Here is a 55,447-nt window from a genome sequence, read left to right as displayed (position 1 = left end):
CAGGCGCCGAAGGCGGTCTCGCCGTTGGCGCTGACGGCGGCGGCCAGATCGCGGACGTCCATGCCCTTGACCTCCGCCAGGCAGCGGAGCGTCAGCGGGATGAGGTAGGGGGCGTTCGGCTTGCCGCGGTGGGGCACGGGCGGCAGGTAGGGCGCGTCGGTCTCGACCAGCATGAGCTCCTGGGGAGCGACGTCGGCGGCCTCCCTCAGGTATCCGGCGTTCTTGTAGGTCACCGGCCCGGAGAAGGACATGAAATAGCCGGCGTCCGAGCAACGCTTGGCCAGCTCGGCGTCCCCAGAAAAGCTATGAAAAATCACGACATCGGGAGCGCCTTCGTCGGCGAGGACCCTGAGGACGTCGTCATGGGCGTCGCGATCATGGATGACCAGCGCCTTGCCGGTCCGCTTGGCGATCTCGATGTGCGCGCGGAAGCTCGCCTGCTGGTCGTCATGAGAGGCCCAGTCGCGGAAGTAGTCGAGCCCGGTCTCCCCCACCGCCCGGACATGCGGCAGACGCGCCAGTTCCTCGATCTCGCCGAGGACCTCCGGCGTGGACGCGTGCGCCTCGTTGGGATGGATCGCCACGCCTGCGTAGACATCGTCGTGTTCGGCGGCCGCGTTGGCGTTCCAGCGGGAGGACGGCAGGTCGTAACCGATGGTCACGAGCCTGGTCACGCCCACGGACCTGGCCTGCTCGAGGATCGCCCTGACGGAGGCGCCGGCCGCCTGGGCGGCCTGGGCCACCGGATCTCCCGAGGACGCCTGCCGCTCACCGACCATGATGTCGAGATGGCAGTGGCTGTCGAACACCTCACCCGGCAGCCCCTCAGGCACCGGCGGAATCCCACTCACGCCCCCAAACCCTACCCGCCCCCCCTTGTGCTGATCATGCCCCACCCTTTTTTGTGGTGATCATGCACAGGTTCGGAGACGTGCTGCCTGACCTGCCCCACCACAATCCGTGATCATGCACACCCTCGGAGAGATGCCTGTTTACCTGGGCCGATCCTGTTCGTGATCATGCACACCTTCGGCAAACCGTGCCCTAGCAGCGAAGACGTCCTTCGTGACCATGCACTCGACCATTGCCAGATCACGAACCGCGTTTCTGCTGGTCACAGTACGGATCGATGAAAGTGCGCATGATCACGAACAGGAACCGCGCAGGTCAGACACACCTCGTCCGAACCGGTGCATGATCACGAACAGGAATCGCGCAGGTCAGACACACTTCTTCCGAACCCGTGCATGATCACGAACGGTGTTGGGCCTGGTCAGGCAGCACTTCACCGAACCTGTGCATGATCACGCCGGAGGTCAGGGTTCGAGGCGGGCGAGTTCCTCGTCGACGATCTTGTTGTCGAGCTTGGCGAACAGCGGTGTGGGCGGAGCCAGCGGGACGCCGGCCTTGATCGGACGGTGCTCCCACTTGGCCGCTCCGTCGTAGTCGCCCGTGATGATCGGGTAGGACGGGCCGCCGTCCTCGTCGACCTCACGAATCTCCGGCATGCCAGACCACACGCCCTCGCCGCCCAGCATCTCGAAGATCTTGTTCGAAGAGCTCGGCACGAACGGGGTGAGCAGGGTCTTGACGTCGTCCACGATCTGGAGGGCCACGTGCAGGATCGATCCCTGCCGCTCGGGGTCGTCCTTGATCTTCCAGGGCTCCTGCTCGGCGAGGTACTTGTTCGCGTCACGCACCACGTCGAACGCCTCGGTGACCGCGTTCTTGAACCGGGACCGCTGGAGCTCGCCGCCGACGGCCGTGAAGGCCGCACGCGATCTTTCCAGCAGCGCGCGGTCGGCGTCAGTGAGGTGGACGGCCTCCGGGATGGCGCCGAAGTTCCTCGCGGCCATGGAGATCGACCGGTTGACCAGGTTGCCCCAGGCCGCGACCAGTTCGCCGTTGTTTCGGTTCACGAACTCCGACCAGGTGAAGTCGGTGTCCTGGTTCTCCGGACCGGCGACGGCGATGTAGTAGCGCAGGGCGTCCGCCGAATAACGCTCGAGGAAGTCTCGGACGTAGATCACGACTTGGCGCGACGACGAGAACTTCTTGCCCTCCATGGTCAGGAACTCGCTCGACACCACCTCGGACGGCAGGGCCAGCTTCCCGAGCGATCCGGGAACGCCACCCCTTGCGCCCTCGCCGTTGTAGCCCATGAGCATCGCGGGCCAGATCTCGGCGTGGAAGACGATGTTGTCCTTGCCCATGAAGTAGTAGCCCCGGGCGTCCGGGTTCTGCCACCACTGCCGCCACGCGTCCGGATCGCCGCTGCGCCTGGCCCATTCGACGGACGCCGACAGGTAGCCGACGACCGCGTCGAACCAGACATAGAGCCGCTTGTCCGAGCGGTCGCTCCAGCCCTCCAGCGGGATCGGGACACCCCAGTCGAGGTCACGGGTGATCGCCCGCGGCTGGAGGTCGCCGAGCAGGTTGAGCGAGAACTTCAGCACGTTGGGCCGCCACTCGCCCTGCTTGGACTGCAGGTAGGTGCCCAGCGCCTCGGCGAAGGCCGGCAGGTCGAGCATGAAGTGCTCGGTCTCGACGAAGGCGGGCGTCTCGCCGTTGATCCGCGACCGCGGGTTGATCAGGTCGATCGGGTCGAGCTGGTTGCCGCAGTTGTCGCACTGGTCCCCGCGGGCGCCGTCGTAGCCGCAGATGGGGCAGGTGCCCTCGATGTACCGGTCCGGAAGGGTACGGCCGGTCGACGGGGAGACCGCCCCCATCGTGGTCTTGGGGAAGACGTAGCCGTTCTTGTAGAGACCCAGGAAGATCTCCTGCGCCACGGAGTAGTGGTTCTTCGTGGTGGTCCGCGTGAACAGGTCGTAGGACAGGCCCAGACCGGTGAGGTCCTCCGCGATGACACGGTTGTACCGGTCGGCGAGCTGGCGCGCGGTCACGCCCTCCTTGTCGGCCTGCACCTGGATGGGCGTGCCGTGCTCGTCGGTGCCGGAGACCATCAGCACCTTGTTGCCCGCCATCCGCTGGTAGCGGCTGAAGACGTCAGAGGGCACTCCGAAGCCGGAGACGTGCCCGATGTGACGAGGACCGTTGGCGTACGGCCAGGCGACGGCGGTCAAGATGTGCTGGGACATGCCCACAAGCCTAGAGCCCTCCCGGTGCCGCCTCACACCGGTTTGCCGTCGTCGAGTTCAAGCCCACGGCCCGTAGAGCTCAAGCCCATGGACCGCCGACTCCAAGCCCCGACTCGCCGCACTCAAGCCCACGGCCCGTAGAGCTCAACCCCACGGACCGCCGGCTCCAAGCCTCCGGCCCGTAGAGCTCAACCCCCGCTTCGTCGGGCTCAGGCCTCGGCAGGCGTGCGCGTGACGGCCTCCGCGGCCTCCTCGGCGGCGGACGCGGCGATGTCGGTCGGCGTCTCGCGAGACCGGCGGATGCCGAGAATGCTGATGAACAGCGACGCGAAGATCGTCTGGAAGCTCATGATGAACGCGGTCGCGGACGGCACCACCAGGCGGAGCGACTCCGCCGGGATCAGCTCACCGAAGCCCCGGCCTCCCCAGTGCACCAGGGACGCCACCAGACCGCCGAGACCGGCGATCCCCAGGAGGCCGCCGGCGATCAGGCCCTTCTCCAGCGTGACGATGTCGACGAGCTTCCTGATCCGCTTGTCCTCCGGGAGGAAGCCCTCCTCCGCGGCGTACACCTTCGTGAACAACGCGAACAGGACGGCCTGGAAGCCGATCACGACGATCGCCGACGCGCCGACGAGGGTGTCGACGTCGAAGGCCAGGTTGCCGATGTAGACCGGGCCGAAGGTCAGCGCGGCGCCCGCGAGCAGGCCGAGGGTCATCAGCGCGAGGCCGGGGATGAAGAACAGCCAGCGGGGGCTGTACAGCAGCAGGAAGCGCAGGTGGCGCCAGCCGTCCCGCCACGAACGCAGGTGCGGCGGGCGCGAGCGGCCGTCGGGCGACAGCGTGGTCGGGACCTCGCGGACGTCGAGCCCCTGGAGCGTGGACTTGACGACCACCTCGGAGGCGAACTCCATGCCGCCGGTCTGCAGCCCCAGCCGCAGGATCGAGTCGCGGCGGAAACCCCGCAGGCCGCAGTGGAAGTCGCCGATGGCGCTCGGGAAGAACAGGCGCCCCACGAACGACAACACCGGGTTGCCCAGGTAGCGGTGGAGCGGAGGCATGGCTCCCGGGGCGATGCCGCCCTTGAACCGATTGCCCATCACGAGCTCTGCGCCGTCGCGCAACTGCTCGACGAACGGCATCAGATTGGTGAAGTCATAGGAGTCGTCGGCGTCTCCCATGATCACGTACTTGCCGCGAGCGGCCCGGATGCCGCCCAGAAGGGCGTTGCCGTAGCCCTTCTCGGCGATGTGCACCACGCGAGCGCCCGCATCCCGTGCGAGCTGCTGCGATCCGTCGGTGCTGCCGTTGTCGGCGATCACCACCTCGCCGTCTATTCCATGCTCATGCATGCAGGCAAGAGCCTTGCGAACGCATGTCTCGACGGTCTCGGCCTCGTTGAGGCACGGCATGACGACAGTCAGCTCCACGTCGCAACTCCTTGCATATGACGGCAGGACACCATGATGCCCGCTTCCCCCAGGTGCCCGAGTCAAGTCCACAAAAGGGCTGGCATTCTGTAACCATGGTCGCGGTCGCGGAGCCACCGGTAGTCGACGCCTCCCCAGTCAGTGGATGGGGGCGTCTTTTCGCGTTTCTGCGCCGCCACAAGGTCTTCGCCGTCGCGGTCGGCCTGGCGGCCCTGCTCCGGATCATCACGATGCTGGGATTCGGCCCGGCCATGTGGTTCAACGACTCCTACGACTACATCTCGGTGGCCCTGCGCCCCCGGCCGCACCCGATCCGCCCGGACGGATACGGGTTCTGGCTGCTGATGCTCCGCCCGTTCCACAGCCTCGCCCTGGTCGTCTTCACCCAGCACCTGATGGGAATCGCGGCAGGCGTACTGATCTATGCCCTTCTGACCAAGAAATTTGGCATCCCAGGCTGGGGGGCGACGCTCGCCGCGGCGCCGATCCTGTTCGACGCCTACCAGATCGAGCTCGAGCAGCTGGTCATGTCGGACGCGATGTTCATCCTGCTCGTCGTGGGCGTGATCACGCTGGTCCTGTGGCACCGGACGATGTCGTGGCGGGTGGGCGCGGTCGTCGGCGTCCTGCTGGCGCTGACCGCCCTGACCCGGAGCATCGGGCTGCCGATCCTCGCCCTGGTCGTCGTCTACCTGCTCATCAAGCGGGCCGGGTGGAAGCCCATCATCGCGATGATCGTCGCCTGTGCCATCCCCGTCGGGGCCTACATGGGCTGGTTCAAGGCCGTCAACGGTCAGTTCGCGATGACCAACAGCGACGGGGTGATCCTCTACATGAGGACCTCCCTGTTCGCGGACTGCCACGAGATGAACCTCGACAAGCGCAAGGAACTCGAGCTCGTCCTCCTGTGCATCAACACGCCGCGCGACAAGCGGGAGCCTTCCGCCCAGGCCTACCTGTGGTGGGACAACGAGAACCAGTTGCACGTCTTCGGCTCGGGCATGAAGTTCACCCCCGAGATCAACGCGAACGCGAGCGCCTTCGCGAAGAAGGCGATCCTCTCGCAGCCGGGCGACTATCTCGCGGCCGTGTCCAAGGACTTCTTCCGCGCGTTCCGCTGGGACCGGCCGCAGTTCCCCGACTACAAGACCTACATGCTGTACGAGTTCAGCAACTCGTTCACACGGGAGCTCCCGAAGTGGAGTTCGTACCACAGCACGACCGACAAGGACGCCGAGGCCTACGAGAACGGCCCCGCGGCGACGCACGTCGTCGCGCCCTGGTCCGACATCATGATCGGCTACCAGAAGGTGGTGCGGCTGCCCGGCATCGCGCTCGGGCTGCTGCTGCTCGTCGGCCTGTACGGCGTGGCGGTGCGATGGCGTGAGCTCGGCGGAGCCGTCCTGCTGCCCTGGCTGGGCGCGGTCGGCCTGGTCCTGGCCCCGGCCGCCACGGCGGAGTTCGACTACCGCTATCTGCTGCCCGCGGCGCCGCTGGCCTGCATGGCGGCCGCCATCACCATCGCGGCGCTACGCGGACGCGGCCGGCCGGACACGGCCGAAGCCGTCGATCCGCAACCCGCCGAGAACGCCTGACCCCGGAGAGCGCCTCAGGTGCCGTGAACGGCGTTGTAGAGCTCGCGCTTGGGGATGCCCGCCGACTTCGCGACGTCGACGATCGCCTGCTTGCGCGGCACCCCTGTCTCCTCGAGCCGGGCCACCTCGCCGACCAGGTCGTCCATCACCGGAGGGGCGTCCGAGACGGTCCGTCCCGCGATCACGAGGGTGATCTCGCCCCTGACCTCGCCCGCCGCCCACTCGGCCAGTTCGGCGAGCGTGCCCCGCCGTACCTCCTCGTAGGTCTTGGTGAGCTCGCGGCAGACGGCGGCGGGCCGGTCGGGTCCGAACGCCTCGGCCATGGCCTCCAGAGCGGCGCCCACGCGATGGGGAGCCTCGAAGAAGACCATCGTGCGCTCCTCGCCGGCCAGGGCGGCCAGCCTCCGCGCCCGCTCGCCCGGCTTGCGCGGCGGGAACCCTTCGAAGCAGAACCGGTCGCTGGGCAGACCCGACACGGCCAGAGCGGTGGTGACGGCCGAGGGGCCCGGGAGTGCGGTCACCTGCACCCCGGCCTCGACCGCGAGGTGCGTGAGGCGGTAGCCGGGATCGGACACACCGGGCATGCCCGCGTCCGTGATCACGACGACGGTCTGTCCCGCGAGCAGGGCCTCCAGCAGTTCCTTCGCCCGGCCGACCTCGTTGGCGTCGTAGTACGACACGACACGGCCGGTGACGGTCACCGCCAGGTCGGAGGCGAGCCTCCGGAACCTGCGGGTGTCCTCGGCGGCGATCACGTCGGCCTTCGCGAGCGCCTCGCGGAGCCTGGGCGAGGCGTCCCCCAACTGTCCGATTGGAGCTCCCGCGAGAATAAGCACCCGCTCAGCCTATGACTTCCTGAAACGTTCACACGCGAACGGCCAGATGTTCCCAATCAGCGCGTACGCCATGTTCCGCGCCCACCCTCACCAGTACTCTGTCGCAGGTGGCCGTAACCGACTTCCCATATCAGGCGTTCGAGGAGCCGGACCAGGGGCCGAGTACGGCTTCGCAGGTCTCCCTCCGCGATCGGCTGGTGCCGCCCATGCCCGGCAGTGCCTGGTGGGGCTGGATCGGTCCGATCGCGGTCGCCGTGTTCGGCGCGGTCCTCCGGTTCACCCGGCTCGGGACCCCGCACTCCGTCGTGTTCGACGAGACCTACTACGCGAAGGACGCCTGGGCGATCGCCAAGTACGGCGTCGAGCGGCAGTTCGTCGACGGCGCGGACAAGCTGATGTTGTCCGGCAACGCGAACATCTTCAAGACGTGCCAGCAGGTGGACCAGTGCGCCAACTACGTGGTGCACCCGCCGCTCGGAAAGTGGCTCATCGGCCTCGGCGAGCTGATCTTCGGCCTCGACCCGTTCGGGTGGCGATTCGCCACCGCCGTCATCGGATCACTCTCGATCCTGATCCTCGCCAGGGTGGCGCGGCGCATGACGCGCTCCACCCTGCTGGGCTGCCTCGCCGGCTTCCTGCTGTCCCTTGAGGGCCTGCACTTCGTGTTGTCCCGTACGGCACTGCTGGACATCTTCGTGATGTTCTGGGTGCTGGCCGGGTTCGCCTGCCTGGTGGTCGACCGCGACCGCATGCGGGAACGCCTGGCGGACTGGCACGAGTCGCGGAGCGAGGGCGACGAGTTCGGGCCGTACCTGGGCCTTCGCCCCTGGCGACTGGCCGCCGGGCTCTGCCTGGGCGCGGCGATGGCCAGCAAGTGGACCGCGGTCTTCTTCATCATCGGCTTCCTTCTGCTGACGATCTTCTGGGACTTCGGCGCGCGGCGGGCCGTCGGCCTTCGCCGGCCCTACGCCGGAGCGTTCGCCAGGGACGTGCCGCTGGCCGCGGGCTGGGTGGCCGCGTTGCCCGGGGTGGTCTACGTCGTCTCCTTCACCGGGTGGTTCCTCTCCGCCAAGGGCTACGGCCGCAACTGGGCGGAGGCGACCTCTGGCGGCCCGCTGCACTTCGTCGTCAATTCGCTGCACTCGTGGTTCACCTACCAATGGCAGGTGCTCAGCTTCCACGAGGGCCTGGACGCCACCCACCCGTACCAGTCCCAGCCCTGGCAGTGGCCCCTTCTGCTGCGGCCGGTCGCGTTCTTCTACGAGTCGCCCACGAACTGCGGAGCCTCGTCGTGTTCCTGGGCCGTGCTCGGGACCGGGACGCCGGTGATCTGGTTCGGCGGCGCGGCGGCCCTCATCGCGATGATCGCCTGGTACGTGTCGACCCGGGACTGGCGAGCGGGCGCGGTGCTGCTGGCCTACGGGGCCGGCTGGCTGCCGTGGTTCTACTTCGCCATCGTCAACCACCGGACGATGTTCCTGTTCTACGCGCTGCCGATGGTGCCGTTCATGATCCTGGCCATCGTGCTCGCCTGCGGTCTCATGATCGGCCGGGGGGACGCCAAGCCGTCCAGGCGCGTGGTCGGAACGGTCTTCGCGGGCGGCTTCGTCCTGCTCGCCTTGGTCAACTTCTGGTGGCTCTATCCCATCCTTTCCGCCCAGATCGTGCCCTACGACGTATGGCACGCACGAATGCTCTTCACATCGTGGATCTGACCTTCCGTATCGTTGGTCACAGGGGTGGTCACCAGTGAGGCATGGTCGTCGTCAACGATGGGTCGCATACGGCAGACTTCGAGTCATGCCCGCACCTGACGTGGCCGCTCTCCTCGCCGAGCTGGAGCGCGCCGAGCCGGACACCGCCGACGCGGCACGTGTGGCCGTCGAATGGCTGACCGGCGGCGAAGCGCTGGAGACCATCAGCCAGCTCGATGTGTGCGAGTTCCTCTGGTACACGTTGCCGATCAAGGTCTCCGGCGACCGGCCGACCATCGCCCGGGCGCTCGGAGAGCTCCTCCGCCTCGGCGGAATGGGACGGTACGCCGCGTTGTGCGACTCTCCCCTCACGGCCGACATCCTCCGTGTCTACGCCCGGGACGGCGAGGAGGCGGGCGCCACCGCCTACCACCAGGCGCTGGAGGAGACGGGGGTGCTGCCGCCCAATGTCGCGGAGCTCTCCTGGAGCTCGATCATGGGGCCGGAGGAGCTGGGCGCGCACCTCGCCTGCGCCGCCGCTCTGGAGCTCGCCATCGTGTCGGGCGATCCGGTCGACCGCGGGACGCTGACCACCCGCTGGCTGACCTCTCCCCGGCCCGAGCTCGGCGGCGACTGCTGGCTGCACCGGGTCCACGGGGAGCGGCTCAACCGCTGGGTCCTCGGACGCGGCAGCGCCCGCCGTGAGCTGGCCCAGCCCTTCGAGGTACGGCTGCACGCCCCTGTGCCTGCGCCGGCCGGCATGCACCTCGAGCCGCTCCGCTGGCTGCTTGCCCTCGCGGTGAAAGGCGCGCCGCTGACGGAGAGGTTCAACCTCACCCGGGCGCTCGTCCTGGACGCCGTCGACCGTTTCGGCTGGGACGCCATGAGCACCCGGTCGGTGCGGAGCGAGGCCGACGTCCCCGCGCTGACCACCCTGAAGGAGATCGCCGTCCACGAACTCGGGGCGCTGAGCCGTACGGGCCGGAGGCTCGAGCTGACGCCCGCGGGGCGCACGCTGCTCGACGACCCGGAGGCGCTGTGGAGTGAGGCGGCCGCCACGCTGCTGCTCCCGGCCCGGGGCGAGCACGACTTCGAGATCTCCATCCGTGAGTCGGCGCTGATGTTGCTGGTGGACAACGGGCCGTTGCCGTACCGCGAGCTGAGCGAACGCGTCGCCGACGTCGTCAACGGCGAGGGATGGCGGACGGCCGAGGGCGGCCAGGTGGCCCCGCCCGACCTGGCGGCGCCGCTCGGCGAGCTCCAGCGCCGTCTCGACGCCCTGGCCCTGCGCGCCGACTGCTCGTGGGACGCACCCTGGCGGCTGACCGAGGCGGGCCGCTCCGCGGCGCTCGCCGCGCTGCGCGCCCGGGCGCTGCGGCCCCGACAGTACGCCGGCATGGGCTGATAAGGCAGGGGTGATAAGGCCGGGGCTGAGCGGCCCTGACGCCGGACTCCTCCCCGTTCCGATGCGGACAGCACACCAAAACAGTCGTACAACGTACAAACCGATCATTTCGCCAGCAGGACGGCGGTCGCCATGGAAGCATCGTGGCGGCACCGCGCGAGCGGATGTGAGTCGTCATCGCCCTACGGCGGAGAGATGGGCCGATCATCTGATGAATGAAGAATTCGACGTGGTCCTCCGGGGTTATGACCGGAAGCAGGTGGACGCGTTCTTCGAGCGACTCGCCGCGGGTGCCGTCACCGCCGAAGAGTTGGAGAAGCCGTCATTCCGCGTGGCGATGATCGGCTATGACCGGCACCAGGTGTGGGACGTCGTCGAGGACCGTTTCGCGGGCCCGGGCGGTGAGGCCGCGGCTCACGCTGTCGTCACTCCCGCGCAACCCCTGGCCGGCGGGCCGGCGAGCGGCAAGGAGTTCGACCTGGTGCTCCGGGGTTATGACCGCCATCAGGTCAATGTGATCCTGGCGCGGGTCGACGCCGGCACCATCACCGCCGAAGAGCTACTCGAGACTTCGTTCACGGTCGTGATGCGCGGTTACGACCGGCATCAGGTGTGGGACGCCATCAAGGGCTTCGCCAAGGCGCTCGAAGACGGCACAGAGGAATAGCGCCGCCGTACGGCTTCCGCGCCGTGTGGAGGAAGACGACCCGGCTGAGTACGCACCGCACGGAGATTTGAGCGTTCGCACTCAGTCGCTCACGCGCCGCCGCACCGAGGATCGCGGCATGCGCGAGTTCCTGAAAGCGATCTGCTGGCTGGCGGCGGTGACCTTCGGTCTCCCCGGCCTGTGCCTGCTGCTCTGGACGTTCCTGTCGGCTGACGGCCCCACCGGCGAGTTCGCCCTGTTCTACGGCATCTTCCTGGTGGTGGAGTTCATCGCCGCGGCATTGCTCGTGGTGGTTCTCTCCGCGATCCGGACGTGGTCCACTCCGCTGGACACCGGTTTCTTCTGCACGCCCCAGGAGGCGGAACGCCTCCGCTATCGCCACTCCCCTCTCTGAACGCCCTCCCAGTGAGAGATCCGGACCGGTCCGGCAAGACGAGATCCCCCTGATGAGGAGTTCCCATGAGCCCCGCCGCGCGAGCCGTACGCGCCATCGACTTCGACGACTGCGGCTACGGGCCGTACGTCCGGCCGCTGGCCGCGGAGCATGAGCGGCTGATCGACGTCTTCATCGCGTTGCGGGCGCGTTCAACTGATGATCTGGACCGTGGAGACTGATACGGCGGGTGGCGATTGCTCACTCACGAGCTCCGATCACCGATATGGCCCTCAGCCTTACTGCCATCCCCGCTGGAAACAGGGTCGCGGCCAGGCCCAGGACGACTGCCGTAGCCACGATGGTGAGGTAGACCTGCGGTGGGGCGGCGAATACGGGGGTCCGGGTCAGCGCCAGGCTTGAGCTCACCAGGGTGGTCGCGGCGATGAGTGTGCCGAGGAAGACACCGACCGCCACGGTGATCAGGGCCTCCCCTCCGACCATCGTCAGCACCTGGCGCCGCGTTGATCCTGCCAGTCGCAGGGCCGCGAACTCCCGGGCGCGCGCCGCGGTCGCCGCGGCCAGCATGTTCATCACGGATATCGCCGTGTAGAGGCCGATCAGCATGATGAAGAGGTAGACGGCGGTCGTCTGAGCGTCACTGCTCTGTTTCATCTGAGCCAGGTAAGCGCTTCGCGAGAGCGTGATCAGGGTCGGGTGGGTCTTCGTGAGCGCATTCAGGCCTTCTGCCGTCTCGCCCTTGACGTAGATCGCCGTGGCAAGCGCCTGGGGTGCGTGACGCGCGGCCAGGTCGGCCGGCACCAGAACGTCGCTCAGGCCCAGGCTCCGGTCGTACGTCGCGACGAGATGCAACTCCCTACGAGTGCCGTCCGGCAGCCCGACGGGCAACCTGTCGCCGACACGCCAGCCGTGCTCCCTCGCCGCGGCCGAACTGGCGGCGATGCCGTCATCGGTCAGCGCGCTGAGACGACCCACCTTCACATCGAGATCCAGAAGCGCTGTCACCTGGGCGGGGACGACGGCGAGCGCCATCAGTGTCCGCGTCGGCACAGGCCCGCCCGCACCGCCCATGCCAAGGCGCACGGGGATCGGAGTCGTGGCGGCGACGGCACTGACACCGGGAAGTCGGGCGACGTCCCGGGTGACGGCGGAGGGCAGGCCCTGGCCGTCCGCCGAGACGAGCACGTGATCGGCCTGAATCCGCAACTGGCTCTCCCGTAGAGTCAGCTTCTGCACGGTCTGCGGCATGAAGATCATGATGCAGGTGAACGTCACCGCGAGGGTGATCGGCGTGCTCGCCGAAGCGATACGCCACGGATTGGCCTTGGAGTTGGCCGCGGCGAGGAAACCCTGCCCCCGACCCAGAACGGCGATCAGCGGAGCGACCAGACGGGCTACCCGCGCGGTGACCATCGGACCGAGCAGCGTGGCCGTGACCATGAGCGTGAAGCTCACGACGAAGACGTCCCCCGAGCCCTTGTTTCCGCCGGTGGCGATGCCGTTGGCGACGATGAACGCGCTCAGGGCCGCGAAGGCGAAGCCTGCCAGCGTCCGCAGCCGGGACAGGCGCCTGGGCGGGGCCGCCGACTCACGCAGCGCCTCGGTCGGGCGCACCCGCGCGGCACGGCCGGCGGCGGTGAAGGCCGCCAGCTGAGTGAGGCCGATCCCCGCCACCGCCGCCACGATCACGGGGACGGCCCCGTACACCGGGTGGAAGCCCGTGGGAGCCACACCGAGCGTTACCAGAAGGCTTGCGAGTGGCCGGGACAGCATGAGCCCGGCGGGCACCCCCACCGCCAACGCGATCGCGGACACCACCAGCGCCTCGGCGGCGATCATGCGCCGGACCTGGCCGCCCGTGGCGCCGACCGCACGGAGCACCGCGGTCTCCCGACGTCTCTGCACGACCAGCAGGGAGAAGGTCCCCGCGACCACGAAGATCGCGACAAATCCCGCGACGGCACTCATGATGCCGAGGAACGCGGTGGTCGCGACATAGGCGCCGGAATCGGCCGACGGTTCCGCTTGGGAGGTGTCGGTGAGCACCAGTGTCCCGTCCCCTGCGGCGTCCCGGACGCGAGAGGCCAACCGCGTGACGTCCTCGTGCGACTCCGCGAACACCGCGATCGCGTCGACGCGAGTCGGATCTCCGGACAACCGTGCGGCGGTCTGATCGGTGAAGAAGACGGCGGTGGCGTGGGAAGGCCCCGGCGTGGCCGGATCGGCTACACCGACGACGCGGTAGCGGCGCGTGCCGTCGACCGCCGTCACGACGTCTGCGGAGTCTCCCGTGCCGAGGCCCTTACGTGCCGCGAAACGGCCGTCCAGGACGATCTCGTCCGGGCTCACCGGTGGGTGGCCGTCCCGCAGCCGGTACGGCGTCAGCCGGCTGCTGCTCCAGCCATGACCCCGCATGGCGCCGTCCGCGTTCACGATGGACGACGGTTCGCCGACCTTGACGACCTGGCTGTAGACAGAGACGTCCGGCACCACCTCACGCACGCCGGACACCTGCGCGACGCGTTTCGCCACCGCGAGCGGTAGCCGTGGGGGAGGAAGACCGTCCCCCACGGGATCGGCGCCGGCATCGATGGCCTGACCGTTCACAGACGCCACGGGCAGGTGGGAGTTCCCGGTGACGATCAGCGTGACGGCGTCGAACCGCGGTGATCCTCGGTCGCCGGTCAGTGCTGACTGCAGGAGCACGCCTCCCGCCGTGATGACGGTCACGGCGAGAGCGATGGCGAGCAGCGAGCCCGCGAAACGCGCCTTGCGCGTGCTGACGGATCTCAGGGCGAGACGTAGCACGGCTCACACATCCGACCGGGACAGCCAGGCCGAGGTCCGCTCGACCGTGGGACTGCGCATCTCGTCCACGATGCCGCCATCCACGAGGAACACGACCCGATCGGCGTACGCGGCAGCGCGTGGATCGTGGGTGACCATGATGAGAGTGCGGCCGTACACGTCCACGGTCTCTCTGAGCAGGTGCAGGATGCCGGTCCCCGTCCGGGTGTCGAGGGCTCCGGTGGGCTCGTCGGCGAAGATGACCTGTGGTCGCGTGACCAGAGCCCGCGCGATGGACACTCGTTGTTGCTGTCCCCCGGACAATTCGGCGGGAAGATGGCTCATCCGCTCGGTGAGACCCATCCGCTCCACGATCTCGTCGACCCATTTCCGGTCCGCACGTCGACCGTTGAGCAGGAAAGGGAGTGTGATGTTCTGCCGGGCTGTGAGGGAGGGGAGAAGGTTGAAGGATTGAAAGACGAAGCCCATGTTGTCACGCCGGAAAACCGTCAGCCGTCTCTCGGACATCTTTGTGATGTCCGCTCCCGCGAGGTACACGGCTCCGACATCGGGCCGCTCCAGACCGGCGGCACAATGCATGAACGTGCTTTTTCCCGATCCCGACGGGCCCATCAAAGCGGTGAAGGTGCCTTGGGGAAAGGTCATGGAGACATCACGAAGCGCGACTACCGAGGTCGGGCCCGTCCCGAAGGACTTGGACACGCTCTGAAGAGTCACGGATGACGCCTGTGCCGGGTTCGGCCTCTGTGGGGCGGAGGACGTGGTGGAATGAGCCACAGATCTCCCATCGATAGCAATGCGCGATGCGGCACCAGGCACACCCCGACGCTCGGTGGCGGCCTTTTGTGTTTGCTACCGAATCTCCTGCCCATATTCGGCTGATGGGAGGTCGGCAGGCTACCGGGATCACCCTGGAATCACCCTTAGACGTTCCCCTATCCGTCACCGACCTCGGTGGCGGAGAAATTCCGGACGGTGTGAATCGCCTCGCACGTAAAGCGGGCGGCCGCGACCCTGAAATGCTCATTTCGGCGTCGAGGTCGAAAAGCCCGGCTCCGCGAATCGGAACCGGGCCGCGACCGGAGTGGCCGCTCGGATGGCTCAGACCTTCTGCCTGGTGCGCCGCGCCGCCACGAACGACGCGAGCACGAGCAGGGTGAGCAGGCCCCAGTAGGCGAAGCCCTTTCTGCCGTGCATGGACAGGTTCTCGCCCAGGTACGTCAGGCCGGGGATCAAATAGACGGCCGCCGCGAGGGCCCACCTGGCGTCCCTGACCGCGACTGTGGCCCAGAGCGCGGCACTGAGCACCAGCACCTCGACGCCCGCCCGGAAAAGCATCCAGGTCAGGCTGCCGTCGTAGTAGGGGTAGACGAACTGCAGCCCCCAGCAGAGCCCCAGAATCAGGAGCCACGCCCACGATCGGGTGGGGAGACCCTTCCCCGGCCGCACCGCGAGCACGGCCAGGCCGGCGACGATCAGCCAGTAGGGCAAAATGTTCGACGCCTCCACGTAGGCAGGACCGAAATCGGCCACCTGCCACGCGTCGTTGTGCAGGACGAGGAAACGGCTGGCATCGAGCGCAGCGATCAGAGCAAGGGGAAGCGCCAGCCGCACCCATCCCCGGATGATCGCCACGATCAGGACGATCGAGCCGAGCGCCCAGATCGGCCGGAAGCCATATATCAGGGTGACTCTCAGTGCGAACGTGGTCGTCGCGACGGCGAGCACGCCCAACTGCAGCCCGTCGGCCCACCAGGGCGCCCCCGCGGCCCTGGCGTTTCGCGCACGGGCGGCGAACCCGCCGGTGATGAGAGCGAACGTCTCCCGGAGCGCGGGACGGCGGGTCTCAGGATCGGACGCCGCCATCAGCGTCCCGATGAGCTCCTCACCGTGCCACTGGCGGTAGACCTTCGGATAGGCCCGGAGCAGGTTGCGGTAGCGCCGTTCCAGCGCGGCCGTGGCGCTCATGCGCCCATCACCGCGATCTGGCCCGTGACGACCCTGGCGGCCTGCTGGAGGCGCACCGCCTCCTGGCGGACGGCGACGACGCCGTCCTCGGTGATCCGGTAGTAGCGTCTCGGCCGGCCGTCGACGACCTCCTCCCTGTCCAGCACCACCAGGCCGGCCTCAGTGAGCCGGTCGAGCGCGCCGTACAGGGTGCCGACGGCGAGTTTCACTCTTCCGGCCGACTGATCACCCGCACGTTTGATGATCCCGTAGCCGTGAAGCGGGGCTTCGAGGAGTGCGGCGAGTATGAAGTACGTCGCCTCCGTCATCTTGGTCATGGACGAGACCATATATCGGGTCCCGATATATGGTCCAGCGTTTCCGGCCGAATATCGTCCCGGAGGCACCCTGGCAGCGAGCGGCCCGAGCCGCCACGGCTAGCGTGTGGCGTTATGACGGAGGCGACCCGACGGGCCATCCCCCTTCCGGACGATCATGCTCACGGCGATGCGCAGGCGGACGTGGCGCCCGTGATCGCATTCTGGCGGGACCTCGGCCTGCCCGGCCTGATCGACGTGCACACCCATTTCATGCCGGAGCGCGTGCTCGCCAAGGTGTGGGCCTACTTCGACTCCGCGGGGCCTCTGGTGGGCCGCGACTGGCCGATCTCCTACCGGCTCGCGGAGGAAGACCGGGTCGAACGCCTCCGGGCCTTCGGCCTGCGCGCGTTCACCTCGATGCTCTACCCCCACAAGCCCGACATGGCGGCGTGGCTGAACTCCTGGTCCGCCGACTTCGCCGCCCGCACCCCCGACTGCCTGCACACCGCGACGTTCTTCCCCGAACCGGGCGCCTCGCAGTACGTGACGCGCGCGATCGAGTCGGGCGCCCGTGTGTTCAAGGCGCATCTCCAGGTGGGCGCCTACGACCCGAACGACCCGCTGCTCGACGAGGTCTGGGGCCTGCTGGAAGACCAGGGCATCCCGGTGGTGACGCACTGCGGTTCAGGCCCGGCTCCCGGCCCGCACACCGGTCCGGGACCGATCGCCGCCCTGCTTACCCGGTATCCCCGACTGCGACTGGTCATCGCCCACATGGGAACCCCCGAATACACCGAGTTCCTCGCGCTGGCCGTACGGCATCCGCGGGTCCACCTGGACACGACGATGGCCTTCACCCGTTTCACCGAGCAGACCGCACCGTTCCCGCGCGCGGCGATCCCGCGCCTGCTGGACCTCCAGGAGCGCATCCTGCTCGGCACCGACTTCCCCAACATCCCCTACCCGTACGGCGAGGCCCTGCGGGCACTGGCCGACCTGCATCTCGGGGACGACTGGCTGCGCGACGTCTGCCATCACAACGCCGCCAGGCTCTTCACGATCGGCTGAACCCTCCTGGCCAGAGGACCCGACCGGTAACCCCGACCTTTCGGTGCGAACTCCCGTACGGTGCTTGGTTCCGACCTTGAGAGAGCCGAGGAGTTCGAAATGACGGTCACCGCCGACGACTTGGACGCAGCGATCGCCCAGGTGGTCGCCGCCCTCGGCCCGATCGCCGATCGCGATTGGTCCGTACCGGCGGGCACGTTGGAATGGACCTGCCGGCAGACGGCCGAGCACATCGGCGACTGCTTGATGTCATACGCCGGCCAGATCGTGGTGCGGCCCACCGGCAGGTACGTGCGATTCATGGCGGAGGCCGATGAGAAGGCCTCCCCTGCCGAGGTGCTGGAGTTCGCCGAGGCCGGTGGACGCATCCTGGTGGCGACGGTGCGGACGGCCTCACCGCATGTGCGGGCGTACCACCCCTCCGGGATGGCCGATCCTGAAGGCTTCGCCGCCATGGGCTGCGTCGAGGCCCTGCTTCATGGCCAGGACATCGCCCAGGGTCTCGGTCTCCCGTTCGATCCGCCACGCGACGTGTGCGCACGCGTGCTCGCTCGACTGTTCCCGCGGGCCGCCGCCGATCTCGGCTCCGCCGACCCGTGGCACGCGCTGTCGTGGTCCACGGGGCGCATCGAGTTGCCCGGCCTCCCGCGACTGCGGGAATGGCGCTGGCGCGGCGCCCCGCTGAGCGATTGAACCGCAGCCGGCAGGCAGAGCGCGCGCCCGCTGGAAACTCGGTTCAGAATTCCGGGCGCGACTGGTTCGATGTGCGGATGGACTTTTCCCGGCTTCTCAGCTGTCTTGAGGATGACTTCGTCCGATTGCGTATCGCAGTCGTCAGTGCCGATCCGTCGGCACGCGTACCGTCGTGCCCTGACTGGTCCGTCGGCGACCTCGCACGACACGTCGCGGAGGTCTACCTGCACAAGGCCGAGTGCATCCGGCTCAGGGCCTTCCCCGAGGAGTGGCCGCCCGGCGTGCTCGACCCCGATCCTGTGATCTCTCTGGACCGAGCCCATGCGGCGCTGTCCGAGCAGTTCTCCGCACACTCCCCGGCCGACCCCGCGGCCACATGGCACGAGCCCGATCAGACCGTCGGCTTCTGGATCCGCCGCATGGCTCAGGAGACGGTGATCCATCGCATCGACGCCGAGCTTACGGCCGGGCATCCGGTGTCCCCGGTCCCGGACGATCTCGCCCTCGACGGTGTCGACGAGGTCCTGAAGCTCTTCTTGGGCTACGGAAGCACCCGCTGGCTGGACGACTTCGGCACCCTCCTCGACGAACCGGATGAGCGCCCGGTCACGGTCTCCACGAGCCACCACGCCTGGACGCTGACGGCCGTGGCGGGCGAGGGCGCACAGCCCGGCCAGGTGAACGTGAAGGACGCGGCCACGGGCTTCGACGGAGAAGCGCTGGTGAGCGGGGACCCGGCTCCGCTCCTCCGCTGGCTCTGGAACCGGGGCGACGACGCGTCCGTCCGCATCTCCGGCGACGCGGCCCTGCTGAAGCAGTTCCACGCCCTGAGAACCGCCGCCACGCAGTGAATCGGCCTCCGGCTCCGATCGAGATCACCAGCAGCCACGGCCGGTCGGATTCGGCTGCCAGGATGATCTATATGAAATACATCCCCCTCGCCCTGGGCACCATCCCGTTCGGCACCGTCCTCGACGACAGGGACGTGTTCGCGATCCTCGACCGGTTCGCCGAGGCCGGCGGCACTGTGCTGGACACCGCGAACAACTACCCGTTCTGGACCGAGGGTGCCACCGGCGACGAGAGCGAGCTGTCCATCGGCCGCTGGCTGGCCGTACGGGGCAACCGCGACCAGATGGTACTGAGCACCAAATGCGGTGGGCGGCCGACCGTTCCGGGCGACCGGACCATGAACTCCGCAGAAGGCCTGTCCGCCGCGACGATCGCCGCGGCCGCCGAAGGCAGTCTGAGGCGGCTCGGCACCGATCACATCGACGTGTACTGGGCCCACATCGAGGACCGCTCCGTCCCTCTGGAGGAGACCCTGGGGGCCTTCGCCGAATTGGCGGAGGCGGGCAAGGTCCGCGAGATCGGCGCGAGCAACGTGGCGGCCTGGCGCCTGGAGCGTGCCCGTGCCACTTCGCGGGCAGGCGGCCTGCCGCTCTACACCAACGTGCAGCTTCGCCACACCTACCTGCGGCCCCGGCCCGGAGTGCGGCTGCCCGAGTCCGGCCACGTCCTGGTTCAAGACGACATGCTCGACTACCTGCGCTCGGAGCCCGGTCTGACCCTGTGGGCGTACAACACGCTCATGGCCGGCGCCTACACCCGCGAGGACCGGCCGATCCCGGAGGCCTACGACCACCCCGGCACCGTACGCGGGCTCGCCGTTCTACGGGAGATCGCGCGCGAGCTGGACGCAACGGTCAACCAGGTGGTGCTGGCCTGGCTGATCGGCGGAGACGTCACGACGGTCCCCATCGTCGGCGTGAGCTCCCTCTCCCAGCTTGACGAGGCCCTGGGCGCCCTGGACATCAAACTCGACGATGAACACCGCGCCCGCCTGGACGCCGCCCGCTGATTCACTCGGACCCCCCGCCGGGGCGACGGTCCGACCCGGAAGGAAGGTCATGGGCGGGCGACCGGGCATCGCCGGATTTGTATCAATAACTTGCCACAAGCGGGCTGAATTAGGCACTCTTTGTATCGTCCGGTTGATACAAAGGAGCCGCAGTGACCACCGCGATCCCCCTGGCCCTCACCGTGTTGCTGATACTGGCGTCCGTGCTCCTCGCAACGCTCGTCTCATCAACCCGGGCGGTGGCGCCTTCCAGCAGTGTCGATTCCGGGTTGCGCACCACGGCGAGGCGTCTCCTGTGGGCCAGACTCGCGGGGCTGAGTCTCGGGCTCACGGCGTCCTGGCTCGTCCTGAATTGGGATGGCCTCGGTCGCGGGCCGTTGCTCGCGACCCCCGCCCTGGGCCTGGGCATCCTGTTCGGCACGCTGACGGGAGAGGCCGCCGCACCGCGGCCGCACGGAGCGATCCGCGGTGCGTCATTGGAGATCAGAACGGCCCGCGATTACCTGCCCAGGTTCTCCGCGCCGCTGGCCGGCGCACTCTCGCTGGTCACCGTCGTCCTGTTGGCCGTCACCACCGCCACGGCGAGCGCCGACGACATGGGCCGTCCCGGCCGGGTGCTGGCCGCGAACCGCCCGGACGGAACCGTGCGCAGTGCGGTCAGCCCTTGGCCCGGCTGGTTCTACGCCTGGCCGTTGCTGTCCGTACTCGCGGTCGCGTTCCTGCTCTCCGCGCTGGCGGTGCACCGCGTCGTCCGGCGCGGACGCCTGGACCTCGACGCGGCGGCGAGGGCCGTGGATGACGCGCGGCGAGCGCATTCCGCTCGTGTGGTCACCGCGGCCTACGGCATCTGCGTGGCCCTGCCGCTGGCGGGGATCGCCGTCGTCGCCGGGGACGCTCTCCACCGGCAGAGCGAGTTCATCGGCTGGGCCACGGCCGGAACGTGCGCGCTCCTGGGAGTCGCCGTCCTCTCCGCGTGCTCGGCCGTCTGGTACCTGGCCGAACTGCTCTCCCGTCCTGGGATCAAGCCGTCGTGATCAAGGTAGATGTCACCAGTCCCTCCCCGCCGTACGAGCAGATCCGGGCACAGCTCGCGGAGCTGATCCGGTGCGGGGTGTTGAACGTGGGCACTCGCCTGCCTCCGGTGCGCCAACTCGCCGCCGACCTGGGCCTGGCCGTGGGCACGGTCGCGCGGGCGTACAGGGAACTGGAGCGGGCCGGTTACGTCAGCGGGAAACGCGGTGGCGGCACCCGGGTACTGCCACAGCCTGAGCCCCAGATGACGCGAGCGGACCTGATCGAACAGCATGCCCGCGCTTATTTGACCGAAGTCGCCCGGCTCGGCGGCTCGGCCGAGGAAGCGGTCGAGGCCGTCCAGGCGGCCGCGCACGCGGATCCTGCCTGACGAGGCGGATCGCACAGAGGGACCGCTTCCCACTTGGGCCACAGACGCTATTTCGGCAGAAGCACCAGAATGGCGTGGTCGGAGGCGACCTCCGCAAGACGCAGCTGAATTGTGTTGATACGCCCCGGTCTTTCGGTGGTCAGCGACACCTCTCCTTCGTCATGGCAGCGACCGTTGGTACAGCTGCTATTGACGCTGACGTTTCGTCCGTCGACATGGAGTCCGCCCGAGGAGCCTTGGAGAGCCAGCCTGATCTCGTCTCTCCCAAGGGACTTGACGGTGATCGAATCCAAACCGAACTTGGCATCGATCTTCAGCCGGTCACCCGGTCGGACCTCCACTTCGCAGTCGGCGTCCTTGCACGCCGCAAGGTCGGTCCCGTTGGCCGCCTTCGGCGACGCCGGTGAGGTGGACGCTTCCGGCGGCAGTGGTGAGGCCAGCGCGACCTCGGGCGTCGACGCCGAGTTGCTCGACGCGGCGGCGGATCGCTGCGTCGGCTCCTCGCCTGAGCCGCAGCCGGCGAGCAACGCGACCGCGGCGGCGGCAGCGGCGGCGAACCGAACGAGGCTGACATGGGCAGGAATGGTCAATCTGGTCCGCATGACAGCCTTTCGGGAATTCGCAGAATAAAATCGGCTATTACCGGCAATCCATCAGGCAATTGCCACAGCGGATCTCTTTCCCATGTCCGCGCTGGGTACGTCTCGCCGTTGGACGGGTTTCCTTCCCCATACCCGACGACCGAATCCGAGGTCCAAGGAACACTCGTCGGCAGCGCGCTCCTTTTTGATATCCCCGGACCAGATGACCGCCGACTGCGGCTAGAAGTCGATCCGCATCACGACGCGCCTGAGCGTAGGCCTGCTGACCTCGGCGAACCCGGCGGCGGCGAAGATGCTTCTGCTGCCGACGTAGAGCTCTCCCCAGGCGACCTCCTGCCCCGGCTGCGTGATCATCGGATAGCCCTCGACGGCACGGGCGCCGCGCTCCCGCGCGAAGTCGACGGCACCGCGCGCGAGCGCACGGCCGACGCCGCGGCGCCGGAAGCCCGAGCGAGTGACGAAGCAGGTCACGGCCCAGACGCCGTCATCGGTCTTGTCCTCATCGCGGCCGGTCCACGGGACGCGGGTGCGCAGCAGACGCTCGTACGCGGTGCGGGGCTCGACCGCGCACCAGCCGACGGGTTCGCCGTCGAGGTAGGCGACGAGGCCGCTCGTCGTGCGGGCCTCGGGCCGATCACAGCCGGTCTGTTCGCGCAGACGCTCGGCGCGTTCCTCAACGGGAACCGACTTCCACTGAAAGTCCCGGATCTTGAAGTACTGGCACTGGCACCTGGACGCATCGCCGCGCGCGCCGAAGACGGCCTGCAGGTCGTCCCAGCTCGCCTCGTTGGCGGGCACGATGGAGATCGCGGCATCCGCCGTCATTCTTGTCGGGTCCGCCATCGCCGCACCGTTCCTCCGATTGGGCCGAGCCCGCCTGGCCGGCAACGATGAAGAGGCTGCCCGCGCCGTACGAGGGCGTCAACTCGGACCGTTCGGCAGGTCGGGACCGTTCGCCAGGAAAACGGCCCGGAGTCGGGCAGCAGGCACGACGAAGCTGCCCGCGGCCTGTCGGTGCGCGGGCAGCTCATCAAGGGAAGAGGCCCCTGGCCGTCGCCGTCGCAGAGTAGGCCTACTTGGCCTTGACCACGTCGGCGGGACGCTTCACCTTCACCTTGACGCCGTAGTCGAACAGCTCGAGCGTCGCGGTGAACGTGCCGGTGTCGAGCCGGCCCTTCGCCGTCGACTGCCACCGTCCGGCGAGTGCCACCTTCGCGATCCGGCCATCGGCATCGAGGGTGACGTCGCCGGACATGGCGCTCGAGCCGTCCTTGGACTTCGCGGCGTACTCGAAGTGCAGCGTGCCGTCGGAGTTCTCCGCGGTGGTCGCGTTCGCGCTCTTCAGCGCCTTGAACAGCGTCGCCGGGTCAGGCGTCACGGCGCCTGCGGGCCGTGATGACAAGCTCGTCAGCGCCGTGCTTCGCCTCGTTCGACCCCCCCGCGGTACCAACCGGACGCAGCTCACCAAACAGCTCCTCCACCGATCCATCTCCCGGCGCGCCCGTCCCCCACGGGCCGTCCGTCTCCTGGATCGTCGAGCTGCCTCCTATCGGGCTATTCCTCCTCACCTTGGCTCAGTGGCGGCCAGCGATGTCCGGCGTCATGTAGCTCGCTCAAAGCGGTGAGATCGTTCTCCACCAGCACTTGCGCCAGTCGCGCCGCTGCAGCTAGCACAGCTGGCCAGCCGGGCGATTCCAAGTACGCCTCATCCCTGGCGGTCGCACCGATTGCATCCTGTACTTCCGAGTACGCGGCGCCGAGGTCAGCCATCAACGAGACCTCCTCCTCTGTGCGCAGGCTCACTCCGAGCCAGAGCTGAGGAGCGTGTGCATTGCAGAAATCGTCGAAGAGGATGTGCACCACATAGTCGAGATTTTCGAACTTATCGGGATTTAGCCACACCTCACGTTGCCAGGACGGGCTCGCAAGGGCGACGACCGCGGGGACAATGTGCAAGCGGTACTGGGGAAACTCGATGCCATGGTCGATCACCCGCCGAGCCCGTCGGTCTCAACGCGACATACCCCGTATGGACCGTTCGACTTGGCCTCGCGGACCATCTTCCCGTCGACCTTGATCCGGCAAGTGATGGTGCCTTCAGCGTCGGCGTTCTGCACCCACAACGACAGGGTCGGCGCATCCTCGTCCACAGAGACGGACTTCGAGTAGGGAAGTGGGACGCCGGCACCCTGCTTGATGTCGAACCCGACGTTGTAGGTGACATTCGTGGCGGTCTTCGCGCCGTTCTTGCCACTCGCCTCGAAGGTGACCTTGTGGTCACTGGGGGCGGGCTCTTCGCCCACGAGCTGGGTCGCGCCCGCCGTCGGCTGTGCCGCGGTTGAGCTACCAACCCCGCCGATTCCCGTGACGATCCCGGCGAATGCGAGGATCCAGTAGAGGATCCACAGCCCGGTCAGGATCCAGCCGAGGACTACGCCGGTCAGCGCCATTCCGTGGCCATCGGTCCTGTCGCGGCGGATTTGGCCGAGAGCGACATGGCCGAACACGACTGCGAGGATCGAGGTGAATCCGCAGGTGATGAAACCGGTCAAGCCGAGGATGAGGCTGGCGATGGCCAAGCCGTTGTTCCGCCGGGGCGGCGGCTGCTGGAAATAGACGGGCTGCTGGTAAGGCTGGGCGTAAGGGGGCTGCTCGGTCATTCTGGACTCCGATGGCGTGATGGGTCTCTAGTGATCTATGTGACGAATGGCGCGTTCCAAAGGTGTACGCGTCCAGTTGTCGGAGACCAGATCGTTAGGTGGGCCTGCCGACCTTCATTTGGCAGATGAAACGGCCGGCCGGGGATCCCTTTCCGGGAGTTCCCTCCCTCCTCTTGCCTCCGCCGGCCTCTCCATCTGCGCCTGCTTCAAATCCGAATGATCGGACACGTAAGCGGAGCTACGCTCGCCTCATCCCGACAAACGGTGACGAGAGGGCGCCTGAGGCAGCACGCCAAACCGGTGGGAGTACGAGGCGGCAGGCGGGAGCCCCGTACGCGTGATGCGCGATCGGCATCCTGAATAGGCCCCACCGGGCCTCTCCCACACAACGCCGGGGCCATCCGGGGCAGGGGCGACAGGCATCCGACGCGGATTACCTGGTTCTCGAGACAGTGAGCGCCGACAGCGAGAGGTCGTGCACTGCCGGGACCTTATGCCGGGCGGATCAAGTCATACTTTGCGGTGTCTTGATCTACACGGGAGGTGCGCCTGATGCGCAGATTTGCTCTAGCAATTGCGGTTACGGCACTCATGACCAGCTGCTCATCGCCTAGCAGTGGTGGACCGGCGACGTCGGCTCCCGCAGCGCAGGCGAGTGCTCCTGGTATCCCACAGACCACGGTCGCCGAGCTTGATGAGCCGCCATCATCATCCCTGGCCGATCTCACGCAAGGCGTGGACGGCAAGATCCTTGTCAACTACGTCGACGACAAGGCGGAATCTGGCAGCTGGAGCGGCGACTTCACGGCCCGGCGTGAATACGACATCGTCGGCGACTGCACCGGAGTCACCGGGAACGTCACCGTCGAAATCAGTGACGGCATGCAGTGGGCGTATCCGTGTTCGGAGGGTGCGGGACGTTTCTTCAACGGGGACATCCCCACGACGGATAAGGCGTACCACTTTACGGTCAACGTACCGGACGGTGCGAGGTGGGCCGTTCTGGTCTACCAGCCCTCTTAGATGCGAAGGCGGTCGCCACGCATGCGACCGCCTCCCCGCTTCCCATCGCTGAGGACGATGCCGCCATAGAGCTTGAGCGGACGGTTGTGACCATGTGGCCAGACTGTGCGAGGAGGCTGCGTAATGGCGCAGCGCGCCAACGGCGAGGGCTCAGTCTTCCCCTACAGGAACGGCTGGGCGGGATAGGTCTGGGTCACAACGCCCGAGGGCACCAGGACCCGCAAGTGGGTCTACGGCAAGACCCGCGAGGAAAGACGTCGATCTTGATAGCGCAGAGATGGCGATTGGCTGGCAACTCCAGCGCGTCCGTGGCCGGCTCTATCACCGCGTGACCAAAACCGAGGCGTCGGATGCTGTACTGCCCTTGGTCGACAGCTGCGTTACCGCACTCCGCGGTCGGCAGGTAGAGCAATCCGAGGCGCGGGAGGCTGCCAAGGGGGAACGGATCGACAACGGACTGGTCTTCACAACGCGGACCGGCTGGCCGGTGGAGCCGCGGAACTTCAACCGCAGCTTGCAAAAGCGATCAAACAGGCCGATCTACGGAGCATTCCCGTCCATGCCACCCGCAAGACGTGCGCCTCGCTCCTCGTCGCCCTGGACGTCCATCCGAGGATCGCGATGCAGATCCTTCGGCACAGCCAGATCGCGGTCACCATGAACATCTACAGCAAGGTGTCATCTGAGGCCACGCGTACGGCGCTCAAGAAGCTCGGGGAGCAGCTCGGATAAGGGGGCGTTGCTGTAGTACAGCGCTGATGTACAGAGATCAAAAAGGCCGGTCCCGCTGGGCGGAACCGGCCTCTGACATTGGTGGAGCTATGGGGATTTGAACCCCAGACCCCTTCGATGCGAACGAAGTGCGCTACCGGACTGCGCTATAGCCCCAATGACTCGACTAGATTAGCAAACTCTTGGGGCTGCCCGCGCCATCCGGATCAGTCTCCGACCGCACGGCGGCCATCGGCGTACTGGTCGAAGACCTGGTTGCGCCTGCGAGCCTCGAACTGGATGATCTCCGCCTCGCGCGCCATCTCCTCCATGGCACGGCGGTGTTCCCGCTGCCGGCGCAGATGTTCCGCCCGCGCCCGCGCGGCCCTGTCCCGCTGCTCGGCATCGGCCTTGACCGCGACGCGGAGCACGGCGAGATAGCCCACGAGCAGCAGGCCCGAGGGCGCCACGCCCCACCAGGGCATCACTCGGACGGCGGCCGTCACCACGGACGCCAGAACGAGCAGCAGGCTCCACAACAGGCGCCTGCGCCTGCGGGCGACGATGGTCGCGCGCCGCTGCCCCTCCGTACGGCGTGGCCGTACCGGAGCGGGAGCCTCGGCGTCGGCGGTGTCGGCCTCCACCGCATCGCGGGAAGGATCCACCGAAGCCGAAACCGAAGCCCGAGCAGCAGCGGGTGCAGCAGCGGGACCGGGCACAGGGGCCAGAGCCGGCTCGGCATTGGAGCGGTCCGGAGCCGGCGCCTCGATGATCGTGTCGGCTTCGGCCTGCAGGTCCTCGTAGACCTCGACATGCCGGTCCCTGCGCAGCCACATGGGCAGCAGGACGCTGAGCCACATCACGACGATGGCGAGGTAGAGGAGGGCGCTACCCATCCGGCCACCTCCAGGCATGGCGAACACATCCGGGGACTCGAGTCGTCGGAGATGTGCTCACGTCACGCACCGTAAGACGGTGTGTCACTGATTGACGAGCATTCGGTCCGGTGTGTCGCGAGATCGTCAAAGCTGTTCATGTAATTCGATCCCGAGCGCACCTTCCCGGAGATCGTTTGAGCTAACCCGGGCTGGGCTCGCTCCGCCGGGCGTTGGAGCCCTCCACCGTCCGGCGCCACTGGACCAGAAGGCCGCGTGGCACGTCCTCCACCGTCAGCGCGTAGCAGATGTGATCACGCCACGCACCGTCGATGTGGAGCTGGCGCCTGCGGACCCCCTCCTCCCGGAAGCCAAGTTTCTCCACCACCCTGCGGCTGGCGTGGTTCTCTGGCCGAATGTTTGCCTCCAGCCGATGCAACCCTGTGGTGAAGAAACAGTGGTCCACGGCCATGGCCAGCGCGGTGGGAATGATGCCCCGGCCGGCGAGGGCGCCGTCGATCCAGTACCCCACCTGGGCCGAGCGGGCAGAGCCCCAGACGACCGCGCCGACGGTGAGCTGCCCCGCGAACTTGCCCTCGTGGGTGACCACCCAGGGCAGCGCGAGGCCCTGGCGCGCCTCACGGCGAAGTGTTCCGACCATCGAGACGTACGGCCCGAGACCCGTCCTGAACAGCGGCGTCTCGGGGTTGCTCGGCTCCCACGGGCGCAGCCAGTCGGCATTGCGCAACCGGGTCTCCCGCCAGTCTCTGACGTCACGCATGCGCAGCGGCCGGAGCTCGATGGGCCCCTCCGCCAAGATGGCCGGCCAGCCGCGAAGTCGATCCATTAGTCAATCATCCACCTGAGGACGGTCAACGCGCCACGCGAGGCTCAGTCTCCCTCACGCCCCATGGTCACCGCCGTGAATCTGGTCGACGACGTGACCGAGAATCGGGCCGAGGATCGCCATGCCGTCCCGGACGCCGCCCGTCGACCCGGGCAGGTTGACGATCAGCGTCGAGCCCGCCTGCCCGGCGAGGCCCCGGGACAGGATCGAGGTCGGGACCCTCTCCCGGTTCGCCTGCCGTACGGCTTCGGCGATCCCCGGGATCTCCCGATCGAGGACGCGGCGGGTGTACTCGGGCGTGAGGTCCTGGGGCGTCACGCCGGTGCCTCCCGTCGAGACGATCACGTCGTATCCCTCCGCGACACCGGTGCGGAGGGCCGACTCCACGGGTTCGCCGTCGGGCACGACGCGCGGCCCGTCGACGGACTCACATCCGGCCTCGGCGAGCAGGGCGGCCAGGAGAGCGCCCGAGCTGTCCTGGTAGACCCCGGCGGAGACCCTGTTGGAGACTGTGATCACCAAAGCGCGCAAAGTCGTTCCCCTCCCACGTTCGGTCAGTCCCGGGTCCAGACGCCGGTCTTGCCGCCGGTCTTCTCCTCGACCCGCACGTCGCCGATGACGGCCGCCGGATCGACCGCCTTGACCATGTCGACCAGGGCGAGCGCGGCGACCGTGACGGAAGTCAGCGCCTCCATCTCGACGCCGGTCCTGTCGGCCGTACGGACCCGGGCGGTGATCTCCACGCCGGAGTCGACGACGGACAACTCCACCTCTACGCCATGAAGCGCGATCGGGTGGCAGAGCGGCACCAGGTCGGGTGTGCGCTTGGCGCCCATGATCCCCGCGACCCTGGCCACGCCGAGCGCGTCGCCCTTCGGGACGTTCCCCGAGCGCAGTGCGGCCACGGCCTCGGCCGAGAGGGCGACCCGCCCTGTCGCGGTGGCCGTGCGGACGCTGACGTCCTTGGCCGAGACGTCGACCATGCGGGCGGCGCCGGACTCGTCGATGTGGGTCAGACCGTTCACAGCGGGATCACCTCCACCTCGGCTCCCGCAGGGAGCTCCGTCACCTCTTCCGGCACCACGACGAGCGCGTTCGCGGAGGCCAGCGCCGCGAGCTGATGGGAGCCCTGACCTCGGACGGTGTCGACCGTCGTGCCGGACAACACGCCCCTCAAGTAGGACCGTCTGCCCGACGGCGAGCGCAGCGCGGCGGTGGTGGTCGCCCGCACGGTCTCCGGCAGGCTCGCGGGCAGGCCCTGCATCCTGCGCAGCGCCGGCCGCACGAACAGGATGAAGGACACGAACGACGAGACCGGGTTCCCCGGCAACGCGAAGATCGGCACTTCGTCCGGTCCGACCACGCCGAAGCCCTGGGGCATGCCGGGCTGCATCGCCACCTTCTCGAACGAGACGGTCCCCAGCGGCGACAGGGCTTCCTTGACAGGCTCGTAGGCGCCCATCGAGACACCCCCACTGGTGATCACCGCGTCGGCGCGCACGAGCTGGGCGTCCAGCCTGTCGAGGAACACCTGCGGGTCGTCGGTCACGGCACCGGCCCGGAAGCCCTCTCCCCCGGCCTCCCGTACGGCCGCCGCCAGCATGAAGCTGTTGGACTCCCAGATCTGCCCGGGGGCCAGCGGCGAGCCCGGCTCGGCCAGCTCCGCCCCGGTGGACAACACGACGACGCGCGGCCGGGGCCGTACCGTCACGCGCCGCCGTCCGACGCCGGCGAGGATGCCCAGCTGGGCCGCGCCGATCCTGGTGCCCTCGCGGAGCACGACGTCTCCGCCCTTCACGTCCTCGCCGGCGCGCCGGACCGCATGGCCCGGGCCCGCCGGCTTGTGGATCGTGACCCTGGTGGTGCCGCCGTCGGTCCATTCCACCGGGACGACGGCGTCCGCGCCCGCGGGGAGCGGCGCGCCGGTCATGATGCGGGTGACCAGACCCGGCCCGATGGCCCGCAGTTCGCCGTCGCCGGCGGCGATGTCCTCGATCACCGGCAACGAGATCGGCGCGTCCGCCACATCCTCGGCTCGTACGGCGTAGCCGTCCATGGCGGAGTTGTCGAACGGCGGCAGCGGCACGGGCGAGGACACGTCCTCGGCCAGCACGCAGCCGAGCGCCCGCTCCAACTCGACCTCGAGAGGCGCGAGAGGCTGGACGGTGGCGAGGATGTCGGCGAGGTGGCGGTCGACGGGCTTCATGACTCTAGGATCCGGCCTGGTCGAGGAACTCTCGCAGCCAGGGCAGGAAGTCGGGCGCCAGGTCGTCGCGTTCGGCGGCGAACTGGACGACGGTGCGGAGATAGTCGAGCTTGTTCCCGGTGTCGTAGCGGCGACCGCGGAACAGCACTCCGTGGACGGGACCGCCCTCGTCGGGCGATCGGGAGGCCAGGGTCCGCAGGGCGTCGGTCAGCTGGATCTCCCCGCCGCGCCCGGGCGGCGTGTTCTCCAGCACCTCGAACACCGCGGGATCGATCACGTAACGGCCGATGATCGCCCAGTTGGACGGCGCCTCGTTCGCGGGCGGCTTCTCCACGAGGTCGGTGACGCGGACCACGTCGTCCTCACCCGTGGCGACGATCGCGGCCGCGCCGTACAGCGAGACCTGCTCGTTCGGGACCTCCATGAGAGCGATGACGCTGCCGCCGTAGGTGGCGCGGACCTCGATCATGCGCTTCAGCAGCGGGTCGCGCGGGTCGATGAGGTCGTCGCCGAGCAGGCAGGCGAACGGCTCGTCGCCGACGTGCTGCTTGGCACAAAGAACGGCATGACCGAGCCCCTTCGGCTCGCCCTGCCGTACGTAATGCATGGTCGCGAGGTCGACGAGGTCTTGGACCTGGGACAGCCGCTCCTCGTCGCCCTTGGCCCGCAGGGCGTCCTCGAGTTCGTACGCCACGTCGAAATGATCCTCGATGGAGCGCTTGTTGCGGCCGGTCACCATGAGGACGTCGAGCAGCCCGGCGGAGACGGCCTCCTCCACGACATACTGAATGGCCGGTTTATCGACGATCGGGAGCATTTCCTTGGGGGTGGCCTTCGTCGCGGGGAGGAACCTGGTTCCGAGACCCGCGGCCGGCATCACAGCTTTGGTCACAGGATCGAAGTCAGCCATGGTTGAACATTAACGGAGCAGGCTATGGACAAGGCGAACCTGCGTCAGCGGATCTTGCGCAGCCGGGCCGAACTCAGCGAGGAGACCCTCAAGAAGTCCTCGGCCGCGGTGCGCGAACTGCTGCTCGACCAGCCATGGGTGCAGATGGCGGGACTCGTCGCCTGCTACTGGTCGTTCGGCAGCGAGCCGTCGACACACGGTTTGATCTTCGCGTTGTGGAAGCACGGCACGACCGTGATCCTCCCGGTACAACGCGCGGACGGCGACCTGGACTGGGCGGTCTACGACGGCCCGGACTCCCTCGCGCCGGGACCACTCGGGATCATGGAGCCGGTGGACACCCGCCGGGGCGTGGACACCATCCGCACCGCGGGCCTCGTGCTGGTCCCGGCGCTGGCGGTGGACAGGTCGACAGGAGTACGGCTCGGCAGGGGCCGCGGGTTCTACGACCGGGCGCTCGCCCGTGTGGGGCCGAACGTGCCGACGGTCGCCCTGCTCCATGACGGCGAGTTGGTCGACGGCGTGCCCGCCGAACCGCACGACCAGCGGGTACGGTTCTCCGCCCTCCCCGCAGGAATCATTGAGTTGGTGCAAATGTGAAAAGATTGGCGTAACGCGAGGAAGGGGGGCAGGTGGGTCTGAACGTCTGGCTTCTCCTGTCCGCCACCGTCGTCATCGCGGCAATCGCGTCCGTCCGGATCGCCCATCGCACCGGCCTTCCCAGCCTGCTGATCTACCTCGGCCTCGGCCTGCTCCTCGGAGAGTCGGGCCTGGTCGGCATCCACTTCGAGAACGCCGAGATCGCCCAGCAACTCGGCCTCATCGCGCTCGCCGTCATCCTCGCCGAGGGCGGCCTGACCACCAACTGGAACCACGTCCGCACCGCCGTCCCCCTGGCTCTGGTCCTCGCGACGGTGGGCATCGCGGTCAGCATCGTCGCACTGGCGGTGGCCGTGCACGCGCTGCTGGGCATGGAGTGGCGGTTCGCCCTGCTGCTCGGCGCGGTCCTCGCCTCGACCGACGCGGCGGCGGTGTTCTCGGTGTTGCGGCGCCTGCCCCTGCCTCCGCGCCTGGCCGGCATCCTCGAGGCGGAGTCGGGCTTCAACGACGCACCCACGGTCATCGTCGTGATGATGCTGAGCACGGTCACGCAGCCGATGCCTGCGGTGTCGTCCGTACTGATCGAGACCGCCTACGAGCTCGTCGTCGGAGCGGCGGTCGGCCTCGTGGTCGCGCCCGCGGCGGCCTACGCGCTGCGCCGGGTGGCGCTGCCCGCCTCGGGCCTGTACCCCATCGCGGTGCTCGCCCTGGCGTTCGTGGCCTACAGCGGGGCGACGCTGCTGCACGGCAGCGGATTCCTCGCCGTCTACATCGCGACGCTGATCCTCGGCAACTCCCGACTGCCCCACCGGGCGGCGACCAGGGGCTTCGCCGAGGGGGCGGCCTGGCTCGCGCAGATCGGGCTGTTCGTCATGCTGGGCATCCTCGCCAGCCCGTCGGAGCTTCCCGGCGTGGTCATCCCGGCCATCGTCTCGGGGCTGGTGCTCGTGTTGATCGCCCGGCCGGTGTCGGTCGTGGTGTGCGCCGCGGTCGCCCGGTTGGTGGGGATCGGCAGCGTCTCGTGGCGCGAGCAGGTGTTCCTGTCGTGGGCGGGACTCCGCGGCGCGGTTCCCATCGTGCTGGCCACGATCCCCTGGGCCGCCGGGATGCCCGACGCCAAGGGGCTGTTCAACGACGTCTTCATCATCGTCGTCGTGTTCACGGTGCTCCAGGGCCCGACACTGCCCTATCTCGCGCGCATCCTCGATCTGTCGGCGGAGGGCGAGGCCCGCGATCTCGACGTGGAGGCCGCGCCCCTCGAGGAGCTCAACGCCGACCTGCTCCAGGTCCGCATCCCGCCGGGGTCGAAGATGCACGGCGTGGAGATCTTCGAGCTCCGCCTCCCGGCGAACACGCTCGTGACGATGGTCGTTCGGGGCGACCGGTCGTTCGTGCCGTCGGACACGACAAGACTGCGGGTGGAGGATCAGCTTCTGGTCGTCACGACCGCCCCCCAGCGGGAAGCCGTGGAACGCCGCCTGCGTGCTGTCAGCCGCCGCGGCAAGCTGGCCGGTTGGTACGGCGAACGCGGCGGTTAGCCGTACCCGGCCGGCGGAACAGCGTGGAGTGGCGGCCTGCGGGCTCGGCCTGTTGATCGCCTGTGGGGCGCGGGCGTGCGGGTGATGATCGATCGCGGGCGTGCGGGTGATGATCGATCGCGGGCGCGGGGGTGGTGATCGGCCGCGGGCGTGGGCGGGCTGATCGGTTTCGAGGGGCGCTGTGGGGCGGTGGAGTGCTGTGGGACGGTACGGTGCGGTGTGCGCGGCTTGATGCGGCGGCGCAATAAACCGGGCTTGAGTGGCGTTTACGCTCGTTGACTGCTTACCATTAGCAGTCGAACGGGTCGAGTGCCAGTTTCAGGAGGAGCGCGTGCCCACCTACCAGTACGCCTGTACCGTCTGCGGTGAGCAGCTGGAGGCCGTCCAGAAGTTCACCGACGACCCGCTCACGGAATGCCCGCAGTGCCAGGGCAAGCTGCGCAAGGTCTTCTCCCCGGTCGGCATCGTGTTCAAGGGCTCGGGCTTCTACCGCACCGACAGCCGGTCCTCGAGCTCGTCCACCGCGCCCGCGTCGACCTCGACGAGCGACTCCAAGAAGCCGGCGGCCGACGCGAGCAAGACGTCGAGCGACACGGCGAAGAAGGAGCCCGCGGCCGCGTCCGGAAGCTCCTCCTCCACCACGTCGACGACGAGTTCTTCCACCACCTCCGCCGCGTGACGACGGGCCCGGCGCCGACCGGGCCCGCACGAGTTATCCACAGCCTGTAATCGCGGCCGATGCGGATTCGTTAAGGTCGGCCGCATGACGAATCGCGCAGAGATCGGAGTCATCGGCGGCTCGGGTTTCTACTCCCTGCTCGATGACGCCGAAGAGATCAGCGTGGCGACGCCGTACGGCCCGCCGAGTGACACCGTGACGTTGGGCCGGATCGGGGACCGTTCCGTGGCCTTCATCCCTCGCCACGGGCGAGGACATGTCTTTCCCCCTCATCGCATCCCTTACCGGGCGAATCTGTGGGCTCTGCGCTCTCTTGGCGTCCGCCAGGTGCTCGCCCCGAGTGCCGTCGGATCCCTGCGCCCCGAGATCGGGCCGGGCGCCTTGGTCGTTCCCGACCAGCTTGTGGATCGCACGACCAGCCGGGTGCAGACCTACTACGACGCCGGTGGCGCCGTCCACGTGTCGTTCGCGGACCCCTACTGCCCCTCAGGCCGGGCCGTCGCCGTGGCGAAGGCGCGGGAGACGGGGTGGAACACCGTCGACGGAGGCACGCTCGTCGTGATCGAGGGCCCTCGGTTCTCCACCCGGGCGGAATCGAGGTGGTTCTCCGACGCCGGCTGGTCGATCATCGGCATGACCGGTCACCCCGAGGCGGTGCTCGCTCGTGAGCTGGCTCTCTGCTACACGTCCCTGTGCCTGGTGACCGACCACGACGCCGGTGTCGAGGCCGGCGAGGGGGTCACGCACGAGGAGGTGCTCGCCTTCTTCGCCGCCAACGTCGAGCGGATGCGCACACTGATCAGTGAGGCCGTCGAGGGCCTTCCCCTCGACCGCTCCTGCTCGTGCGGAGACGCTCTGGACGGCCTCAAGCTCCCCTTCGACCTTCCGTAGCCCGCCGTGCGTGCTTTCCGGACGCGGGGGCGCATGGGCGGGCCCTCGGCCTTCGGCGGGCCCTCGGCCTTCGGCGGACCCTCGGCCTTCGGCCTTCGGCGGACCCTCGGCCTTCGGCCTTCGGCGGACCCTCGGCCTTCGGCCTTCGGCGGGCCCGTACGGATGAGCCCCCGGACTCGGCGGCCCGCCGAGCCCGGTGCCTACGGCGGCCCGCCATGCGTGTGATCTCGACGATCGGAGGACCACGATGCCCGCGATGAGGCGCATCCTCGCCCGCCATCGCCGTGTGATCGCCGCGCTGCTGGCAGGCCTCGCGATGGCGTGCGTGCTGATGGCCGTCCGGCAGCCTCAGGGCGTGCCGGTCCTCGCCGCGGCTCGCGATCTGAGTGGCGGCCGCCTGGCCGCCGCCGACGTCATGACCGTACGGCTCCCGCCTGACGCGGTGCCCGATGGCGCGTTTCCCGCAGGGTCGGCGGTGACGGGACGGGTGGTCGCGGGGCCGGTGCGCCGGGGCGAGCCGCTCACGGATGCCCGGCTGCTCGGCCAGGGCCTGCTCGCGGCGCGGGAGCCGGGGATGATGGCCACTCCCGTGCGGATCGCCGATCCCGACGCGGCGAGGTTGCTCTCCCCCGGCGACGTGATCGACGTGCTGGCCGCCTTCGAAGGGGACGCCCAGCAGGCGCTCGCCGTGGCGCACGAGGTGAGGGTGCTGGCTCGTCCGGTGGAGGAGACGACGGAGGGTTCGGAGTCCGGCGCTCTGCTCGTGCTGGCGACGAGCCCGTCAGAGGCGGCTCAGCTGGCCCAGGCGCAGGCCCAAGCCCGGCTCTCCGTCACCATCCATCCGCGATGAAAGGCGGTGTTCTCCACGGAGGCGATCTGTGATCAGACGCCCGCGCCGAGCTTGGGGTCGTACTCCCAGTGCCAGGGCTCGAAGGGATTGCTGTAGGCCCACGACGGGTGGATGAACCCGTAGCGCTTGCTGTTGGCCTCCAGCCAGTTGAACTGGACCGAGCCGGAGTTCTGTACGCCGCCGCACAGGTCGACGGCCAGGCCGAGACCATGGTTGCTCCGGCCGGGAACGGCGGCGAACCCGGGGCGCGCATAGTAGACGGCCTGTTGCGAGGCGAGGCTGCGATAGCTGTCGGTCACGCACATCTGCCGGCCGAACTTCTTCTGGTAGGACAGGTTGAGGTCGGCGAAGGCGATCGCCGCGTCGGCCCGCAATTCCCTTCCCGCCTGGGGCAGGGGGCAGAGGCTGCTCTTGGGGAGCAGGCCGTTGGGGTACTGCGCCGCCGTGGAGATCCGGGTGGGGTCGCAGGCGCCCGCTCCACGATGGCCCTGGTTCACCTTGACGCCCATCTTGGTCAGCGTCTGCGTCAGCGACTTCACCAGATCGGATGACTTCGCCCGCAAGCTGTCGACCTGGTGATCGAGCTGGGCCTCTTCCAGGAGGTTGGCCGATCGAAGATCCTGAGCCTCGGCGGCGAGCTTCTCCTTGTCCTGCAGCAGCCGCGCCGCATCGTCGAGGACCTTGTTGCGCCCGACGGCCAAGTGGTCGACGTCGCTCATCGCGCGCAGCGTCGCGGTGCCGTCGCCCTGGGCGAAGAGCGGCCCGATCCCGGTGGCCGAAGGGTTCTGGTAGACGGACTCGACCAGGTCCGAGAGCGGCTTGCGCATCGCCGCCAGTTCCTGGTTGGCCTTCCCCAGCTGCCTCAGCTTGGACGCCAGCTTCTTCTGTGAGGAGTCGAACTGCTTTTTCCTGGCGTCCAGTTGCTTGGACGCGTCGCCGATCGCCTTGTAGGCCTCCTGGGCCTGCCTGCGAAGCGCCGTCAAGCTGGGTTCCTTGGCCGCTTCGACGGATTCCGCGGCCGCTTGGGAGCCGGCCTCCGATGTGGAGGCGGCTTCGCTGGTGATGGCCGTCTCTGAAGCCACGGTGACGAAGCGGGACGTGCCGGACGAGACCCCTGCGACAGAGGTCACCGCCATGACGGCCGCGATCAGACCAGCCGACCGAGGAGACGGCACGATCAACTCCTCTTTACGAACTCGTGACTTCGGTCAGGCACGCACGTTACTACAGCCGCCTGAGTCCCGGGCCCGGTCGCCGAATGCGATAGGTACCTATCGCGGTCCAATTTGGAGACTTGTCCGGTCTGTCGTTAATGGCCTTTATGGCTGGCCGCCGCGTTCCTTGCACAGGTCCCACAGCCAGGTGTCCTGCCAGTCGAGGGCGCAGGTGAGTTCGGCCTGCTCCTTCTTCTCGACCGGTGGCGCCTTGGGCACAGCGACCGGCCGGGCCTTGCCTGCGGCGGCCTGCGGTGCCACCGGAGGCTTGCGGATGATGATCAGCTGGCCGTACACACGGGAGGGGCCGGAAGGTGGAGGCACGGCCGTCGGCTCCATGACCTGCCGGCCCGGTACGGCTCCCGCCGCCGGAGCCGCATTGGCCGCATCGGACGACGCCGAGCCGGCCGCATCGGCCGGTGCCGCGGCGCCTGGAGGTACGGCATTCGGCGCTGCGTTTTGGGCGGCATCGTGGGCGGTGTCTTGTGCGGAGTCCTTTGTGGCGTCTTGGGCGGCGACTGGTGCGGCGGCACCAGGGGCGCCTGGCAGTACCGCGTGCCGACCATCCGCCAGGACGCCGGGCTTCTTTCCGCCCGCCACGTCTTGAGTCTCGGCGTTGGCCACCGACTGAATGTTTGGGAGGTGCTTCGTCTCGGCACCGCGGGGATCCTGGAGGCCGGTCGCCATTCGCCCGTGAGGATGGCCCGTGGGGAGACCAGGCATGGAGACGTTCTGGATCGTCCCCTGGGAGAAGTCGTATGCCTCTCCGTCCCTGGCCATGTCGCCTGCGGATGTCGGGGCCTGAGGGTGCAGCGGAGATTTCGCCTTGCCGGCCGCCTGGATGGAGCCACCAGTGGCCCCCCGAGCGGTTGCCTCGTAGCCGGTGATCTCGGCCATGAGCATGCCCGAGGCGAGGACCGCTGGCGCGGTCAACCCTACGACGAGCATCACGAGGCGCAGCCTGCGGAAGTATTTGCGTCGCAATCCGGTCACGAACAGTGACGGTAGCCAGGTGCGACACGGAGGAACTCGCCCACTTGCCAGGGCTTTACCGCAGTTCAGCCACGCGATGACCCATCAGCTTCGAGCCACGCCCCTACTGAGGCGCGCGCTGTGCCAACTCTTCGCTACGCTTACAGAGCACATCACGCCTCCGTAGCTCAGGGGATAGAGCACCGCTCTCCTAAAGCGGGTGCCGCAGGTTCGAATCCTGCCGGGGGCACTCTTTTGACCTTGGGATCCAGGCTCTGACCTGGAGTTCTTCCCCGAGAGGTCTCACACCTCGATGCAGCCGTAGGCCATCGGAAGCAGCCCCATGTCAGGGGTTGCGGGATATCTGCGGGATGAAATCAGGGGCATGATCGCAGGCCGTGGCGTGAAAATCCGTACGAGGAGCAGCCCGTGGAATGTCGATCACATCCCGCGCGGCGGCCGCCGCTGCTGACCATCGACACCGCCAGCTAGGGCAGTGCCTGCCGTAGCTCCTCAGACATACCAAGCCCAAATTGCCAGGTCGGGCGTGGATGCGCAGACCCTCAATACGTGCTTCTGCTTTGGGCGTGGCGCTTTCGGATGGCGAAGCCAGCTCGCCCTGGCGACGCTCGCACGAAACGTTTTGAGCTGCGCGTCGTTGGCTGCTAGCTGCAAAGTTTTGCGATTGCGTCTCCTGCATGCTCACGCCGGTCAGCGTCCACGTAGCACACGCTACGAAGTAGCCAATATGTCTCCGTAGAGGAATTCCAGCCGTATATCCTCATGGCAGTCGGAGATTTCGACCAAGGTCGGAATCGCTAGTATCTGCACGGCAGGGGAAGTCAATGAGGCGATCCGGTTCACAGTTCGGCCTCACGGATGAACAATGGGCCGCAGCTGTGGGTGAAGTTCGTGAGGTCATCCTGGACGCCGCCTATGACCGTCGCATGACTTGGTACGGAGAGATCGCAAGCAAGGTGTCAGCAGTTAGGCTTGACCCTCATTCCTCTCTGATGAACTACCTGCTTGGCGCCGTCTTCGCGGGTGAGCATGAAGCCGGGCGGCCAGCTTTGACCTCCATTGTTACGCATAAGCACGGAGACAAGGAACCCGGCTTGGGTTTCTACGAGATGGCCAGGGACCTTGGCTACCGCTTCGAGGAGCCCTACGTCTTCTGGGCCAAACAAGTACAAGACGTATTCAAATTACACGGAAGACCCGATCGGCACATATAGGTGGAGCGTGGCCAGGAGGCTGGCGATAGATCCCGCGCCGTTGCTGCGGAACAGGACATGGCGGACTGGGTGGTCAGGACGATGAAGTCCTACTGGGGAACGGGCAATGGCGGTCACGACTCGCTGCAGGGAGCCGTGAACATCCTGCGCGGCCCGTCGGATCACGATCGTGGCCTGGAGGATTGACGTCTACGAACTCCTAACACAATGATCAGTGGGTGAGGCGTCGGCAACAGATGATGGCGGCGGCGGGTGCCTGCCACGAGTTGGTCCTGCCTCACCTGTACGGCGCGGCGACCACCGCCAAGGTCGAGGCGCCGGCCGCGTCCGAGAATCGCGACTTCAGTCTTTGTAGAGTGTTATGAACGAATCCTCAGAGGTGATCACACCTGTGACGTCCAGCACGGATACACGCGACGGCACGTTCTGGGTGGCCACCAACTCGTCCGTCCGCTCCCCAGGACACCTCGGGCTTGCCAAGCAGGCTTCACCTTCGATCACGGTGTCGCCTTCCCTCTACGGCTTTCCGGGGGTCGTCGAAATGCAGGTGGCAAACGACGGCTCGGCCGCCTCCGCGTCGGAGTCGACAGATTCCGGGGTCGTCACGATCCATGGAGAGCTTGAGGGCGGTATCCCCGTCACACTCCTGGAAGCGCTGTCCACGAACTGGAGCGGTGGGCTGACACGCGAGAGGCAGGAGCAGCGCTTCGAGGGGATTTTCACGGTTGTTGGCGCGCATCTGGACAACGTCGACCACCAGTTCAGAGGACTTCGGGTCCGCTTGCAGACGCTCACTCGTGCGGCCGATACCGCGAGCCCTCCCGTGCAGCTAGGCAATGGGGGCCGATTGGCCTGGGAAGATTTCGCCGGTGAACCCCAACTCGTGCTCACCGATCTACCACCAGCCGGACTGCACATCTTGGGGCGCACCTACCTGCAGCCGCTCGTCAGCCTGCTGCAGCTCGCCACTGCCCGCCCCGTGGGTGTGATGGAGTTCGCCGTCCAGGAGCATCTGCATGCACCGTGGTGGCCTGTCCACAGCCCTTCCCAGCATGGTGCCGACCTCACCCTCTCGTCCAAGCCCCTGCTGCCTCTCACTGACCTGTCGCCCGCCGCGATCGGGGCGTGGTTGGATCGTGTCGAAACCCTCGGTCCTCTCCCCGCGGTAGTGGTGAGTGCCATCACAACCTCGCTCCCCCTGGAGACCCAGGTTCTGATCCTCGGCACCACTTCCGAAGGGCTGCACCGGCGGCTCTTCCCTGACGCGCAGCGTTTCTCCCGTGATCTTGCGGTTGAGATCCGCGAGGCAGCGGCCAAGGCGGCCAAGGAGATCGACGAATCCGCCGCCGATGCCGTCAAAGGGTTCCTCAGTCATATGGATGAACCCGGCTACGGACAACGACTCGATCAGCTCGCGGCCGACGCTGAAACGCTCGTGCCGGGGATCACCGGCCGCGCGAAGAGATGGAAGAAGCTCGTCTACGAAGCCCGTAACGACTTCGCGCACCAGACGAACCTCGGATGGCTGGAAGACGGCGATGTAGATCGATACCTCACCGTTGCGTTTTCGTTGCGCTGGGTGTTGCGTGCCCTGCTCCTTGGCCAGGTTGGCCTTGATCCCGCCCTGCTGCGCCGCAGGTTCGCCGAGCACCAGGAGTACAGGTTCTTCCTGGGGAATGCCCACGAGTGGCGGCCGGATGTGTATCCGGATGCGAACCTCGACAAGCTGTGGGAATCAGTCACCTGACCATGGTTTCAGTCAGAGCGTCCCTGGCGGCCACCGCTCTGCCACACGGGGGCATGTCGTCGCGGACCTCGGCGGATGCGCCGCAGGAACGGCTCGATCCGCTCCATAAGCCGTCTGACACGATCCACGGCACCTGTTCACCCTTCCTCACATCGAGATCAACGATCATCACTGCTGGGCGGATACGCTGGAGATCATTTCGTGAGGACCTCTAAGAGGGTCTGGACGCCCGCCGATGTGGCCGCCTGGATCCAGGGTGGACACTTGGAAGTTGACCGTCGGCGCGGGCGCTTACTCGGCGGTTTCTTGCAGCAGTGCGTGATTCTCGCTACGAAGCGGGGAGTGCCTTAACTCGTCGCAAAGTTGCGGGGAGTCCCTTCCTCGCCGACTCCCAGCATGGCCGCTGTCGAGAAAGCGGGAGTCTGCGTGGACAAGCGAAGGCCCCAGCATCGCCAGGGCCGCTCGCTCGCAAAGATCAGGCCCCGAGCGCTTCATTGATCTTGCCATTGATGCTGTCTTGCTGGCCATCCATGCACTTGGCGTAGACCCGAAGCAGGACATCCACGCTGTGACCGGCGCGCTTGGCCACCTCAGCCGGCGAGACGCCCGCGTTCAGCCATAGCGACACGGCCGCGTGCCGCAGGTCATACGGCCGAGCCGCCAGCGGAGATGCAGCCTGGGTCGGCGTGAGGGCAAGTTTGCGGGCTTCTTGCCAGACGCGGGAGTGAGCGGAACTGGAGTAGGACCCGCCCGAGCTGGTGCGGAAGAGTCTGCCATCGTCCGCCGTGCCGTACTCCTCGACGTGTGTGCGAAGGACGTCGACGAGGGCGGGCGGGATGGGAATCTCTCGCGTCTCCTTAACCGCACGATGCTTCAGGCTTCTCGGCTCGTGGGTCTCCCCAGTGTTCGTCCATCGCTTGGTGCTTTGAGGACGCGCCATTTCCAGGATGATCAATCCCCATCCCGCGCGTGGCAGCGTGCAGTTCTTCACACGCAGGTCGCTCGCTTCCTCTGGGCGCAGGGCGGCGTAGTACATGCATGCGAAGAGGGCTTTGAGCCGCGGACCGCGTTTGCGACCGACCATGGATACGGCATCCAGCAGCTCCCGCGCCTGCGCAGGGTTGACGACCGTACGAGGATCGACAGCGGTGACAGCCTTGGGCGCCGTCCACTTGATCTCATCGAGCGGGTTACTCACAAAGAGCTTTTGCTCTACTGCTTGCTCAAGGAGATGGTGGAAGACAGCTCGCTTACGCCGGACTGTGTTCGCCCCGGCTACTTTGCCCGCGAAGGTCTCTGCGATGGCGTCGAGGGCGATGCGGAGCAAGCGAGCTTCCCGTAGATCCGACATCGGGAGTGACGCCTTCTCCAGCCAGCGGAGCGTGACAGCCTGCCTGTTGGTCAGATCGGCGCGCCTTCCCTCCGGAAGGAGCGCGTGGCTGCGGAGAACATCGCGGATCTCCGAATCACTCGGCCGACTCGGCAGGTCGGCTACAAGAGCGGGAACCAGCGAGAGCATGGCGTAGGCGTCTGTCTCACGGGTCCTGGCGGCCGTGCTCCGCCAACGGCTCATGAGGTACGACTGCACGAACTCCAGGAAGGTGGGGCCCACCGGCTTCGAGTTCTCCGCTGCGAGCATCGAGAGCGGAAGGCCCGTGACGACGTCGAATGCCTCCCCCACCTTGGCCGCTTGCCGCAAGTCGGACAGGAAGTTGTCGGCAAGCGCTTTGGTACGAAATGTCTTCGACTTCGCCTTGCCGCCGACCTTCCATCGGGCTTCATATGACGGCTTCTTGCTGGAGGCGTTCCGCCGCGTATCCCAGAAGCGGACGTCATAGCTGGTCGTCACGACGCCTCCCTGCGTGCATCGAGCCAGGCGTCAAGATCGCTCCGTCGTACCCTAAGCTTGTTGTTCGGGTATTGGACACAGACGGGTGCCTTACCGAGCTCGCGCCACCGATAGAAGGTGCGAAGCGAGACGCCATTCAGTTCGGCCAGCACCTGAGGCACCGTCAGCATTTCGTCGCGAGGCATCACGCACCACCCCCGCCAGCCGGAGACGAAATAGCACCTCTAGTGATGGAGGCTGCGAGGAGCGCGTCGCCGGGTGTGAAGCCGCGTCCGGCGTAGTGCCAGTCGCTGACGACATGGGCAATGTCTTCGTCGAAGAGCGGCAGGCGGCCGGTGGAGATGGCTTCGGTGCGGGCGTGTTCTGTGCGGTCGGCGCGGATGTCGCCGAGGGTGGTGGAGAAGCGGCGGCTTCGGGTGGAGAAGTGGCCGCCGAAGCCGAGCATGTGTGCCCAGTGGGTGAGCCGGAGGTCGGCCAGCCTGCGGACGGCGCCGAGGCGGAGGCATTCGCCGATGAGCTGGCGTGCGTGGTCGCGGACGGGTAGTAGCGCCAGGTTTTCGGTGGGGACGATGCGCCGGTCGAGGGTGCCGACGCATTCGGCCGCTTTGGTGGCGTACTTGGCGATGTAGCCGGCCACGGCCTGTTCCGTGAGGTCACCCCGGAGGGTGATGGGGCGGATGTCGACCTCACGGCCCCATCGCAGGACACGCGGAGGGTTCCCGGCAGCCGCGGGGACGGTAGCGGTGACGGCGCCAGCTGCGTGCTGTACGGCTTGCGCCAGGACGTCCGTCGCAGCCCACTCGGGAGGGGTGAGTCCGGGACCTCCTGGGCCGTCGAGCCGGATGACGGCGTGGAAGTGGACGACACCACGCTTCTGATATTCGGCGACTTTGGCGAAGGAGACGATGAGCTGTTCGCGCATGTCCCGGAGAGTCAGACCACCGCTTTTGGCGAGGCGACGGCGCAGTGCGTCAGTAAAGCGTTTCCACAGCAGGGGCGCGACGGCGTTGAACAGGACCGAGCCGGTGTAGTCGTAGCAGCCGGGGCAGAGCGGTTCGCCGAGACATTCCGAACCAGGCCTGTGCCGTGCCGTACATGACGGGACGGCCCCGTGTGCGCAAGGAGTGGCGTCACGGCGGGGGTGACAAGGAAGGACCTTGTTCTTGCGTTCGCGGCGGCTGTGGACGGCGCCGAAGGATGGTGCGGTGAGGGTGACGAACAGGCACGGGTGTGCGGTCACGGTGGCGGGGACGCCTTTGCCGCCGACGAGGCCGGCGCGGATGAGGTGGTAGGTGTCGGCGCGGTAGGTCTCGGCGCAGGACGGGCAGCGGGAGGCGCGTCGGGTTTTGCAGGGAACGCGGAGGACGCCGTCCGGTTCGAGGCGGGTGCTGTAGCGGTGGAGCAGGGTGCCGGTGGCGGTGTCCCAGTGTTCGACCTTGCCGCGGAGGTGGATCGGCTGTCGGCAGCCGCCCGTGCGCCGGATCTGGGATGCCCAGCGGGGATAGTTGGGGTCGTTCAGGCGGGTGATCGCACCGTGGATTGCGTGCGCGTTGGGGGTGGATGCGGGCAAGATGGTGTCCTCCTTTCACTCGTTGGGGTGGAGGGATGGCCCCCGACCTGGCGTGTGTCTTGGCGGATGTGCGGCCAGGCCGGGGGCGCTTACAGGGTCAGCAGAGGCCGAGCCCGTCGCAGTGGCGGCAGGTCTCGCCGTAGGAGTCCAGACCCCCTCCGCCGCAGTGACAGCACTGCCACCGCAGAGGCGTGACCGGCGAGGTCTCCGGAGCTGAAGCCTGCTCGGTGTCGTCCACGTGCATCACCTCCTTTCATCAGGTGAGTTCCTGCGCTGCGCGGAGCGTGCGGAGTAGGTCGGAGGCGAGTTGGTTGGACACGCCGAGGCGGGAGCGGAGTAGATCGCGGGTGATGGGTTTGCCGTGCTTGGCGTGGTGGTCGTCGGCGATGCGGCGGGCGTAGTCGATGAGCGTTGGGGACGGTCCTGCCGGTTGCGTCCTTACGTCCTTGTCGTCCTCAGCCGTCGGGACGGTGGCGGGGACGGAGGACGGCGCGCCTACCGATGAGGACGAGGCGGGGACGAACGCGAACGGCTGCGCGGTGACCGGGGACGATGCCAGGGCGACCGCAGCCGCGGGTTCCCGGGATGGTTCGAGGCGGGGCGCGGTTGCGCGGCGTTCGAGCATGGAGACGGCGATGAGGAAGGCGCTGGCGGGGACGGCGGCGGTGAGGCGTCCCCAGATGGTGGGTTCGGCTTGCTGGAGGTTGGCGGCCAGGGACAGGACAATCCCAGCGACGAGGACGAGAGTGGGCCAGGACGTGAGGCCGGTCCGCTTGCGTCCGGTCTTCTTGTCGCGTTGGCGTTCGCGAGCGGCCATGACGCAGGTGAGGTCGACGCACACGGCTACGGCCCACGACATCCAGCCGGTTTGCCCGTGGTCGGTGGCGGTGTCGCGGATGTGGGTGAACGATCCGGCCCCCGCGATAGCGGCCAGGATGAGGACCGGCCCGGTGTCGAGCAGCCATGAGGCGAGGCGTCGCATCGTTCCCTCCCTTCTGTCGGTCAGGTGGTGAGGAGTTCGGACAGGTCGGTCTCGGTCACCTCGGAGGACCGTCCGGGACGGGTGATCTCGTCCCAGGACGGATTGCGGTCCGCGTAGGTGGCGGCGGCGTGTTCGGCGGCCTGCTCGGAGACATAGAAGGACCGGGCGCGGTACCACTGGCCGTCCTGGCTTGCGACGATCGCGACGCCTGGCGTTTCGGCGGGGATGGCCCGTGCGGAGACGAGCGCATCGGGGTCAAGGTCGCCGAGGGTCATGGTCGCGGTTTCGGGGTCGTTGACCCGGTGACAGATCCGTCCCGAGCACTGTGCGCGGAGCGCGGTGACGCCGGGGCCGAGGTCGGAGCCGATGCGCTGACCGGAGCAGAACAGGTAGATCCCGAACGCCCGCCCGAGCTGCGCCACCCGCAACAACGCAGTCGAGGTTTTGGCGATCTCGTCTTTCTCGGACTTGTCGGCCATCAGGTACAGCTCGGCCAGCTCGTCGACCAGCACCACTACCGGGACGGGGCGGGCCGCGTCGGGGAGTTGCCAGATGTTGCGGGCACCGGCCGTACGGCACAGCGCCATGCGGTCGACCATCAGCGTGACCAGGTCATCCAGCAGACCGACCGATTCGGCGCGGGTGGTGGCCAGCGCGGATAGGCGTGGCGCGTAAGGGGTGAACTCGACTCCGCCTTTGAGGTCGAAGCCGACCAGCGCCACCGGCTGCGGAGCCAGCCCGACGATCAGCACGTTGGCCAAGTTGGACTTGCCGGATTGGGTGGCGCCGGCGTTGAGCCAGTGCGGAACGGTCCGGAAGTCGATGGTCCACAGTCCGCCGGTCTCCAGCTTGCCGATGGTGACTTTGAGGAGTTCGCCCGAGGACGGGACGTGGTCGAGGCGGATGAGGGGGTCGCGCATGGTCGCGGCCAGGACGACGCGGCCGGGACGGGGTGAAGAGACGCGGACGGCGTGGACGCCCCAGGAGTGCGCGAGCCGTTCGGCCACTTGGGCGTAGTCGGCGGGGATCTGCCCCTCCAGGGTGTGGAGGGTGACGCGCCAGCCGTGCCGAGTCGGCCGGGGTAGCCACATGAAGGGTTTGGTGTCGACAGCGACCCGTTGGAAGCGCCGCCGTACTTTGACGAGGCCGGTCGAGGCGATCAGGCGGGGATTGGTGGTGAACCAGAAGCGTTGCCGCTTCTTGGTCAGGCCGCAGCCGCCGGCGACAGTGCGCCAGGAGGCGCGGATGGTGATGGCCATCAGCGGGAAGCCGATGACCAGCCAGAACGACGGGTAGTGGTAGCGGCGCCAGGCCCAGAGCCCGGCCGCCAGGGCGGCCAGGGCTCCGAGCGTCGTCCACAGGGTGTCAGGCAAGGGCGTTCATCCCCGCGGGGACGATCGAGGCGGCCCGGTAGCTGATGCCCCACCGGGTGTCGCCGCCGCGGGAGATCTCCCAGGCGTAGCCGACGAGGTTGACCGGGGTGACGTCCTGGCCGGCGGCGACCTGAGGTTCGCCCGAGGTGCTGACCTTGACGAGTTCGATCCGGCCGAGTTCGTCTTCGACGGACATGACGATCTCGTAGACGGTCTGGCCGTTCTTGTCGGTCTTGATCTCGCCGGTGTCCTGGTTGAGGATCCGCGGCCGGGGTGCGCGGACGCAGACGAACTGCAGCTTGGTCACATCGACCGGGATCGGGATGGTGCGCATGTGGTGACCTCCTTAAGCTCGCGACCAACATAGTTAACCTAGTTGGCCTGGTTGTCAATGGCCTTGGTTGGCTTGGTTGCTTGTCCGTGGTGAGATAGGGGCGCCAGCAGCGGAAGAGGGTGCATGGTCAAGAAGACGGGGCGGCCCGCCTATCTCCAGATCGCCGACGATCTGCGCGAGCAGGTCCGCGGCGGATCCCTCGCGCCTGGGGCCCCCTTGCCGTCGACCGCGCAGCTTGCCGAGCAGTACGACGCATCGCTGAGCGTGGTGAAGATGGCGGTTGGGATCCTCCGGAACGAGGGCCTGCTCATCGGCCAGCAAGGCAAGGGCGTCTTCGTCCGGGACGAAGAGTCCAGCGAGTCGGGGCAGGTGACGGCGGTGGATCTGGTCAGCGAGGTCATCGAGCTACGCACCGCCGTACGGGACTTGTCGCAGCGGCTCGCCCGGGTCGAGTCGACGCTTTCGGAGCGATCCGACCAGTAGGGCCGCCGCCGCGGACGTGCAACCCGGTGACGTGCCGGGCAAGCCGGGCCGACTGGCCGTCCGGGGCGGATGTGAGGCTCATCGCCTTGTCCTCCCGCTTGATGCCAACGAGGACCGCGATGTAGCCGACGAGCATCCCGCCGGCCAGCACGAGGGCGATGATCAGGGGAAGCGAACTCATGCCCAGCTCACTCCCCTTGCGGCTGCGGTGTGGGGGTCGCGCGGAGGGCGCCGGGTCGCGCCGCGGCGGCGCTGGGCCCGCAGGCGGGCGGTCTGACGGCGGGCCCAGCGGTCCCGGGCGAGGCATTTGCGGCAGTGGGTCTGCCCGTCATCGAGGAGGGCGCCGCACTCGCATCCGGGGGTCTCATCGGGTGTGGTGATGGTTGTGTCTGTCATGATCACCTGTCCTTTCGTCGCAGTCGGTGGGGCGTACGACACCGAGAGTGCGGCCAAGAGGCAGGACGAGATCACTACAGGACGGGACATGTTCAAGACGTCCCGTCTAGGATTGCCACGTCCCTGGACGTCCCCGAACGTGGCAGGTGAGATGGCCAACGAGCGACTGCGCGCGGTTCTATTGGAGCGCGGGGTGAGCATCGCGGAGCTGGCGGATGCGATCCAGGTGGACCCCAAGACGGTCGAGCGGTGGATCACCAAAGGCCGCGCGCCGTATCGAAAGCACCGGTACGCCGTCGCCGCTCACCTGGGAACGGACGAGAGTTATCTGTGGCCGGAGGCGTTGACTCGGGAACAGGTCGCGTCCGCATCCGAGAGCGAGATCGTCACCGTCTACCCGCACCGCTGGGCCGTCCCCAGGGACGCATGGGGACGTCTATTCGCTCAGGCCGACGAGGAGATCGGAATCCTCGTCTACAGCGGCCTGTTCCTCGCCGACGACGCCGGCATCGTCCGCATGCTCAGCGAGAAAGCTGCTGCAGGGGTACGGGTGCGAATCCTGCTCGGCGACCCGAATAGCTCCGAGGTGGCCCAGCGCGGAGCGGACGAGGGCATTGACGACGGCATGGCCGCCCGAATCCGCAACGTCCTCGTCCTCTACAAGCCGATCCGAGGACGGAAGAACGTTGAGATCCGGCTCCATCGCACCGTGCTGTACAACTCGATCTACCGCGGGGACGACCAGCTCCTCGTCAACACCCACGTGTACGGCACGCCCGCCGGCAACGCACCCGTGCTGCACCTGCGGAGAGTCATCGGTGGCGACATGGTCAGCACCTACGTCGACAGCTTCGAGAAGGTGTGGGACCAGGCCACCCCGATAGAGTCCTGATCTATGGCACGCCGGATGGACTTCTACGACGACCCCAAAGCCCCCGCCGCAAACAGCCTGGTTCCATCCGTCAACGTCGTCGTCACCAACGACGCCGGCGACATCCTCATGATCCGCCGCAGCGACAACGACAACTGGGCCGTCCCCGGCGGCGCGATCGACCTCGGCGAGTCCCTCCCCGCGGCAGCCGTACGCGAGACCCTCGAAGAGACCGGCATTACCTGCGAGATCACCGGGATCGTCGGCACCTACACCGACCCCAAGCACGTGATCCTCTACACCAGTAACGGCGAAGCCCGACAGGAGTTCTCCATCGTGCTCACTGCCCGTGCGCTCAGCGGCGAGCCCACCCCGAGCAGCGAGTCGACCGAGGTGCGGTGGGTGCCCCGTGACGAGGTCAAAGCGTTGCCGATGGACCGCTCGATGGCCCTTCGAATCGGCCATTACCTCACCGGCACGGCCCTGCCGTACATCGGATAAGCCCTTGCCGAGCACGAAGGCGAACCAATGACCTTGCTTGTGCACCTCACCGCAGCCAAGAACATCCGCTCCGTGCGACGCGTCGGGATTCGCGCGGAAAGTCACGGGCGTGGCGGCGGGACAGGCGTTTACTGCGTGCCGGTGTTGCCCTCCTACCAGATGACCTACCAGTGGGGGCGTGAGCTGCGGCGCGGCGGTCAGCGCACCTTCGTCGCCGTGCACTTCCGTATCCCCGACGACGAGATGGTGTGGGTCGGCCACTACAACTCCGACCCCGTTCGACTTGCCAGTGCAGAGGCCGCCGCTCTCGTGGCGCAGCAGGAGGACGCCCGCGGATACGAACTGTTCGTCCCCCGGCCTATCCAGGTCAGGGAGATCCACCGGGTTCGGCGAGTGAACCAGGTGACCGGATGGCGCTACATGCCCAACGCACACGGTAAGCCGCCCTGCGGATGCCCGGTATGCATTCCTCCGGGACAGTACGGCGGCACCAAGATCCGCAAAGCCTACGAGGACTCCTTCAACAGCTAGGCCGTCGTTGAAGGCCTGGTTGGTCGCAGCGACTGTGATGGCGTCACAGGAGTTGGCTGCGGGCCGGCTATTGCCTCGTCCGGAGAGCCCGCCGTGCATGTTGACGGGAGATCACACGGTGATGGCCTCGGCGAATGAACAGAGGTCGTCCATCATCTCCTTCAGCTCCGCCGGATCCCGCCCTTTCATGGCCGATTTCGCCCAGAGGCCTCCCGGCGTGAGGTAGCGGTCCGCGTGGTTGGTGCTGAGCATCTGGTCGAGACGCAGGAGCGCCCCCATCGCCCACGCTTGGTCGTAATGGCAGTCAGGGTCGGGGAGATAGCGGTCCAGGTATGCAACGAGGGATGCCGCGGCGGATTCGTTGGAGAATCGGGCGAATACGAAGCAGTAGCCCTGGCCTGAATAGACGGCTTCACTGTCCAGCAGCATCGCGCTGAGATGGTCACGAAATTGCGTCCGACGATCCACGCCGATCAGCCAGGCGGCTGTGAGCCGGCAGCGCCATTCACCGACTAGGAGCAGCGCGAGTTCCGAGTCGCTGATCTGCCGCGACAAGGTAGCCAACTCGCGGCCGAACTGGGAACGGTCGTCCTCTGGCAGCTCTAGGAAGTTGCCGCGAAGGAGTTCCAAGTACCGCTGCCCGGGTTTGACGTAGAGGTCAGCGGCTGCCGTCATTTCGGGATCATCGGGTGAGGGAGTCGCACGGGACCATCTTGCCGTTCCTGATCGCCGGTCATACCTCAGGCGAGGCCAGCGCGCTTTCTACTGCTCGGACGGCCGCCAGGATGCATGGCGTCGAAGCGGTGATTGAGCGGCTGACCAGATGCTCGGGACCGTAGCGGGAATGGATCTCGGCCAGTCGTTCCGTGACGTCGAGGTGCGTTCCGTCTGGGCCGGTGGTCATGTCGCAGTAGGTCAGCGCTTCGACGAGTTCAGGGCGTTCCTCGTCGAACTCAGCGGCTAGAGCGTCGTAAAGGTCGCGTTCGGTCGCCTCGTTCACGGCGCAGGAGTGATGGGCCACCAGGCGGCAGAGCGTGTCATCGGCGTTCGCCACGTCACGCAGGTAGCGCGCCCCGTCCAGGGGATGGAACCCGGTGTCGACCAGGTCAGGCGAATATCCGATGTCATGCAGGTACGCCGCGGCAATTAGCTTGTCCGTCTCCTCGCCGAGGACCGGGGCGAGCGACATGGCACGCGCGGCGACCCCTTGCGTGTGTGCCCACCGCCGCGGAAGCGGCTCCGCTAGGAGTTGTTTGGCCAGGTCGTGCGCCCACTCAGCTTGCCCCACGCCATAGACAATAGGCAGCCGCGCCGTGAACCGACCTAGAGCGCACGAAAAGACGTCCCAGGACGTCTCACTCTCGTGAGCGCACGAACCGCCGCTTTCCTGGCCTCGACATGATCAAGCCCTCCTGTTGTAACTCGGCGAGCGCTTGCCGGACGGTGTTCCGGGAGGTGTCGTACAGCCAGCGAAGTTCAGCCACGCTGGGCACCGTGTCTCCGGGTGCGAGGTCGCCCCGGTCGATCTGACGGCGGAGATCGTCCGCGATCACTTGATACCGATAGACGGCCGTGACCTCTTGCCCCTCGGGTTTCACGATCCGCCCCTTCGATGGTGCCGTCACGATGAGTCCGTCCGCTTCCAAGGTGCGCAAGGCGCGGCGCACAGTGTTGCGAGCCACCCGGAACTCCGCCGACAGGGCAGTTTCTGAGGGCAAGGAGGCCCCGGCGGCATACAAGCCAGTGAGAATGCGCTCGCGAACACGGTCGGCGATCTGCGTATAGACGCGCCACCCTGTCAGGTGTCCCTCACGCACGTTACGAGCGGTGCGCATCGAGGATCTTGGTCAGGTCGATGCCGAGTTCGCCCTGTTCTCCTTCGCGCCAGCCCTCACGTGCCGCAGCCTCGATTCGATCGGCGGCGGCTGGTAGGCGCAGGCACGTCACACGCTCGTCGCGCTCATCTCCCCAGTAGAACCACAAGAACGCGAGATGGACGAAGATGCGACGCATTCGGCACCGGCTGTCCATGACCTCCAGCGCCGGGCGCCCGTACTGATCAGCGGTCAGAACCGTCGTCATCTCACGCGCCTGAAGCATTGCCTGTAGGTCTGTCAGGAGGTCCTGTTGATAGGCCCGCTGCTGTTGACGAATGGTGTTCACCGGGGATGCTCCTTCGACTCGATGAGCAGGGCGTTTCTGTTCACCCGCTCGACTGAGCCTCCGATGTGGAGCGGAACCTCTACACCACAACTTAGGGACGTCTAGGGACGTCTTGTGCTAACTTCGCTGGCAGAGCCGACACCCCCAGGAGGCCCCGTGAGCGAAAACCTCCGGCACGCCCTCGCAACAGCCCGACTCCAAGCCGTCGATATCGCAGCAGCCCTCGCCGTCGATCCCAAGACCGTTACCCGTTGGCTCAAGGGCCGCGTCCCCTACCCGCGGCATCGCTGGGCCATCGCCGACTTCCTTCAGGTCGACGAAGCAGACCTTTGGCCGGACATCCCCCAGCACCGCCGAGCCATCTCGAAGGACGTGCAAGCTGTGTACGCCCACCGCTGGGCGGTTCCGCACAATGTCTGGCGCCGGCTGTTCGAGGGCGCAGCCAAGGAGATCGGCATCCTTGGGTACAGCAGCCTGTTTCTTGCCGAGGACACCGGGATGATCCGCCTTCTGGCGGCGCGCGCCCGAGCTGGCGTGAGCGTCCGCATCCTTCTTGGCGATCCAGACAGTCCCGAGACGGCTACCCGAGGGACCGAGGAAGGCATCGGTCCGGATGTCATGAGGGCCCGGATCAGGAACGCGCTCACCCTCTGCCGCCCACTCCTGAGCGTCGAGGGCGTCGAGATCCGCCTACATCGAACCGTGCTCTACAACTCGCTCTATCGTGCGGACAACAACCTGCTCGTCAACGTCCACGCCTACGGCACACCAGCAGCTCAAGCGCCAGTCATCCACCTACGCGCGGATGAGCAAGGCGCCGCCGGCACCTATCTGGCCAGCTTCGAACTCGTCTGGACCAGGTCTGACGGTGGTGCCGACCTACACCGGATCGTTAACACGTGACCGCATGAGGACCGACGGCAACGCCGCGACGGGACGTACCGTCCCATCATGGCCACCGAAACTCCTGACGAGGCCGCTTCCGCCGTCGGTTCAACTGCGTCGCATGATGTTCAAACGGCCGCAGATCAGTCGCTCCACAAAGGCTCATCCCAAGCTCCGGGCCGACGCCGCTGGTTTGAGCGACGGCCCACAGTCACGCCACCCACCCAGGCCGAACTGGACACGCTAAGCGTCAAGGAACGGCAGGAGTTATACGACGCCCGCCGTCAAAGGCCTTGGCACGCAATAACGTCTATCGGCGTAATCGCCAGTGTGCTATTCACTGCAGGCGGCCTTGTCTACACAGCGCGATCTTTCAACTCAACTCAGGACGGCCAGATCACCGATCGATACACTAAAGCCGTCGAGCAGCTCGGATCAGACAAACTCGATATCCGCATCGGCGGCATCTACGCCCTCGAACGCCTAGCCCAGGACTCCGTTCGCGACCATCAGACCATCTACGACGTCCTCGCAGCATTTATTCGCGAACACTCTAGTGACCCTCAATCTTCACAGGCGCAGGTCAGAATGGCCACGGACATTCAGGCCGCGATCACCTCCGTGGGCCGACGTAACATAGCACTAGATAGAGTTGGATTCGATATTAGCGGAGCCCACCTAGAGCACGTGGACTTGATCCAGAAGGATTTACACAACTCTAACCTCACCAAGGTGAACATGACCAACGGACTGCTCACCTCGGCAAATCTCGAACATTCATTTCTTTACAGTGCCACACTTTCAAATGCGCAAGCAATCGACGCCCATCTAAACGGAGCGGAACTAACAAATGCAAACCTGCGTGGGACAAATTTCACCTCTGCGGATCTGACACACATCACGGGGAGATGGGCGGATTTCCAATACGCCAATCCGACCCGCGCAAAACTAACTGATGCCGACCTTGGCGGCGCCTTACTCATTGAAACCGATCTGAGCGATGCCGATCTCAGAAGGACGAACCTAAGCGGCGCGGATTTACGCGGAGTCAGGGGCCTAACTGAAGCTCAAATACGAGATATGGCATATACCAATCAGGAAACGCTCTTCGGGCCGTCCCCGCCAAAGATGCCCTGAAAGTCATCAACGCAGCCTAGACGACCTCATCACCACTCAGAGTCTTTCCGTATTCAAGCGAGCAAGACCGCCGCGTCCGGTGTTTCTCTCTCCACCGGCTCACGCGGGCGACGGCGGGTTGCGGATGACGCCGGGACAGGCCGGCGGCATCTGCAGTAGTGGCAGAAACACCGCGAGCCAGGTCGCAAAGGCGCGCGGTAACGGCGCGGGCGGCATCGTGATCGAAAGCAACTTATCTTCTCGTTATCAAGCCGCCTTCGGCGGAGAGCTCCGCGCCCAGCCGAGGGAGGGGATGGGAAAGGGAAGCTCCGGAGAGGGGCCTTAGCGATCCGGGGGATGGCGGTCCGAATGGACGATGCACCGGAAGTGCGGACGGCGAGGGGCTGTGTGCTTGAGCTACTTTCGGGGACACCGCGGAGGAGTCGAGGAGTGGGAGCACAGCGCAGCCCAGGTTGCCATCACGGCCTGCACTCATGAGAGCGCACGGACGAAGAGTCAATCCGTTGGACCGCGCGCCCGCCCGCCGGCGGACTGCGGCTCTTCGGCCGGTCCCGCCGTTGGCGGCGCGCACCACGCCGACAAGCGGCGTGGGCTTTAGACGGCGGCATTGCGGCTGATGCCAGATGGGATCTCTTCCAATCGGTGAACGGTCATGGCCATGAGCAGGCATGAGCCGAGGAACCAGAGAACGGCACAGGAGAAGACAAAGAAGTGAGAAAGGAGAGATGCGGGAGAGCATTGGGGCGCTGCCCCAAACCCCGGCCGAGTTCGGAGATGAGGGGACCCGCGCAAGGGTGCAGGTGGTGGGGGGGTGGGGTTCATCTCCTCGCCGGCCCCGCAACGGATGCCAGAGCAGGCACCCATTGTCAAGCCGTCCTGTGCACGTAGGGCAAGCAGCGCGCGAGGAAGGTCACCGGGAACATGGAACACGCGAAGGACGGCTCGACCCCGGGCACCCGGCCCGGCATGGACAGGCCCGCCGACGAGGAGATGAACCGCCCATGGCGATGCCCTATCAAGCGGCATAGTGCCTGGAAACCGTCACCTACCTGGCCAGCGTTCTTCAATTGGAGCTCAGGCCTGCACGACGCTGCGAAGTACATTGACTCAAGTACCCCCGGCACCTTGCTGGTGATCCATTTCAGTGAGCAGCCGCAGAAGCTCCCTGCTCGCTGCGTATGGCTCCTGGAAGCGCTCTGGATCTTGACCGTTTAACGTCTTGTACATGGCGACACCCTCCTTTGCCAGGGCGACGGCTTCGGTGTGGCGGCCCAACTCGGACAACCGGATGCCGAGGTTGATCAGGGAGGCAGCGAGGTCGGGGCGGTAGCGGTCGGGGTAGGTGGCGGCCAGCTCTCGCTGGATGGTGACGGCCTCTTCGGTCGGGGGCAGAGCCTCGGTGTGGCGGCCCAACTCGGACAACCGGATGCCGAGGTTGATCAGGGAGGCAGCGAGATCGCGGCGGTAGCGAGCGGGGTAGGTGGCGGCCAGCTCTCGCCGGATGGTGACGGCCTCCTCGGCCGGGGGCAGAGCCTCGGCGTGGCGACCCAGCTGGGACAACCGGATACCGAGGTTGTGCAGGGAGGCAGCGAGA

General features: G+C 67.2%; 61 protein-coding genes and 2 tRNA genes (1 of these 63 cut by a window edge). 28 read left to right on the top strand and 35 right to left on the bottom strand.

Annotated elements, in window-relative coordinates; genetic code table 11:
• The 3 genes from Psi02_RS07915 to Psi02_RS07905 all read right to left on the bottom strand — a co-directional run.
• Positions 1-851, bottom strand: partial view of a TatD family hydrolase gene (locus Psi02_RS07915; protein ID WP_203972807.1) — the 5' portion only. Its footprint begins 4 nt before the window's first position; the window shows 851 of its 855 coding nt (coding positions 1-851); its start codon is at positions 849-851; the stop codon falls past the left edge of the window.
• 465 nt (positions 852-1,316) lie between these two features.
• Positions 1,317-3,098: a methionine--tRNA ligase gene (metG, locus tag Psi02_RS07910; RefSeq protein WP_203972806.1), complete on the bottom strand. Its 1,782-nt coding sequence runs from the start codon at positions 3,096-3,098 to the stop codon at positions 1,317-1,319.
• A 209-nt stretch (positions 3,099-3,307) separates the two neighbouring features.
• Positions 3,308-4,528 (bottom strand): glycosyltransferase, encoded by a 1,221-nt coding sequence (locus Psi02_RS07905; protein WP_203972805.1) that lies wholly within the window; start codon positions 4,526-4,528, stop codon positions 3,308-3,310.
• Positions 4,529-4,623: 95 nt separating this feature from the next.
• Here Psi02_RS07905 and Psi02_RS07900 point away from each other — a divergent pair, with 95 nt between their 5' ends.
• A complete protein-coding gene (locus tag Psi02_RS07900) occupies positions 4,624-6,123 on the top strand; it encodes a hypothetical protein (RefSeq protein ID WP_203972804.1) in 1,500 nt (499 codons plus the stop codon).
• A 14-nt stretch (positions 6,124-6,137) separates the two neighbouring features.
• Here the strand turns inward: Psi02_RS07900 and rsmI are convergent, their stop codons facing one another.
• Positions 6,138-6,959, bottom strand: a complete 822-nt coding sequence (rsmI, locus tag Psi02_RS07895; RefSeq protein ID WP_203972803.1) for a 16S rRNA (cytidine(1402)-2'-O)-methyltransferase — start codon at positions 6,957-6,959, stop codon at positions 6,138-6,140.
• Positions 6,960-7,066: 107 nt separating this feature from the next.
• Here rsmI and Psi02_RS07890 point away from each other — a divergent pair, with 107 nt between their 5' ends.
• The 5 genes from Psi02_RS07890 (at position 7,067) to Psi02_RS07870 (ending at position 11,340) form a co-directional block, all read left to right on the top strand.
• Positions 7,067-8,674, top strand: coding sequence for a dolichyl-phosphate-mannose--protein mannosyltransferase (locus tag Psi02_RS07890; protein ID WP_373317608.1), 1,608 nt, complete (start codon positions 7,067-7,069; stop codon positions 8,672-8,674).
• A gap of 85 nt (positions 8,675-8,759) precedes the next feature.
• A complete protein-coding gene (locus Psi02_RS07885; protein ID WP_203972802.1) occupies positions 8,760-10,058 on the top strand; it encodes a hypothetical protein in 1,299 nt (432 codons plus the stop codon).
• 211 nt (positions 10,059-10,269) lie between these two features.
• The gene (locus tag Psi02_RS07880) at positions 10,270-10,725 is read left to right on the top strand and encodes a DivIVA domain-containing protein (RefSeq protein WP_203972801.1); all 456 of its coding nucleotides are present in this window, start codon (positions 10,270-10,272) and stop codon (positions 10,723-10,725) included.
• Positions 10,726-10,843: 118 nt separating this feature from the next.
• Entirely contained in the window at positions 10,844-11,119 is a 276-nt protein-coding gene (locus tag Psi02_RS07875) for a hypothetical protein (protein ID WP_203972800.1), read from the top strand.
• Positions 11,120-11,184: 65 nt separating this feature from the next.
• On the top strand, positions 11,185-11,340 hold the full coding sequence (locus Psi02_RS07870) for a hypothetical protein (RefSeq protein ID WP_203972799.1): 156 nt from the start codon (positions 11,185-11,187) through the stop codon (positions 11,338-11,340).
• A gap of 19 nt (positions 11,341-11,359) precedes the next feature.
• Here Psi02_RS07870 and Psi02_RS07865 read toward each other — a convergent pair whose 3' ends face one another.
• The 4 genes from Psi02_RS07865 to Psi02_RS07850 form a co-directional block, all read right to left on the bottom strand.
• A complete protein-coding gene (locus tag Psi02_RS07865) occupies positions 11,360-13,927 on the bottom strand; it encodes an FtsX-like permease family protein (protein WP_203972798.1) in 2,568 nt (855 codons plus the stop codon).
• A gap of 3 nt (positions 13,928-13,930) precedes the next feature.
• The gene (locus Psi02_RS07860) at positions 13,931-14,629 is read right to left on the bottom strand and encodes an ABC transporter ATP-binding protein (protein WP_239094694.1); all 699 of its coding nucleotides are present in this window, start codon (positions 14,627-14,629) and stop codon (positions 13,931-13,933) included.
• A 399-nt stretch (positions 14,630-15,028) separates the two neighbouring features.
• Entirely contained in the window at positions 15,029-15,895 is an 867-nt protein-coding gene (locus Psi02_RS07855) for a hypothetical protein (RefSeq protein WP_203972797.1), read from the bottom strand.
• Complete coding sequence (locus tag Psi02_RS07850; protein WP_203953859.1) at positions 15,892-16,212, bottom strand: PadR family transcriptional regulator; 321 nt, start codon at positions 16,210-16,212, stop codon at positions 15,892-15,894. The genes Psi02_RS07855 and Psi02_RS07850 overlap by 4 nt, the downstream gene beginning before the upstream one ends.
• A gap of 114 nt (positions 16,213-16,326) precedes the next feature.
• Between Psi02_RS07850 and Psi02_RS07845 the strand changes: the two genes are divergently transcribed.
• The 6 genes from Psi02_RS07845 to Psi02_RS07820 all read left to right on the top strand — a co-directional run bounded on the left by Psi02_RS07845 (position 16,327) and on the right by Psi02_RS07820 (position 21,218).
• Positions 16,327-17,262 (top strand): amidohydrolase family protein, encoded by a 936-nt coding sequence (locus Psi02_RS07845; protein WP_203972796.1) that lies wholly within the window; start codon positions 16,327-16,329, stop codon positions 17,260-17,262.
• A 99-nt stretch (positions 17,263-17,361) separates the two neighbouring features.
• Entirely contained in the window at positions 17,362-17,955 is a 594-nt protein-coding gene (locus tag Psi02_RS07840) for a maleylpyruvate isomerase family mycothiol-dependent enzyme (protein WP_203972795.1), read from the top strand.
• A 77-nt stretch (positions 17,956-18,032) separates the two neighbouring features.
• On the top strand, positions 18,033-18,806 hold the full coding sequence (locus Psi02_RS07835; RefSeq protein WP_275415159.1) for a maleylpyruvate isomerase N-terminal domain-containing protein: 774 nt from the start codon (positions 18,033-18,035) through the stop codon (positions 18,804-18,806).
• Positions 18,807-18,877: 71 nt separating this feature from the next.
• Entirely contained in the window at positions 18,878-19,816 is a 939-nt protein-coding gene (locus Psi02_RS07830) for an aldo/keto reductase (RefSeq protein WP_203972793.1), read from the top strand.
• Positions 19,817-19,968: 152 nt separating this feature from the next.
• On the top strand, positions 19,969-20,850 hold the full coding sequence (locus Psi02_RS07825; RefSeq protein ID WP_203972792.1) for a hypothetical protein: 882 nt from the start codon (positions 19,969-19,971) through the stop codon (positions 20,848-20,850).
• Positions 20,847-21,218, top strand: a complete 372-nt coding sequence (locus tag Psi02_RS07820) for a GntR family transcriptional regulator (RefSeq protein WP_203972791.1) — start codon at positions 20,847-20,849, stop codon at positions 21,216-21,218. Before Psi02_RS07825 ends, Psi02_RS07820 begins: the two co-directional genes overlap by 4 nt.
• A 47-nt stretch (positions 21,219-21,265) precedes the next feature.
• Here the strand turns inward: Psi02_RS07820 and Psi02_RS07815 are convergent, their stop codons facing one another.
• The 5 genes from Psi02_RS07815 to Psi02_RS07795 form a co-directional block, all read right to left on the bottom strand.
• Positions 21,266-21,808 carry a hypothetical protein gene (locus Psi02_RS07815; RefSeq protein WP_203972790.1) on the bottom strand — a complete coding sequence of 181 codons (543 nt, stop codon included), beginning with the start codon at positions 21,806-21,808 and terminating at the stop codon, positions 21,266-21,268.
• A gap of 231 nt (positions 21,809-22,039) precedes the next feature.
• Positions 22,040-22,645: a GNAT family N-acetyltransferase gene (locus Psi02_RS07810; protein WP_203972789.1), complete on the bottom strand. Its 606-nt coding sequence runs from the start codon at positions 22,643-22,645 to the stop codon at positions 22,040-22,042.
• Positions 22,646-22,892: 247 nt separating this feature from the next.
• Positions 22,893-23,198 (bottom strand): hypothetical protein, encoded by a 306-nt coding sequence (locus Psi02_RS07805; RefSeq protein WP_203972788.1) that lies wholly within the window; start codon positions 23,196-23,198, stop codon positions 22,893-22,895.
• A gap of 176 nt (positions 23,199-23,374) precedes the next feature.
• On the bottom strand, positions 23,375-23,812 hold the full coding sequence (locus Psi02_RS07800; protein WP_203972787.1) for an SCO4402 family protein: 438 nt from the start codon (positions 23,810-23,812) through the stop codon (positions 23,375-23,377).
• Positions 23,809-24,480: a DUF4190 domain-containing protein gene (locus Psi02_RS07795; RefSeq protein WP_203972786.1), complete on the bottom strand. Its 672-nt coding sequence runs from the start codon at positions 24,478-24,480 to the stop codon at positions 23,809-23,811. The genes Psi02_RS07800 and Psi02_RS07795 overlap by 4 nt, the downstream gene beginning before the upstream one ends.
• A gap of 735 nt (positions 24,481-25,215) precedes the next feature.
• On the opposite strand from Psi02_RS07795, the gene Psi02_RS07790 reads away from it, so the two are divergent.
• Positions 25,216-25,503, top strand: coding sequence for a hypothetical protein (locus Psi02_RS07790; protein WP_203972785.1), 288 nt, complete (start codon positions 25,216-25,218; stop codon positions 25,501-25,503).
• Between the two features lie 811 nt (positions 25,504-26,314).
• Here Psi02_RS07790 and Psi02_RS07785 read toward each other — a convergent pair.
• The 7 genes from Psi02_RS07785 to galU all read right to left on the bottom strand — a co-directional run bounded on the left by Psi02_RS07785 (position 26,315) and on the right by galU (position 31,052).
• Positions 26,315-26,391, bottom strand: a tRNA-Ala gene (locus Psi02_RS07785).
• Between the two features lie 50 nt (positions 26,392-26,441).
• Positions 26,442-27,110, bottom strand: coding sequence for a divisome protein SepX/GlpR (gene sepX / locus Psi02_RS07780; protein WP_203972784.1), 669 nt, complete (start codon positions 27,108-27,110; stop codon positions 26,442-26,444).
• Between the two features lie 181 nt (positions 27,111-27,291).
• Positions 27,292-27,936, bottom strand: coding sequence for a GNAT family N-acetyltransferase (locus Psi02_RS07775; RefSeq protein WP_203958005.1), 645 nt, complete (start codon positions 27,934-27,936; stop codon positions 27,292-27,294).
• Between the two features lie 54 nt (positions 27,937-27,990).
• Complete coding sequence (locus Psi02_RS07770; protein WP_203972783.1) at positions 27,991-28,467, bottom strand: MogA/MoaB family molybdenum cofactor biosynthesis protein; 477 nt, start codon at positions 28,465-28,467, stop codon at positions 27,991-27,993.
• Between the two features lie 23 nt (positions 28,468-28,490).
• The gene (gene moaC, locus Psi02_RS07765) at positions 28,491-28,961 is read right to left on the bottom strand and encodes a cyclic pyranopterin monophosphate synthase MoaC (RefSeq protein WP_203972782.1); all 471 of its coding nucleotides are present in this window, start codon (positions 28,959-28,961) and stop codon (positions 28,491-28,493) included.
• Positions 28,958-30,142 (bottom strand): molybdotransferase-like divisome protein Glp, encoded by a 1,185-nt coding sequence (gene glp / locus Psi02_RS07760; RefSeq protein ID WP_203972781.1) that lies wholly within the window; start codon positions 30,140-30,142, stop codon positions 28,958-28,960. Before glp ends, moaC begins: the two co-directional genes overlap by 4 nt.
• A 4-nt stretch (positions 30,143-30,146) precedes the next feature.
• Positions 30,147-31,052, bottom strand: a complete 906-nt coding sequence (gene galU, locus Psi02_RS07755; protein ID WP_203972780.1) for a UTP--glucose-1-phosphate uridylyltransferase GalU — start codon at positions 31,050-31,052, stop codon at positions 30,147-30,149.
• Positions 31,053-31,076: 24 nt separating this feature from the next.
• Here galU and Psi02_RS07750 point away from each other — a divergent pair, with 24 nt between their 5' ends.
• From Psi02_RS07750 to cpaB, 5 genes are all read left to right on the top strand, one after another.
• Positions 31,077-31,652 carry a 5-formyltetrahydrofolate cyclo-ligase gene (locus Psi02_RS07750; RefSeq protein ID WP_203958000.1) on the top strand — a complete coding sequence of 192 codons (576 nt, stop codon included), beginning with the start codon at positions 31,077-31,079 and terminating at the stop codon, positions 31,650-31,652.
• Positions 31,653-31,684: 32 nt separating this feature from the next.
• Positions 31,685-33,190 (top strand): potassium/proton antiporter, encoded by a 1,506-nt coding sequence (locus Psi02_RS07745; RefSeq protein ID WP_203972779.1) that lies wholly within the window; start codon positions 31,685-31,687, stop codon positions 33,188-33,190.
• Between the two features lie 331 nt (positions 33,191-33,521).
• On the top strand, positions 33,522-33,869 hold the full coding sequence (locus Psi02_RS07740) for an FmdB family zinc ribbon protein (RefSeq protein ID WP_203957998.1): 348 nt from the start codon (positions 33,522-33,524) through the stop codon (positions 33,867-33,869).
• Positions 33,870-33,953: 84 nt separating this feature from the next.
• A complete protein-coding gene (locus Psi02_RS07735) occupies positions 33,954-34,760 on the top strand; it encodes an S-methyl-5'-thioadenosine phosphorylase (RefSeq protein WP_203972778.1) in 807 nt (268 codons plus the stop codon).
• Positions 34,761-35,016: 256 nt separating this feature from the next.
• Positions 35,017-35,610 (top strand): Flp pilus assembly protein CpaB, encoded by a 594-nt coding sequence (cpaB, locus tag Psi02_RS07730; protein ID WP_239094693.1) that lies wholly within the window; start codon positions 35,017-35,019, stop codon positions 35,608-35,610.
• 32 nt (positions 35,611-35,642) lie between these two features.
• Here the strand turns inward: cpaB and Psi02_RS07725 are convergent, their stop codons facing one another.
• Together Psi02_RS07725 and Psi02_RS07720 are read right to left on the bottom strand one after the other, a co-directional pair.
• Positions 35,643-36,785, bottom strand: coding sequence for a D-alanyl-D-alanine carboxypeptidase family protein (locus Psi02_RS07725; protein ID WP_203972776.1), 1,143 nt, complete (start codon positions 36,783-36,785; stop codon positions 35,643-35,645).
• 144 nt (positions 36,786-36,929) lie between these two features.
• Positions 36,930-37,817, bottom strand: a complete 888-nt coding sequence (locus tag Psi02_RS07720) for a hypothetical protein (protein WP_203972775.1) — start codon at positions 37,815-37,817, stop codon at positions 36,930-36,932.
• Positions 37,818-37,973: 156 nt separating this feature from the next.
• Here Psi02_RS07720 and Psi02_RS07715 point away from each other — a divergent pair.
• The 4 genes from Psi02_RS07715 (at position 37,974) to Psi02_RS07705 (ending at position 40,778) form a co-directional block, all read left to right on the top strand.
• Positions 37,974-38,046: transfer RNA gene (locus Psi02_RS07715), tRNA-Arg, on the top strand.
• 595 nt (positions 38,047-38,641) lie between these two features.
• Complete coding sequence (locus Psi02_RS07710; RefSeq protein WP_203972774.1) at positions 38,642-39,031, top strand: hypothetical protein; 390 nt, start codon at positions 38,642-38,644, stop codon at positions 39,029-39,031.
• 57 nt (positions 39,032-39,088) lie between these two features.
• Positions 39,089-39,217: a hypothetical protein gene (locus Psi02_RS40660; protein ID WP_275415158.1), complete on the top strand. Its 129-nt coding sequence runs from the start codon at positions 39,089-39,091 to the stop codon at positions 39,215-39,217.
• Positions 39,218-39,422: 205 nt separating this feature from the next.
• On the top strand, positions 39,423-40,778 hold the full coding sequence (locus Psi02_RS07705; RefSeq protein WP_203972773.1) for a HEPN domain-containing protein: 1,356 nt from the start codon (positions 39,423-39,425) through the stop codon (positions 40,776-40,778).
• Between the two features lie 475 nt (positions 40,779-41,253).
• Here Psi02_RS07705 and Psi02_RS07700 read toward each other — a convergent pair whose 3' ends face one another.
• The 7 genes from Psi02_RS07700 to Psi02_RS07670 all read right to left on the bottom strand — a co-directional run bounded on the left by Psi02_RS07700 (position 41,254) and on the right by Psi02_RS07670 (position 46,886).
• Positions 41,254-42,627: a tyrosine-type recombinase/integrase gene (locus Psi02_RS07700; RefSeq protein ID WP_203972772.1), complete on the bottom strand. Its 1,374-nt coding sequence runs from the start codon at positions 42,625-42,627 to the stop codon at positions 41,254-41,256.
• The gene (locus Psi02_RS07695; protein WP_308442221.1) at positions 42,624-42,797 is read right to left on the bottom strand and encodes a helix-turn-helix transcriptional regulator; all 174 of its coding nucleotides are present in this window, start codon (positions 42,795-42,797) and stop codon (positions 42,624-42,626) included. Before Psi02_RS07695 ends, Psi02_RS07700 begins: the two co-directional genes overlap by 4 nt.
• 14 nt (positions 42,798-42,811) lie before the next feature.
• The gene (locus tag Psi02_RS07690; protein ID WP_203972770.1) at positions 42,812-44,197 is read right to left on the bottom strand and encodes a replication initiator; all 1,386 of its coding nucleotides are present in this window, start codon (positions 44,195-44,197) and stop codon (positions 42,812-42,814) included.
• A 97-nt stretch (positions 44,198-44,294) separates the two neighbouring features.
• Positions 44,295-44,435 (bottom strand): hypothetical protein, encoded by a 141-nt coding sequence (locus Psi02_RS07685; protein WP_203972769.1) that lies wholly within the window; start codon positions 44,433-44,435, stop codon positions 44,295-44,297.
• Between the two features lie 18 nt (positions 44,436-44,453).
• The gene (locus Psi02_RS07680; RefSeq protein ID WP_203972768.1) at positions 44,454-45,179 is read right to left on the bottom strand and encodes a DUF2637 domain-containing protein; all 726 of its coding nucleotides are present in this window, start codon (positions 45,177-45,179) and stop codon (positions 44,454-44,456) included.
• 20 nt (positions 45,180-45,199) lie between these two features.
• Positions 45,200-46,552, bottom strand: coding sequence for an FtsK/SpoIIIE domain-containing protein (locus Psi02_RS07675; RefSeq protein WP_203972767.1), 1,353 nt, complete (start codon positions 46,550-46,552; stop codon positions 45,200-45,202).
• Complete coding sequence (locus Psi02_RS07670) at positions 46,545-46,886, bottom strand: SCO3933 family regulatory protein (protein WP_203972766.1); 342 nt, start codon at positions 46,884-46,886, stop codon at positions 46,545-46,547. The genes Psi02_RS07675 and Psi02_RS07670 overlap by 8 nt, the downstream gene beginning before the upstream one ends.
• A 123-nt stretch (positions 46,887-47,009) precedes the next feature.
• Between Psi02_RS07670 and Psi02_RS07665 the strand changes: the two genes are divergently transcribed.
• Positions 47,010-47,369: a GntR family transcriptional regulator gene (locus Psi02_RS07665; RefSeq protein WP_203972765.1), complete on the top strand. Its 360-nt coding sequence runs from the start codon at positions 47,010-47,012 to the stop codon at positions 47,367-47,369.
• A 177-nt stretch (positions 47,370-47,546) separates the two neighbouring features.
• On the opposite strand, the gene Psi02_RS07660 is transcribed toward Psi02_RS07665, so the two are convergent.
• Positions 47,547-47,765, bottom strand: a complete 219-nt coding sequence (locus Psi02_RS07660; protein ID WP_203972764.1) for a hypothetical protein — start codon at positions 47,763-47,765, stop codon at positions 47,547-47,549.
• Between the two features lie 151 nt (positions 47,766-47,916).
• Between Psi02_RS07660 and Psi02_RS07655 the strand changes: the two genes are divergently transcribed.
• The 3 genes from Psi02_RS07655 to Psi02_RS07645 are packed head-to-tail and all read left to right on the top strand — an operon-like array spanning position 47,917 to position 49,668.
• Positions 47,917-48,657: a DUF5919 domain-containing protein gene (locus Psi02_RS07655; RefSeq protein ID WP_203972763.1), complete on the top strand. Its 741-nt coding sequence runs from the start codon at positions 47,917-47,919 to the stop codon at positions 48,655-48,657.
• A gap of 3 nt (positions 48,658-48,660) precedes the next feature.
• Complete coding sequence (locus tag Psi02_RS07650; RefSeq protein WP_203972762.1) at positions 48,661-49,137, top strand: NUDIX hydrolase; 477 nt, start codon at positions 48,661-48,663, stop codon at positions 49,135-49,137.
• Between the two features lie 27 nt (positions 49,138-49,164).
• Complete coding sequence (locus Psi02_RS07645; protein WP_203972761.1) at positions 49,165-49,668, top strand: hypothetical protein; 504 nt, start codon at positions 49,165-49,167, stop codon at positions 49,666-49,668.
• A gap of 111 nt (positions 49,669-49,779) precedes the next feature.
• Here the strand turns inward: Psi02_RS07645 and Psi02_RS07640 are convergent, their stop codons facing one another.
• From Psi02_RS07640 to Psi02_RS07625, 4 genes are all read right to left on the bottom strand, one after another.
• Positions 49,780-50,343, bottom strand: a complete 564-nt coding sequence (locus tag Psi02_RS07640) for a DUF6000 family protein (RefSeq protein ID WP_203972760.1) — start codon at positions 50,341-50,343, stop codon at positions 49,780-49,782.
• 58 nt (positions 50,344-50,401) lie between these two features.
• Complete coding sequence (locus tag Psi02_RS07635) at positions 50,402-50,956, bottom strand: HD domain-containing protein (RefSeq protein ID WP_275415156.1); 555 nt, start codon at positions 50,954-50,956, stop codon at positions 50,402-50,404.
• Between the two features lie 67 nt (positions 50,957-51,023).
• Positions 51,024-51,503, bottom strand: a complete 480-nt coding sequence (locus Psi02_RS07630; protein ID WP_203972759.1) for a winged helix-turn-helix domain-containing protein — start codon at positions 51,501-51,503, stop codon at positions 51,024-51,026.
• A complete protein-coding gene (locus Psi02_RS07625) occupies positions 51,487-51,831 on the bottom strand; it encodes a hypothetical protein (protein WP_203972758.1) in 345 nt (114 codons plus the stop codon). Before Psi02_RS07625 ends, Psi02_RS07630 begins: the two co-directional genes overlap by 17 nt.
• Positions 51,832-51,987: 156 nt before the next feature.
• Between Psi02_RS07625 and Psi02_RS07620 the strand changes: the two genes are divergently transcribed.
• Positions 51,988-52,734, top strand: a complete 747-nt coding sequence (locus Psi02_RS07620) for an XRE family transcriptional regulator (protein ID WP_203972757.1) — start codon at positions 51,988-51,990, stop codon at positions 52,732-52,734.
• Positions 52,735-52,782: 48 nt separating this feature from the next.
• Complete coding sequence (locus Psi02_RS07615; RefSeq protein WP_203972756.1) at positions 52,783-53,853, top strand: pentapeptide repeat-containing protein; 1,071 nt, start codon at positions 52,783-52,785, stop codon at positions 53,851-53,853.
• Between the two features lie 1,107 nt (positions 53,854-54,960).
• Here the strand turns inward: Psi02_RS07615 and Psi02_RS07610 are convergent.
• Positions 54,961-55,447, bottom strand: a 487-nt coding sequence (locus Psi02_RS07610) for a tetratricopeptide repeat protein (protein ID WP_203972755.1), incomplete at its 5' end; no start/stop codon positions are given.

The sequence above is a fragment of the Planotetraspora silvatica genome (assembly GCF_016863315.1).
Lineage (GTDB): Bacteria > Actinomycetota > Actinomycetes > Streptosporangiales > Streptosporangiaceae > Planotetraspora > Planotetraspora silvatica.
Note: the sequence above shows the minus strand (reverse complement) of the source record. Positions and strands in the feature narration are given on the sequence as shown.

What these genes read in the sequence shown, in the direction of transcription:
- Psi02_RS07670 (WP_203972766.1), bottom strand. Translation starts at nt 46,886, where the DNA reads ATGCGCACCATCCCGATCCCGGTCGATGTGACCAAGCTGCAGTTCGTC.
- Psi02_RS07835 (WP_275415159.1), top strand. Translation starts at nt 18,033, where the DNA reads ATGGACTTTTCCCGGCTTCTCAGCTGTCTTGAGGATGACTTCGTCCGA.
- Psi02_RS40660 (WP_275415158.1), top strand. Translation starts at nt 39,089, where the DNA reads ATGGCGGACTGGGTGGTCAGGACGATGAAGTCCTACTGGGGAACGGGC.
- glp (WP_203972781.1), bottom strand. Translation starts at nt 30,142, where the DNA reads ATGAAGCCCGTCGACCGCCACCTCGCCGACATCCTCGCCACCGTCCAG.
- Psi02_RS07840 (WP_203972795.1), top strand. Translation starts at nt 17,362, where the DNA reads ATGACGGTCACCGCCGACGACTTGGACGCAGCGATCGCCCAGGTGGTC.
- Psi02_RS07850 (WP_203953859.1), bottom strand. Translation starts at nt 16,212, where the DNA reads ATGACCAAGATGACGGAGGCGACGTACTTCATACTCGCCGCACTCCTC.
- Psi02_RS07650 (WP_203972762.1), top strand. Translation starts at nt 48,661, where the DNA reads ATGGCACGCCGGATGGACTTCTACGACGACCCCAAAGCCCCCGCCGCA.
- metG (WP_203972806.1), bottom strand. Translation starts at nt 3,098, where the DNA reads ATGTCCCAGCACATCTTGACCGCCGTCGCCTGGCCGTACGCCAACGGT.
- Psi02_RS07655 (WP_203972763.1), top strand. Translation starts at nt 47,917, where the DNA reads ATGGCCAACGAGCGACTGCGCGCGGTTCTATTGGAGCGCGGGGTGAGC.
- Psi02_RS07750 (WP_203958000.1), top strand. Translation starts at nt 31,077, where the DNA reads ATGGACAAGGCGAACCTGCGTCAGCGGATCTTGCGCAGCCGGGCCGAA.
- Psi02_RS07735 (WP_203972778.1), top strand. Translation starts at nt 33,954, where the DNA reads ATGACGAATCGCGCAGAGATCGGAGTCATCGGCGGCTCGGGTTTCTAC.
- Psi02_RS07845 (WP_203972796.1), top strand. Translation starts at nt 16,327, where the DNA reads ATGACGGAGGCGACCCGACGGGCCATCCCCCTTCCGGACGATCATGCT.
- Psi02_RS07775 (WP_203958005.1), bottom strand. Translation starts at nt 27,936, where the DNA reads ATGGATCGACTTCGCGGCTGGCCGGCCATCTTGGCGGAGGGGCCCATC.
- Psi02_RS07885 (WP_203972802.1), top strand. Translation starts at nt 8,760, where the DNA reads ATGCCCGCACCTGACGTGGCCGCTCTCCTCGCCGAGCTGGAGCGCGCC.
- sepX (WP_203972784.1), bottom strand. Translation starts at nt 27,110, where the DNA reads ATGGGTAGCGCCCTCCTCTACCTCGCCATCGTCGTGATGTGGCTCAGC.
- Psi02_RS07810 (WP_203972789.1), bottom strand. Translation starts at nt 22,645, where the DNA reads ATGACGGCGGATGCCGCGATCTCCATCGTGCCCGCCAACGAGGCGAGC.
- Psi02_RS07660 (WP_203972764.1), bottom strand. Translation starts at nt 47,765, where the DNA reads ATGACAGACACAACCATCACCACACCCGATGAGACCCCCGGATGCGAG.
- Psi02_RS07855 (WP_203972797.1), bottom strand. Translation starts at nt 15,895, where the DNA reads ATGAGCGCCACGGCCGCGCTGGAACGGCGCTACCGCAACCTGCTCCGG.
- Psi02_RS07695 (WP_308442221.1), bottom strand. Translation starts at nt 42,797, where the DNA reads ATGCTGACGGTGCCTCAGGTGCTGGCCGAACTGAATGGCGTCTCGCTT.
- Psi02_RS07870 (WP_203972799.1), top strand. Translation starts at nt 11,185, where the DNA reads ATGAGCCCCGCCGCGCGAGCCGTACGCGCCATCGACTTCGACGACTGC.
- galU (WP_203972780.1), bottom strand. Translation starts at nt 31,052, where the DNA reads ATGGCTGACTTCGATCCTGTGACCAAAGCTGTGATGCCGGCCGCGGGT.
- Psi02_RS07900 (WP_203972804.1), top strand. Translation starts at nt 4,624, where the DNA reads ATGGTCGCGGTCGCGGAGCCACCGGTAGTCGACGCCTCCCCAGTCAGT.
- Psi02_RS07795 (WP_203972786.1), bottom strand. Translation starts at nt 24,480, where the DNA reads ATGACCGAGCAGCCCCCTTACGCCCAGCCTTACCAGCAGCCCGTCTAT.
- Psi02_RS07615 (WP_203972756.1), top strand. Translation starts at nt 52,783, where the DNA reads ATGGCCACCGAAACTCCTGACGAGGCCGCTTCCGCCGTCGGTTCAACT.
- cpaB (WP_239094693.1), top strand. Translation starts at nt 35,017, where the DNA reads ATGAGGCGCATCCTCGCCCGCCATCGCCGTGTGATCGCCGCGCTGCTG.
- Psi02_RS07645 (WP_203972761.1), top strand. Translation starts at nt 49,165, where the DNA reads ATGACCTTGCTTGTGCACCTCACCGCAGCCAAGAACATCCGCTCCGTG.
- Psi02_RS07875 (WP_203972800.1), top strand. Translation starts at nt 10,844, where the DNA reads ATGCGCGAGTTCCTGAAAGCGATCTGCTGGCTGGCGGCGGTGACCTTC.
- Psi02_RS07880 (WP_203972801.1), top strand. Translation starts at nt 10,270, where the DNA reads ATGAATGAAGAATTCGACGTGGTCCTCCGGGGTTATGACCGGAAGCAG.
- Psi02_RS07710 (WP_203972774.1), top strand. Translation starts at nt 38,642, where the DNA reads ATGAGGCGATCCGGTTCACAGTTCGGCCTCACGGATGAACAATGGGCC.
- Psi02_RS07640 (WP_203972760.1), bottom strand. Translation starts at nt 50,343, where the DNA reads ATGACGGCAGCCGCTGACCTCTACGTCAAACCCGGGCAGCGGTACTTG.
- Psi02_RS07680 (WP_203972768.1), bottom strand. Translation starts at nt 45,179, where the DNA reads ATGCGACGCCTCGCCTCATGGCTGCTCGACACCGGGCCGGTCCTCATC.
- Psi02_RS07830 (WP_203972793.1), top strand. Translation starts at nt 18,878, where the DNA reads ATGAAATACATCCCCCTCGCCCTGGGCACCATCCCGTTCGGCACCGTC.
- Psi02_RS07630 (WP_203972759.1), bottom strand. Translation starts at nt 51,503, where the DNA reads ATGCGCACCGCTCGTAACGTGCGTGAGGGACACCTGACAGGGTGGCGC.
- Psi02_RS07665 (WP_203972765.1), top strand. Translation starts at nt 47,010, where the DNA reads ATGGTCAAGAAGACGGGGCGGCCCGCCTATCTCCAGATCGCCGACGAT.